We start from the raw sequence: 57671 nt of genomic DNA, 5'->3' as shown, positions 1-57671 counted from the left end.
GTTCGGATTTTTTATTTCGGATTATATATTAGAAGAAAGCTATGTTTAAAGCAATCAAATTTATAACCGACTTAGTTCGTCAGAATAACGACTAGCAGAGGCTTCTTTCAGACATTATTCTTCAATTGCATAACCCCAGTAATCAATTCATACTTTCAAACATTGATGAAGGAGACTATATCTTCGAAAAGATAAGAAAATTACAAAAAGAGAATACCGAACTAAAGAAAGAATTTGATCTCTTACGTAATGAAGTGACTGTCCTTGTAGAAAAATATAGCAACACACCAGATATCAATTATAAGGAGGATAAAGAAATAAAACCAATTTGAGAAAGGGGCATGAAAGTAAGAGTGTTCGGGTTGCAAACTGAAAACTCTTATTTCTGCGAAATACAAGCTGATAATGCCCCGAGATGAATAAGAAAGACAGCTGTAATGGCTGTCTTTTGCTTTATTAATTAACACATTCACAATCCTTTTTTATTTGAGAGTTACTTCTATTAATATCTGGATCATTCTCTAGAAATACAATAGTAATTGTATCACCTGTAATAAAATTATCATAGAACCATGATTCTCCTTTTGTTTTTGTGTCATGTTCCGATTCTCCATAATAGGTAATATTTTTCCACTTAAATTGATACTTGGATAAAACATCTCCTTTACCTCCGACACTCTTCCTTTCATATACAACAGCTTTTATACAGATTCCTTGTTTTTGCAATAAATGATTTATAGAACTTTCATATCCTGCTTTAATTATTAATGCCAAAACTAGTAAAGTGATAAATACATAACTAATAATCCTATATATAGGACGCTTTTCTTGTCTGTTCCGGCAACTTTTTTTCTTGTGCTTATCCATAAATCGGCAAATTGTAATAGTATAATCAAATATAGATGAAAAAACAGCTTACTCTCTTATATTTTAAGAGAAAATCCTATGACAATCGAGGAAATATTAGCTCTAACGGATAAGGCACAACGTATTGAATACCTCAAGAAAGGCAGACGAACCGAGATTCCTGATGTTGTGAGACTTTATAACGACTGGAACCCGAACAAACATGAGATTATTACGGATAATAAGAAATATCCGAAAATTCGAGTGGTTATCGAAAAAGGGAAAGAGGTCAAAAGCGATACCACAGGACAAATGACACGTACCGACGATAAGGTGGAATACAAAGATCCGAATCGTATTGCTTTACCACTCGAACAGGATATCGTTAATATTCAAACGGCTTTTACGGTAGGTACAGAACCATCCATCGACTGCGATACGGACGACGAAGGAGAGAAGTCTTTACTGTCTGCACTGAAACAGGTCATAAGAAAGAATAAACTCAAATACCAGAATAAAAAGATTGTGCGTTCCTGGCTATCAGAGTAAGAGGTTGCCGAATACTGGTACGCAGTCAAAGACGATGGTTTTTAGGCTATTTTAAAAAGGAAAATCGCTTCGATATTCGGTAAAGCAGTACCTTAATACCGTCTGAAATCGACTCTTTGGTCTCCATTCCGTGGTGACACACTATATCCTTTCTTTGATGATACCGTTGACATGGTTGCATTCTCCCGCGAATATAAAAAGACAAATCTGGACGCAACGGAAACAACCGTTTTCATGACATTGACAAACGACTCTATCCGTACATGTATCATTGGAGATAACAACCAAGACAAAGTTGTAAGTCATGGCTTCCCCAAACTTCCAGTTATATATACCTATCGAAAGAATGCTTATTGTGATGTCATAAGACCTATCCGTATCCGTATCGAAAAGCTTCTTTCTGCATTCGGTGACTGTATCGATTATCACTTCTTCCCGATCTTGAAGCTGTTCGGAGAGGTAACAGGCTTCTCCGGGACTACCCGCAACAGGGTTGTTAATCTTACTGGCGAGAAAGCCGATGCTGCTTATCTCACATGGCAGCAAGCAGCAGATCCTATCAAGTTAGAACTTGAAACATTGTTTAGTCGTGCTTACTCCATGACAAACACGCCTCAGATATCATTCGAGAACCTGAAAGGGACAGGTAATGCTCTATCGGGTAGTGCTTTTCGCTATGTCTTTATGGGTGCACACATGGCCGTTGAGAATCATGCCGAAGAAATAGGGCTATTTATGCAACGTCGGCTAAACTTCCTTATATCTGCTCTTGGTACTCAGAACTCTAGGCTTGCAGCTCCTGCACAGACTATCGATGTGGAAGTGAATATTGTTCCGTATATGATCGATAACATCGACGACAAGGTACAAACTGCTGTTACGGCTGTAGATGGTGGTATCTGGTCACGCAAGGAGGGTATTCTCTTTGCTGGCAATGCAGATCGTGTAGACGAAGAGCTCAAAGAGATTGAAGAAGATAAACAAAGGGCTGCCGAACGTGATAGTAAAGTTGGTATGACAATGGGAGGATTTTAAGATGAGAAATATCCGAGAAATAAGGACGCTTCCGATATCAGAGTTAACAGACGAAGAGATAGTAAAAGCAACTATGGATCGTCTGAAAACAAAGTCAATAATCATCGGCTATTTAGACGAAAATAGGTGGATATTCCTTTGGAGGTATAAGAACGGATTTTTCTCTTATATGAAAGGATTAAAAGAGCATTTAGAAAAATGGTTTGGTTGTAAAATGATAAAAATAGAAGAGGGAGAATTAAAAAAGCGGGATTCGAACCCGCTATTCTATAAAGAATGCTTACCAACTAAGCTTTTTCCACAACATTGCCAATTTGGGTTGATAATTTTTGATAAAAAATATGGTATAATATGATAATAAACTAGCAATGTACTGATATATAATTGTATTATAATCAATATTCATTGTCTTGGAATTTACCATTTTACCGCAATATTGCGTAACCCTATTGTAAGAAGAGCTAACGCAAAAATAATAAATATATCTATATGTCCTCTCTCTCTTTCCACGACAAACAGCACGTCTTACATCTACTTAACCAACAAGGACAGGTAAAGCGTATTTTCGATGATTTCACTCGTCGATCAGGCTTGATATTGACTAAATGGACGGAAAAGAACACGGATAATGTTTGGGTACGTAATACAACCTTAGAAAAGCAAATTGACAATCTGCTTACAGAACTACACGATAACCTGTTAATCAATATCGATAGTAACACTACCGAAGCATGGGAGGGATCTAATTTAAAGAATGATGATCTGCTAAAAGCCTATATTAAAGACCTTGCTTTGCCTGAGATTATCGGTAAGAGCCGGTACGAACAATTGGAGAAAGGAATGTTTGCCCGCAATATGGACGCTTTAAATGCTTTTTAGCAAAGAAAGATTGACGGCTTAACGTTATCTGATATCATATGGAAATCTGTTGAAGGAGTAAAAGAGAACCTCGAATATTATATTATCTTTCTTCGGGTATATCAACAGGGCGTCCGGCTGCTTCTATCTTTCAAGATATTCGCCAACTACTAAAAAATCCCGATAAACGGTTCAGGCGTGTAAGGAATGACGAAGGGAAGCTTATCTTATCGAAACCGATGAAAGACTATCACCCCGGGCAGGGACAATACAGAAGCAGTTACATGAATGCTTTACGTGTTGCTGTTACTCGGACAAACAATGCTTATCATGAAGCTGACTTTCATCGCTGGCAGAGTCAAGGCTTTGTGGTTGGGATAAGAGTTTTTCGTTCCAAATCTAATCATGGACCTTGTATTATATGCGACTCTATGGCGGGAGTCTATCCGAAAGGTTTTAAGTTTACATCTTGGCATCCTTTCTGTATTTGCCAATCTGTACCGGAAATGCTAGAAGGTGAAGAATACATTGACTATCTACTAACAGGAGTAGTTCCCGAAGACAAGATAATTAAAACTGTTCCTCAATCTGCTATCGACTTTGTAAATGAAAAAGAAGGTAATAAAAATAAGTGGTTTGTTAAGGAGAATAAGAAATATTTACTAATAGATTAGATTGACATTTCTTTTTCTAATGCTTTCATTATTATACATAATTTATTTCTTAATAACGCCTGGATACTAGTTCCCACAAATGTTAGTTGAAGCCTATCTTTTTCGTCTATGAGGTTACTATCTGTTATCTTAAATAAAACTTTATCAAAGGAATCTTTAATCTTTTCAAAATCTGGCTCATCGTTTAGATAATGTTCGATCTGATAAAATAAATGATATAGCTTTATCATCTTATCTGGATTATCCATACTTAACGTAAAAGAAGGAAGTTCTGTTGCATATTTCTCCATAGCGTTTTTTTTACTATTCAAAAACTCTATCCTCTGCTTTTTCAACTCAAGTTTAACCTGTTTTTTATTTGAAATTACAGTAGCACCAATTGTAACAAGTCCCCCAATTATAGCCCCACCGAGAGCAAACAACCCGCTAAGTACAGTCTGATCCATATAGTTTATCTTTTTAATCAAAGATATGAAAAACTCTTACACACTTATATTTTAAGAGAAAACTTCATTTTAAAATTAAGTGTATATGAAAAAGAAAATCTTTGACGCACTCCAAACCAAATTCCAGGGGGTGGATGCTCAGATACTCGATCGGATAGCCACTAAAAAGGCAGAAGGTCAAACGGACGAAAACCAAATACCTACCATTGTGGAGGGAGTTAGTTTTCAGGACGTGTTAACAAGTTACGGTGATTTCCGTGCAGGGGATGCTTCATTTAAAGCAGTGACAAACTACGAAAAAAAGCATAACCTGAAAGAAGGGAAAATCATCGAAACTCCGGAGCCTACTCCACAGCCAGAACCACCAAAGCCGGACGATACACCAGCGTGGGCAAAAGCTTTGATTGAGCAAAACAAAACTCTTACAGAGAAGATTGCTTTAATAGAGAACAAAAGCACATTGGAACAGCGGACAGCAGCGATTGGTGCAAAAGCGAAGGAGTATGGTATTCCCGAATCTCTTGTAAAAAGGATGAATGTTCCTGAAGACACGGACTTAGACGAATATTTCAAGGACGCAAAACAGGATCTATCTAACCTTGGGTTTAAAGATGCGAAAGCTCCTGAAAGCCCAGAAGTAGAGATCAAAAAAGAGGGTGAATCGATTGCAGCCGCAATCAATGCCCAAACCAAAGAAATTGTTGAACAATCTAAAAAGTAAATTATGCCAGCAGGATTTAAGTATAACTTATCCCCCGAGCCGTCTATCGAAGAACGGTATGACGTGAGTACCGGGATTCGTCGTCGAGGGCCATATAAGCTCGACACGACAAATTTGACTGTCGGAGACAATCTGCCTTCGTTCATTCCGATTGCTGCCAATCTGAAAAACAAGAAGTGCTATGTCGTTCGCAACGTGAAAGTGACAGAAGCTTACATTTCGGGTGCTACAAGCCTTAAGATAAAGAAAGGCTCTTACGCGTATGCAGGTATGCACATCGGTAACGGAACCAAAGGTGCTACAGTATCGGCAATCAATAAATCTAACGCAGGTTATGACTTGCTAACGATCACTGATTTTGGCGCTAATCTTGCGGTTGGCGATGTCCTTTTCGAAGCGACAGCTGTCGCTGGTACAACACCTAAGAATGTGGCTAACTCTGCGCTCTATGAGAGCCGTAAAGTCGAAGACGGTATTAACCTGATAGCCCTTTTGTCGGCAGCACGGGAAATTGAGCCGGATAAGCTTGTTGTTCCTTTCTCCGCAAAGGATAAAGAGAAGCTGGGTAATGATTTTCAATTTAACGAATAAGGAGGACAAGGAATATGATGTTAACTATTGAAACTCTATTTAATGACCCGAGCATCGTTTCGGCGATTATTAACCGCGTGCAACAAACACGCATGGATGTGATATACTGGCAACAGTATCTCGACTTCAAGAAAACGACTACCCGTGTCTTCAAAGACTATATCGGTACTGTCACCGGTGTAATGGCGGGTTCTATCAATTCACGCTTTGGCGAAAAGCCGGTTCGTGAACGTCGCAACATGGGATCTGGATATGGAGAGATTGCCTATTTAGGTGACCGTTACCAGATATCGATTGACCGTTTATCCGAATTGCAGGACTTGATCGATAAGTATAACGTGGCTAAGCCTGGGGATCAGAATGCAGCCTTGAAAGAAATTGTAGATTTCATCTATGATGATTTCCGCCAGATACTTCTGGCTGCTCACAAGCGTATGGACTTAGTTGTAGGCTCACTTATCATGACAGGTAAGGCTACCGTTAAGAACAAGGACGATCGTAAGGATACCGATGCGGCAGACTTATTGGATATTGATCTTCCGTTCAAGTTTATCACTCCTGAAGTAGCTGTTGCCGATAAGTTTATTTCTTATTTGCAAAATCAGCTCAATCAGCTGAAGGCGCAATATGGTGTATTCACGAAGATGATCATGACACGGGCTACGTTTGCCAAGAATATTGTCGGCAGTCCAGAAATAGGCGATAAATTCAAGATGATCTTAGGACAACGTGAAATGATGGCCAGTGCAAACCTTATCTCTTCCGATTTGGCTTCGCAAGTATTCACCGGTATTGGATTGCCTGCTATCGAGATCAAAGAGGATTATGTAGAAGACCAGCAGGGTATCAATCAGCAGGTATACGCTGACGACCGCATTACCTTGTTGAAGCAGGACAAAATCGGGCACATGCGCTACCATACACCCTATGAAGCTGTCGATCCGATACCGGGCCGCACGTACAGTCGATCGGAAGGTGAAATGTTAATCTCTCAGGGAAGAGACGACAAAGGTCGTTATCTTGAATATACAGCCGAATGGATTCCACAAATAGCGAATCCGCACCGGATGGTAAATATTGATTTGTCAGTAATGAATGGAATTGAGGAGGGCTAATTATGAAAGTAAAAGTAATAAGAATTTTTCGTGACATCTTCACCAAAGAATTATACTCAGTCGGTATGGTTCTCGAAATTAAAGATGAAGCACGTATTGAAGATTTAACCGCTCGCGGGTTGGTTGAAGTTCTCGAGGAGAAAGTAGATGATGATGATACTACCCAGATTAATGTCTTCGGAAAGGATGTCGAGAAGAAATCCGTTATCACAGCATTGAAAGCGATTGGTGAAAAAGTAGCATGGAACATAAAAGATGAAAATCTGATTGCCAATATAGCTGCTTTGGATGAAGAAAAGACAGTTGCTTTGAAAACCGCTTTAGGAATCTAGCAATGACGATCCAAGAGTATATAGAACAGAAATTTCAGACCTTCGGCATTGAGTTGTCGGGGGCTGATATTCTGGATATCTCTCTCGAAAGTGGCTTTGGCGTTGACGAGAATATCACTAAGGATAATCGCACACCTGTAATCATTGCTATTGTAAAGTTTATACCTGATTTGCTGTTATGTCCCACATCCTTTACGGAAAATAAATTATCCATGGACTGGGGCGATGTGGAAAAGAAAATTAAATCATGGTATTCTATGCGTTGTTCTGAATACGGATTAGACGATAAATTAGGCGATAAACCTAAAGTTATTTTTTGGTAATATGAAGCGACATTCACACATAGCGATTGTATCCGGTGAAAAGGATGTAAAGTTAGAGCACGGTAAGCGTGTTAGCGGAACTCCCTTTGAAATTCCGATCAAAGGTCAATACTACCCAAGTAACAGCGGAAATCAAGTGAAGATCAACAATCAGGGAAAAGAATTCCATGTAAAGGGAGAGTTCTCAACTACCCATAAAAAGATTGACGATGTAACGCGGATTCAAATAAATAGCATTGGTCTTGATGAGAAGATTGAAAAATGGGAGCAATTCCAAACTCACTCTGTAATCTATATCTGACATGGTACGAGGTAGCGAACTCACTCCACTTTGGAAGAAAAGCGATATCAAGAAGTTATTTGATAAACTGGCGCAAAGGGCCGAGTTTGTAATAATGAATTTATTGGAACGTACCGGTGAGGAGTTTGTGAAGATTGCACGGTTAGAAGGTAATTATATAGATCATACCGGGAATCTTCGTTCTTCGATCGGATATGTGATTGTAAAGGATGGTAGAATAGTCGGAAAAAACTTTCAATTATCAGAGAAAGAAGGAACGGACAAGCAAACAGGAAAGCGCCAAGGGGAACAGCTGGCGATGGATCTTATACGATCTTTTCCTAAAGGATATGTTCTTATCGGTGTCGCCGGAATGAAGTATGCTGTGTTTGTAGAAGTAATGGAGAATAAAGATGTTCTTTCTCGTGCAGCAGATAAAGCCGACGACTTTATCAAGAAACACAGTCGATTATTGTTTAACCGCTTAGCAGCTTAATTATGGCAGACGGATTTGATATTGTAGATATATCTTCGCAGCGGCAGAAAGTGCCAACACTGGCCTTGTGGGTTATGAAGGTAACTCCGTAACCGGAGAAAAGGATAATCACTTTGTGGTCGAAACAACTGGTGTCGAATCAAAGGAGTGTGTCAATAAAGCTCCTGTTGTGAATGTTAATATATTCATCCGAAAATATGACGATGGCCTTCCGAATCGTCCTCTTATAGAAACGTCAAAACGTGCCATCGAGAAAGCTATAAAAGAGAATATAATTGTACCGAAAGGTATGTACTGGAAATCAAAGATCGTATGGTCGGAACCTATGGGTGAATACAAAGCAGGCTTCGATTGTACAAATATTCGAATAGAAGTAATAACTCAATTAAATTAATAAAATTATGCCTGAATCAAGAAGTTTAGCAGTGGATATGAAATATGTTGGTGCCGGTACTCCCGGTGATGGAGTTCCTGCTGCAGCATATACCCAATATCCGACAATTCACGAGGGCTCTGTCGTATTCAATTTCGCAGACGGTTCTCAAGTACAATTCAAAGCAATGGGCCAAAGAGAACCATGGGCTTTGGTTAACCGGGTAACAGACATCTCAAGTGTAGAGTTTGCCATTCCTTCACCAACAGCTCAGGAGCAAAAGGATTTTATGGGAGGTACTGTTACAGGAGATAAATGGGAAGCTCCGATTGATGCTCCTAATATTACTAAGAGTATAAAGATGCAGACAGCGGATTATGAAGGTAAATATACCGAATATGTAATTCCGAAAGCATCTATTTTCGCTCGACTGTCTCAAGCTCCGGGAGAAGAAGCAACCGACCTGATGTTGGTACGTGCTACAATTATAGCACCTGTGACAGCCGCAGGAGTTCGTAAAACATCATTCACAAGAGAAGTGAAACCTGTAACACCTCCTGAAGGTTAATTGAAGAGCAAGAAATGAAATGATAAGTAAAGGGTGTCGTGTTTTACGATACCCTTTATATTTTAAAGTAAAAAAAATGAGTGTAAAACAAATGTTGTTTCGGGAGTCCGATGCAGCTGTCGATAAATCGATAAAGATTCCTTTTGAATTCAGGAATGTGCCGTCGGATAAAGTTGACAAAGTAGGTCAGCATATAGTTATTCGCCCCGCCAGCGTAAGTACATGGTTTCGTTTAAAGCCACTATTGGCAATGATAGAGGGTAAAGATCTTGAATTGGCAAAAGCAGCAAAGGGCAAGGATTTTAATACGGATATAGCCGAAGTGATGGAAAGGTACGATACACTCATTATGGAGATCGTATATCTGGGTATTCATAATAATGACGGAGACATGCCCGAATGGTTTAAGAAAGTACTCAAAGACAGTTGTACATGGGAAGATATCTACATCCTCTTTAATGCGATTATCTATCGTCTGGGGACATCGTCTTTTTTGAATACTATCACAGCCATGGAAGCTGTGAGCCCGCTAGACGAAAGGGAGATAATAGCCCTTCAAGAAAACAAGGAAACATGGCTCAAAGCAGCTTTGCCCTCTTAGTACTGGCCAATGAAGCTTTCGGATATACGCATCAACAAACATTAAATAGCAGTTACTGCATGATCATGTCCATGCTCAAAGAATATAACTTTTCGATGAATCAGCGTAATAAGACCATCAATGGAGAGGAAGAAATAAATGAGGGTGAAGAATGGACTACAGTAATTGACATTGATACAGGCCAGCCTAAACGAATAAAAAAAGTAAAGAGTATTTAGTTTTATATATTAAGTTGAATTTTGAAATGTAGGGTATTTTTCATAGTATTTTGTACTCAAGCGCCGTATCGTCTGTGAAGATAGTACGGCGCTTATATTTTTATACCTAACTGCGAAAGTTAAAAAAATAGATAGAAATTATAAGAAACTCGTAATAATACATATAGTTTCAAATCTATAAACATTCTTCTTTATCCATAAATTTGTAATGTAATAAGTTGTTGAAATCTAATATTTTTTGTAGTCAAAGAATAGGTTTAATAATGAATCGAGAAAGTGTGTTTTATGATAAACATATTGATATCTTGATAAGAACAAAAGCAATGCATGAAAACTAAAGAAAGTATTAACAAAAACGAAGAGGTTAATTAACGTTTGGAGACCGAGAAAACCTCTTCATTATTTATAATTTTAATAAAATTAATATGGTAAAATTAATTAAAAAAAATAATGTAAAGAAAGAAGTAGCATTATTAATTCCAGAAGAAAGGCAATTTATAAATCGTATTTATTGTAATATTAGCGATTACAGGCGTAAGGGTAAGACAGAAGACTGGATAGCCAAACGGATAAATGGCAAAGTTATACGCAATAGATTTATCACATGTTTAATGAACCATGGTGTAGCAACTTCCTTAGGATTCAAAATATGTACGATCGCAATTTATAAATATTTGCATGGTAGAAGTATAGCAATTATTAGGAAGAAAATGAATCTTCCTAATAATGCAAATATACGAGATAATATGTCTGTTACTGAATTATCAGCTATTGAATTTATAGAATCATTATCAATAGATTGTATCGAAAGGTTAAATGCTCGAGGGAGTAATGAATGTGAAAGCATCATTTGCAAATCAGCCAAACTTGTAGCTGAAACAATAATGAATAGTAGAAAAACAATAGGTTGATTTTGTTTTTTCAGACACATTGTTTCATTTTTTTGAACGTTTTAGTATGCCCCGCTAGTCTGAGAAGATATGCGGGGCTCTTTATGTTCTCTTATATTTTAAATATAAAGAAGATATGGGCATAATAAATAGAGAAGGAGCTTTGTATATGGCCACCGGTATTGATAACTCAGGGTCAAAACAAGGTGCAGCAGAGGCCGAAAAAATAATTGATGATATAGGCAAAAGGACAGAAGACGTTAGTGAAAAAATGCAACGTGCGGGCAAAATGATCGAAAATACTTTTGAAAATAGCACAGATTCATCCAAAACATTTATTGAAGAATTAAATAGAACAGGTAAATCTGTTCAGTCCATAATTGAAGAAATAGAGAAGTCAGGAAAGGCGACTTCTGGTATATTTCAATTTGACGCAAATTCTACAAGTTTAGAAGCAGTCAATCAACAATTAGAACTACAAAAGCAAATTGTTGCAGAGCTTGAAAAGCAATATGCAGCCGCAAAAGAGGTATTCGACACTGTAAATATATCAACGTCCGATTCCACTATTATTGCAGAAAGAAAAAAAGCCTCTAAACTTTTTCAAGAAATAAGAACTGCACTCGAAGGAGAAAAGCAAGGTCTAAAAGAGCTGGAACAGGAGTATTCAAATTTGGCTAAGGAAGAGGATAAAAGAGTAAAACAACAAGAGAAAGCGGCAACCAAGCAACTTACAACACTACAACAGATCAGGCAGCTATCAGAAGAGATGCGTACTTTAAGGGGGACAGATGGAATTGTTGAACCCGAAAACTTAGAACGATATGACGAATTGAAGAGAAAACTATCAGAACTTGGAACTTCATATCGTATAGTCCAGCAAGAACAAAAAGATCTCACCACGAAAGGTAATGCTCAATTAGAAGGATTAGTACAAGGCATCACAGGATTAGCAGGAGCCTTTTCAGCCGGACAAGGTGTTATCTCATTATTTGTAAAAGATAATCATAGATTGGCAGCCATACAAACTAAATTACAAGCTGCTATGTCGATTACTATCGGATTACAGCAAATAAGCAATACTCTTCATGTAACATCCTCATTTCGGGTAAATACGGTAACAAAGGCTACGCAATTATTATCATCTGCTAACACATGGCTTGCTTCCACATTCGGAATATCCAACGTTGCAGCTAAAGCCTTAATGGGAACATTGACATTGGGGTTATCAGTTGCTATTACAGGAGTAATATATTTAATAAATAAATACTCCTCTGATCAGGAAAAAGCAGCGACGACGACCAAAAAATTTAACAAATCTGTTGCTAATAGCGTAGCTTCTCAAAGAATAGAATATGAAAAACTAAGATTACAATGGATTGCTGCAAAAGACGACTTAAAACAAAAGGAAAAACTTGTTAGAGAAAACATAGATGCATATAATACTTTCGGTGTAAAAATAAATGATGTAAAAGATGCCGAGAGTCTATTCGTAAAAAATGCAGACTCTTTTAGGGATTCGATGATGCTTCGGGCTAAATCAGTAGCAGCCATGGAGCTAGCTACTGAAAAATATAAAGAATATTTAAAAGCTATGGCTGATGCTGAAAAAAGAGCAACCAACAGGTCGTTTGCTGAGGCTATTTCAGATGGAGCTGAATCATTATTTAATAGATTTGATGCTTTCGCACAAACCATTTTATCAGGTAAATATGTTGAAAATTTAGGCGAAGATTATTATGCAAAATTGGCGTCGAATAGAGATAAAGGCGAAGCGGAAAAACTGAATAAAGAATCGCAAGCTTGGTTTGAAAAAGCGTTTGGATATGATGAAGAGTCAAGAAAAAAACTGAAAGGATCTGGAGGAAAACTAACAGAAGAAATCATTGAAGGTTCAAAAAAATATTGGGAAGCAATCCGTGATTAACAACAAAGGTTAATGGATGAAGACTATAAGCCAAAAACGCCTGAGTTCTCAGCAGCAAAAGCAAAAAGAGATGCTGCAGCTAGAATGCTTCAACAATGGGATAAGACAAATTTCAAGAGCCAAGATTCGGCTTTAGCCTCATCCCGAGAAGCTTCCCTAAAGTTGCTTAATCTTCAAGCTGAACTAGACATCCAGTCCGTTAAGCAACAACTTGATTACGAACAAAAGCTTTTAGATATAGAGCAAGACAGCTTTGACAAGCGATATAGGCAAAATCAATTGAATATGGCTAAAGAGCTTGTTTCTATCGAAGAGTTTCGACAGAAAAAGGCAAAGGATCAGCAAGAGGCAGCAAAGGATATCTATGTAAAAAAGAATGGAAATGACAAGGGATTCAATTTTACTTCATATAGTGAAACAGATTTAGAGAAGTTACTCCCTTTAGGATTAAAACCATCAGATGTAGAAGCTCAAGCAAACAACTTATGGGATGTTATTTTTAAAGCCTGGCAAAAAGGAAACGAAGATTTAGCAAAAGAACAAAAGGTTTTTTCTGATGAAGAAAGCTTAACATTCGCTTCTCAATTAGATCAGCAAATATACTCTATACGTAAGCATTACAAAGAGCGTAGGAAAGAAGCAGAAAAGAATGCAGAATATATTAAGTTGATTAATGGGAATGAGGATAGGGAAATCACAGCTGCTCGTTTACAAGCATATCAGCGTCAGTTAGAATCAGATGCAAGCTATAATCAAAAAGTTATGGAGCTTGTTAATGATCGATACGCATTTGAATCAAATAGAAGAAAAGCTTCAATACAGCAACAGATATCAGATCAGGAAGAGCTTATTGAAACTATTGAAAAAAGATTAACTAATGATCCTAATAATGTAGATATTGCCAATGAACTAAGAGATGCTAAAATACAACTTGCTTTATTCAACAAAGAACTTGATCGTACAAAAACAGAGAAGTTTGCCGAGCTCGCAAACTCGGCTGCCGAAATTGCCTCATCTCTGCGGGATGCATTAGGCGATTTTGGTGTAAAACTATCTGATGACACTAATAAAGCACTTGATGGTTTTGAGTCGATATTGAAAGGAGCCGGAGATTTGGCCGAAGGAATCGCAACAAAAAATCCTGCAAAGATAATATCCGGGGCAATTGAGCAAACAAAAGGTTACTTTAATGCTATATCAGGTATTCTAGGAACAGCCGATTACTCAGCTTATGACAAACTTAAGTCGAAGTATGAGAATCTACTCAATATCTGGGATGAACTGATAGACAAGAAGAAGAAATACCTCTCGGAGTCGGTAGCCGACGAGGTTGTCCGTACCGAAAAAGAGGCATTAGACCTTATAAATAAACAAGCAGACGCCGTCAAAAAACTAGCTCAAGCCAGACTTGATGCGGGTAAAAGTGCGGGAAGTCATTCCCTCTGGTATCGGATGTGGAAGGGCTCGTACAAGTTTGATGGAAAGAACTGGCAAGATGTAGCCGGGAATATATCCAAAGAGCTGGGTGTTTCTTTTAAAGGTATGGGTGATATGCTTAATATGTCAGCCGACCAACTGCAATGGATTAAAGAAAATTACTCCGGGCTTTGGGCTGTCATGGATGGCGATTTCAGGGGCTATTTGGAACAACTGATCACATAAGGTGATCAGGCACAGGATATCATCAATCAGGCAAAAGAATCACTTACAGGTATTTCTTTCGATAATTTAAAAGATAGCTTTTTGAATACCTTGCTTGATATGAACAGCGATGCACAAGATTTTACGGATGATTTTGTATCCTACTTCCAAAAGGCTATCATGCAAAGAATGCTTGATAATCAATTTGCGAATAGACTTCAAAGCTTTTATGATTCGTTTGCAGAAGCGAATAAAGTTGGGGGTATAGATAGTGCAGAATATAAAAATCTTCAAAATGACTGGAATAATATTGTAAGTGATGCGCTCAAAGAAAGGGATAAACTAAAAGATATATTCGGCTGGTCGGGCAATCCTATATCTCAATCTTCATCCAAAGGCAGTTATGAAACAATAACACAGGATCAGGCAGGAGCTATTGATGGTAAGTTAACCGGCATTCATGAAGTAGATCTTTTAATAGAGCAAAATACTTTTCAGTTAGTCCTTCTATCCACTGAAAGCAACCAGCTGATTAGAGGCTATAAGGAAGATTTCATGGCTATACGGAATGTCTTGGTTGAATCGAGGTTTCTATGGGAAGAAATTCGAGACAGCAATAATGAGCTTTACGGTATAAGAGAAGATATTGCATATTTAAGAAAGAACGGAATAAAAATAAACTGATATTCTAAATTAAGAGGATATACGACATATCCTCTTAATTTATGTGTTTATAGTAAACTTAAAACAAATCTTCTATATCTTTTTTCTTCCCTTTTGCTTCAGCTTTAGCTTTTTTAGCAGCCTCTTTGTCATGCCATTTAGAACTAGGTGGAATTCCTGTATTTATTGTATACGAATATATATTGTATGATTCATCGATACTTTTAGTCAGTGCAGTAGTTCTTCCTGTTGTCGCAGAAATATCTACTTTCTCTACATATATTTCCACTTTATAATTATCATAATCGAAAGTCTGTATTATCTTTTTCCCAGTAGTAGATTCTATAAAATTTATATTATTCTCTGTTAACCAGTTTTGTATATTTAGGAAAGCATTATCATCATAGAATATAGCATGTAGATAAGATACTCCGGTTTCTCCGTATTGAATAATAATTTTATAATCTTCACTATGAGGTCTTATATCAGCTGTAGTTCCATTAATGGCGCTGAGAACGTTAGAAACATTGTTTAAACCGTTACTTTTATTCAGTACATACTGATTTTTTTCCTTATCATATTTGAACTTACTCTCTTTCAATTTATTTTCATCATAGCTTAACATTTTAGAATAAGGTAACTGAGCAAAAGTTAAAGAAGGAAGTAACAAAAAGAATAAAAGTAACTTTTTCATAATCTGTAGATTTTATTGTTGATAAATTTTCACAAATCTAAAAAATCATTTTTATTTCTCTTTTATTTCTTGAAGTATTTTTCAGATACCTCGATGAAATATATTTTATTAAAAATCATATCTCACAATACTCTATTAAACTTATTGACTAAGCTTTTATATCCGCTTTTATATTTTAGGAATAAAGGATTATTCCATGATATGCTACATGAGTTGTATCCATATCTGTTGGATCAGTAACTTTTATTGGGTTATTAGCAGCATAAACATACGGACTAATTGAATAATACTTTTCTGCATGTGGATCTACCGTTGTAAACCGTCCCACTGCACTTTCATAATACCTTGCCGAGTAGTCATACAGGTTCAATCCGTGCATCTGATCCAGTTCCTTGCCATTGTATTTGTACGGCTGCTGCTTCTGTTCATCTACAGCATTCTCTGCAAAAGCTGTTCCGAAGGGATAGTAATGGTTTCTTTGGGTTACTGTACCGCTTGCATTTACTACCACACGATTATTTCCCAAATGGTCTGTCATATAGTAATGATATACCCCTCCTTCTATATATCCTCCGTCAATCGCTGGCTATCTCTATAGCTAATAACAAACTTAACTAAAAAGGTGACAAAAGTAACAGGTTTTTGCATATATTTTCCTGTTACTTTTTGCTTCTCTTAAAGTTATAAATATAGATAAATAATCCTGCCAATGATAATATTGGCAGGATTGATTATCTTATCGCAGATTAAATCCGAACTTTATTAGCCTTAGAATTCTAAATCCGAAAGGACGAAAAACTACCAATCGATAGAAATTGTATAATCCCAATCTTCTTTATACTTCTTTTTAAACCAAGTCGGTATAGTTATATTTTTCGAGATTTTTCCTGATTCAATTCCATCATAACCTTCAAATAATAATATTGAGTCTTTCTTTATCTCAATACTTTGAAAATATTCCAGAACAGTTTCGTTCCTTAATCTTTCGATAAAACGATCTTTATTATTCTTATCTAAATGTACACATTGATAATAATCATATTCTGTAGGAAGCATCATTCCTAAAACGATATTATCTTCAAGATCTGGAGATTGGATATAACAATATATATCATCAGGCATAATCTTTAAAACATCAATAAAAAAAAAATCTTTATTATCCATTATTCTAAAATTGTATGATCATTTGTTTTTCTTTTTCCATTCTTATAATAATCTACATTCATATGCCTTTGAGAAGACGTACCATTTCCTCCAAATTTTTTATCAATAACATGAGTTTCTATTCGCAAATTAATCTTCTCTGCAGCTTTCCCTATTGTTATATTCACTTCTTGAGTAGGCTTTAATTTATTTAAATTAATAGTTCCTCCCTCAGATTTCAGCTCTTTTAAATTTTTAAGTATATTTTGAACATTCGGAGAGATTGTAGATTCTCCAGCTGTTGCACTCTTCGTGATAACATTACTAACAGTTGCTACTTTCGAAGTAGTATTGAATGCGGCACCAGCACCCATCAATATAGCTCCTGCACCAGCATTCTCTAAAGCTTGAGGTGTTGTCGAGGCTTTCCATTCATCGCTTAATTGTTGCGACAAAGGAGTGTTCTGCCAGTAATCAACTTGCTGGCCAATAGCTGAACTCCAAGTATTTCCAACATCGTTAAGATATTCTCCGGCACCATTTTCTGCTATAAACTGACAATCTACAGCAATTCCATTAGCAATATCTACAGGTACATTTAATACTACTGTTGTCATGTTATGTAAAGCAACACCAACATTTCTCAACGCACCACCTCCATACTCTTTTCGCTGAAATCTATTTAACGGAGGATCTCCAGGTGCAAGACCATCAGGATCAATAAACCTCAATGGATTATTATAACAATATGCATACGGACTCCACGAATAGAACTTCTCCGCCAACGGATCGACTGTTGTAAACCTTCCCTCTGCACTCTCATAATACCTTGCCGAGTAGTCATACAGGTTCAATCCATGCATCTGATCCAGTTCCTTGCCGTTGTATTTGTACGGCTGCGGCTTCTGTTCATCTACTGTATTTTCTGCAAAAGCTGTACCGAACGGATAGTAATGATTTCTTTGGGTTACCGTACCGCTTGCATTCACCACTACCCGATTATTACCTAGGTGGTCTGTCATATAGTAATGATAAACTCCTCCTTCTATATATCCTCCGTCAACGATTGGCTATCTCTATAGCCAAGAACAAACTTAACTAAAAAGGTGACAAAAGTAACAGCTTTTTGTATATATTTCTCTGTCACCTTTTTTCTACCCTTAAGTCATATATAGATAAATAATCCTGCCAATGATGACATTGGCAGGATTTAATTATAATGGATTAACAATGTAAGGGGCACTTCCATCCTTTGGTTTAGGTATATAGGAGAGAACACTCATTTCAATTGCCTTTCTTATTGATATATAATTTATAATAAGCACTCTCGACAAAAGGTCGTTGAACATATATTGTATCTCTGAGTTCATTCATTTCTGATAACATTTTTTCTCCCATCCAAGCATAAAATCCTATATTATTTTTAATCAAATATTTAAGCTTATTACCACTAGAATCCAATATTAAATCATCTACAGCAATGTCTGTAGAGTATATTCCTCCAATACTTATTCTCTTTTTCGAACCATCTTTATAGTTTACAGTTGCAGCTATACGAATATCTATCTTGTATTGACTTTTATATAATTTTACTTGCTTTAGTTCCTTGTTAATTTCTTTCAAGATGTTGCAATCTTCAATTTTGGCATCTAAAATACCATCTTTTTGGTTATCATCTATAAAAGAGGGTATCCTTAATTGTAAATCATCCCAATTGCGAGCTCTAGAGTTAACAAATATATAATTATAATATAATACATCAATAGAGTTTATACCACTGTCACATGTATCTGCAATATTTTCATATGACGCAATTTTTGATTGTTGCTTATTCGTATTGTTAGTGCAAGAGAATACTAACAGAATAAAAATTGTAATAAATATAGCTTTCATTTCTATAAAAATTTAGGAGATACTGAATAACGTCGCCCTTTCCTATTTTGTATTGTAGGAGTTCTACCATTGCTTGTCGGCGAAGAAACTCGAACTGAAAGGACAAAATGACTACTTCTATAGGAGCCGTAAGGAATTTCGCCATTCATTCCTGCAGTATGCATTTCTACACCTTGAATGACTCTTTTTTCTTCTTTATATTTACATGTAGGATCCGAGTATCGAATCAAATCTTTTGAGAAACCAATAGGATCTTTAACTGCCCTTGTCGCATGGTCTGTTTCATGTTCTAATGTTGTTGCTGGAAATATTGCATAATTATTCCCGGCCATCTTCAACTGTACCTTCATAAGTATCCCACGGGCGATTAAATAAATAATCCTGCCAATGTTATGGCAGTATTGGGTTGTATTACTTTATTAATCTTCGTATTGCAAAGCCGAAGAGACGGCAGTTGGGCTTATTGTCAAAAATGCTCACAGTAGTTCAACTCTTCAAATCCTAACTTTTCTTTCTCAGTAAACCATTCATAATAACCGCTATTTTTCTTAATTAAATATACTAGAGGAAAGTTGAAATTTTGTAAAACACCATTTATGTAGATATATTTGACATCGGAGTCTTGACATAAACATAATTCGCTTGTTGTACCATCTTTATGGTATAGAATACATAGAATCCGAGCATCTTTTGAGGCAATAAAGTTTCTAGGTTGTTGTTGTTGTATTTCTTTCTCAATGTCCATTAAAACATTACAATCTTCTATTACTTTACTTATAACACCTTCATAATCAAATGTCGAATTTTCTAGCGGCATACTTTTACTGTTTTTTATATCACTACATTTCATATTTAATGGAGAGATAAAAGAATAGTTATAGTAATAGACTTTGATTGAATCTAGGTTACCATTATTACATCTGGTTCCACTTGCTGTCTTCTTGTTACAACCTAACAAGAATAACATTGAGAATAACAATATGATTAAATATTTCATATTTATCTTCCCCCTCCCCTTAAAGTTCTTAGAATGCTTGGTACAATTGAGCGTTGTTTATTCATTATGTTACGTCTAACAGCTGGCATTAATAAGCCCGTACTAATTGGACTAGTCACAGTAATAAAAGAGCCCTTATCGTGGTCAGGTCTGACATAATTTAATGGAAATTCTCCATTATTGTACGCTGTATTCCTTTCAGAACCTCTAATAACACGTCTTTCTTCCTTAAAATCATATTGAGAGTCATTGACATATCTATATCCATTTGATTTATACCCAGCATCCTCCATAAAACCGTTCGGATCTTGTATTCTCCTAACATTATGGTCTGCTTCATGTTCTAAAATCGTTGCGGGGGACAATACATGTCCTTCATTTGTCTTTATTCCTAAATTAGGATTCCATTGAATATAAGGGGCACTACCATCCCTTGTATAGGTTATTCTCTCCATACTTTAAATTTATAGTAAGGTCTTTGGAGGTTGCTGCAAGCTGCATGAATTCACCTCCCCCATTACGAATATTATGGTCATATGCAATTAAAAAATTAGATATAAAATTATTTTTCGTTTTTGGAGCCTCTTTATGATTAGACCCATTAAAAACCCAATGTTGCTCATTTCCATCGTCATCCTTATAAAATATCCATATATCTTCAACATTAGGATCTATATACTTCAGAGGATTATTCTCTACATAAGCATAAGGCGATATATTATAATACTTCTCTGCCAACGGATTGACCGTTGTAAACCTACCTATTGCACTTTCATAATACCTAGCCGAGTAATCATACAGGTTCAATCCGTGCATCTGATCCAGTTCCTTGCCGCTGTATTTGTACGGCTGCTTCTTCTGTTCATCCGTAGTGTTTTCAGCAAAAGCTGTTCCGAACGGATAGTAATGGTTTCTTTGGGTTGCCGTACCGCTTGCATTTACTCCCACACGATTATTTCCCAAATGGTCTGTCATATAGTAATGATACACCCCTCTTTCTATATATCCTCCGTCAACCAATATGCTATCTCTATAGCTAATAACAAACTTAACTAAAAAGGTGACAAAAGTAACAGGTTTTTGTATATATTTCTCTGTCACCTTTTTATTTCCTTAAGATCATTATAGATAAATAATCCTGCCAATGATAATATTGACTGGATTCACTATTTTGAATGAATACAAATCCCTTCCGATTAATACTTCTTATTCAAATCTGAAGATTAATAAATAAGTTACCGAACTCCTCAAAGAGGACATCGAAACATTTATAAAATAGAATTTGGAATAAATACCTATCTTTGATGAAAACATTTTGTTTTTATTAAAGAGAAATAGATATGACACCAACTAAAGATATAGAAGATATTAAAGACCTAAAGAAAATGGTTGATATTTTTTATGGTAAGGTCAGAAGAGATAATTTAATTGGCCCTATCTTCAATGATAAAATACAAAACCATTGGCCGGAACATCTTGCTAAATTATACTCTTTCTGGCAAGGAATTCTGTTAGGCGAAAAGACATATAGCGGATTCCCATTCCCTCCACACGCACAATTGCCTATAAGCAAAGAACATTTTGACCGATGGCTAGACCTTTTCACAGAGACAGTGGACAGTCTTTTCGTTGGGCCAATTGCTAATGAGGCTAAAAACCGTGCATATAAGATAGCTGATATATTCCAGGATAAATTAGCGTATATACGTGACAAGGCAAATAAATAACATGCAAATATTGTATAAAAATTAATCTCTATATTTGTACTTTATAAATTAAATAGAAAATAATTATGATGAAACCACGTCTGGGTATGAGTGCCCGAACAGGTGATAAATGTCCTAAAAGTGGTGTATGGAGAGCTATGGGAATAGCAGAATCTGTTACAATGTCTATATCTCGAGGAAATAGAATGCCTATGCATGAGAACAGACATATAAACTGGAAACTAATTATAATGTTTTAAGTCATGCTTTTGGGGACATGGTGTTACTTTTCTGATAAATGTAATTTAATTTTTTAAATTTTACAGAAGAACATCTATTTATACAATCAGACTTAATATTCCCTACAATAAGTATTCTTCGTTATAGAGCATCATTAATCAGGGATTTTGGTTCGCCTGTCTTTCTTGAGAAATTCAATAAGTTGTGCCTTATCGGTTAGAGCTAAAGTTACCTCGATTGCCATAGGATTTTCTTTTAAAATATAAGAGAGGGAAAGGAAATCTTATTTATATTTGAGTAAAATAACTAATGAAAACACTATGGCTAAGTATCTATTCATTCTCTTTTTATTAATAGTCGGAGGAATGACCAATATTAACGGTCAAAAAATTGAAAGTTTGAAAAAAGCAGATTCTTCCAAAGAATTAAATGATAATACATCTATTATTTATGGTTTGTTTATCCAACGATTAGGTTTTACTAGTGGCGGATTTCCTCAAGATATTAGATTGCAAAATATTATAACGGACAAAATATATACCTTCAATGTGAAAGGGACAATGAAGTCTGGAAAGGAGAACCCTTTCTGCTATTATATAAAACCTGGAATGTATAAAGTATTCAGTTATTTTTGGACTAAAAGTAAATGGTATGGAGGAGAAATGCATGAAGAACGAATCTTCAAAAATATAGACACATCGACTAAAGGCTATGCAAAAGACCTTAAAAATGGAAGTATAGATCCGAATAAACTAGTCTCCTATTACTTAGAAATTAGACCAAATTCCGTTTACTATATCGGCACTTGGCATTTTAATACAGGTTTAGTTTCTTTTAGTGATGATAAAACTAATTTAGATGAACACTTAAAGAAAAAGTATAGTAAAATAGATTTCGACCAAGCTACGACTAAACTTCCGGAGTAATAAAACAAAAGGTAACCATAACGGTTGCCTTTCTTATTCGTCACAAGACACTAGCTGTTTGTATGTCGCAGAAATAAAAGCTTCCAGTTTGCATCCTGCCCCCCCCTTGCTTTCATGCTACTTTCCAAACTGACTTAAAGAAAGAAAAAGATTAACATCTTTTTATCTTCATTTCAACATCATGCTGTTGTTGCTATTAAATAAATATTAATCAATTTGATATAATATCTAAATGAAAGTTATTTTTACCTTTGTTCTATATACTTCATTATACAATTATCTTTTATATTCTTAATTTATCAAATATGGATTTCTCTATAATTGAAATAATAAAACTCATTGTATCCGCTACAACTTCTATTGTGATTGTGATAATAGGTTTGTCAATAAATAAAAGATTAAAGGTCTTTGAACACAAGCAATGGAAGAATCAAAAATTGATAGAAAAAAGACTCGAAATTTATTCAGAACTAGCACCTATGTACAATGATCTACTTTGTTACTATATATTTGTTGGTAATTGGAAAGAATTATCGCCTGATAATATTATTAAGCATAAAAGAATTATTGATAAAAAAATAAATTTAGCAACTCCACTACGGTTCCGCCTGTCTGTTTATTTAGGTAGCGGGCATCAGAGGCCTTTGCTGAATAAGCATTAAAGTCAGAAGGGGGTGTATTATCGAATTGAGTGATAAGATACACACCGTTCTTGCCTGTAGCCTGATATGTAATACCTGCAATTTGTAGCTCTTTTATCGAGTTATCGACACTTTTAGCCCAAGAGGCTGTTGCATTATCGCCGACTATATATTTAGCTTGATATTTGTTTAAAAGATGTTTCTCATACCCTTGTATACGTGATGATCGGAAACCACCTTCAAATTGTTCATGGATTAGTTTCACTTTTTGCCCTATTTCGAGATCCATCTCATTATCCTCGAAATGCTGTATCATGGTAGGACACTCGAAGACAGATTTATCCTTCAACATATCTTGCTGCCATTCTACAGCAGTATCATATAACTCCTGTTCTCCTGCCGGGATATATTGATCGGAAACAAGCTGAATATTGAAGCCGTAAAGGATATATGTATCTCCGTTTTGAGGTTTTAAGGTGTCGTTAGGTAAGGCTTTACCGTAATTCTCATTACGCGCTATTTCGAATATCTGAGAATCGGGATCTGTTTCCGGCTTGCCAAGCGGATTGAATTTCACTTCATAATCTGTTCCATTCAAATTTCCACTTTGAAAGGCAATGCGAAGCTCAACACCCGGCTGTCGGTACTCCTCCTTAAATTGCAGGCCTGTATCTTTGTATCTGTAAGCATTCCACTTGGTGACTACTCCGGTATCGGTATCCGTATCGGTATATTCCACTGTCGTAATAGAAGACATCGTTCCTATCCTTTTCGGGTAAACCCCATCAAAAATAACGACAGCCGATTTTATCTCTTCAGGAGATAAATTAGGGCGTATATCAATAAACTTGCCTTTAGAAGCAGGGATACGCAAACGCTTTTTATAGATAGCATCTACAGCCTCTCCCGGTGTTGTCTCCCTATAATTAGCCGGAATATTACGTGTAGAGCCAAATGCAAGAATGCGTGTATATTTTTCCGAATCTTCACCCTTCGAGCGTTCCATCTTTTCAACGGATACTTCGCTCTCAAAATCGATCTCCGAGCCGTATGAGAATTTTTTAACAAGATGGAATGTTGTTCCTGTCAGATACCATTCTCCGCCATATTCCTTGGCTATCTGTGTGGCTGCATCCCAGATTGAAACTTTATCGAATCGAATGTATTTTAAATCCGTGAATTCGATAGTACCCACATTGAATGAGTTAACACCGAAATAACGGTTTGCATTATCGGACAGCAGCTGAAAATGAGTAGCTGCGTTCGCCATCAAAGACCATTCCGTCTCTTCAAGGTTTTGATTCATGTAATAGAACGTATCGTCTTGTAACAACGTCGTCCAGTGGTCGAAACGAAGCGTATATTTGTAATTACATTTATTCACCTCATCGGGCATATAATCTTCCTTGATGATAAACTTTTCACCCTCCCAGATAATATAATCCGAACGCACAAACTTAAATAAACTATCCAATACAAAAGATAGCTCGATATAATGCTCGCTCATTAAAGCGTTTTTCTCGATGTCTGTATCAGTGAGTGCATATCGTGCTTTTACAACCTGGTTCTTATCACGAATTGGAATAATGAATTCCTCTACGGCTGTTTCTTCGTCAAATCCGATAATGATATCTTCATAGAAAATCGCTAAGGCCTCTATACCTTCATTGTTCAAATCATCGTGAATGTTCCACAATCCTTTAGGCTTGTTCAATAGCGTATTTTGCTTATTGGTCTTTAGATATATTCGCGATGATGCAGGCAAGGTATACGTAAGCTTATCGGCGGCACGTGTGGCAGATGTTGTAGGAATAATAGAAGTTGACTCAAGTCCACTCTCAATCTGTGGATATCCAAAATAGAATCCTGCATTTGATACACCCTGATATGTTATATCTCTGGTTGCGGATGTTGGTTGTTCAGATCCACAGACATACAATCGTAAATCATTTAAGCTGCTGCCTGTATTTCTTGTATCTATTCGGACATAATCACCGATTGCATGAATATTGCCCTCAGTATTATTTTTTTGAGTGAGCGATGAAGTCTCAAGATCTACCATCATCCAGCTATTGACAGTAAACATACTTCTAAACTGCAGGTAACGTCTATTGTACTTTTTTAGCAATATCGATGCAGTATAATTATTTCCTATATTCGGAATTAATCTGCGGGTATATACTCTATGTATTGCGGATGTAACACTTTCAGTAAATTTTATTAATGGATCCGAATTTACACTCCCTCCTTCTGCTGTCCATGTATTAGCAATCAGATTTGTACTTTCCTTCTCTACTAACAACTTCGCCACATCCCCATAATTACCATAATCAATACGTGGAATATTATTACCTACAAGCTCCATATTCTTATCCTTGTCGAATGAGGTTGCAGATGATGCACGAGAGAAGTTGAAGGGAACCAGATCGCCTGTTATATTATCCATGCCATATACAACACCCTCTTTTGCTGCGATAGGCAATAATATGACCTTTGCCCCTGTCTGAACATTATTAGGTAGATTTTGATACAAATCCAGCAATAATACCTCATCTATCGTAATACCGATTAGCGAAAGGTTATGTCTGTAGTTCTCTAATTTACTTATCATAGGGATATACGGTCTTTGGGGTTGGGTTCATTGAATTTTACTGCAAACTTTCCGATATAGTCAAAGAAACTCAGATCCTAATAGCTTAGTACATCAAGCTTATATATCTTTTTCAAAGAAGGGACTTTCATTGTTACCATACCGGAATCAAGCTCATTTACAAAAGCTTCATATTTTTGTAAATATTCGTCTCTATTTGATGCAACCATACAGAAATAAAGAATAACATCTCGATCGGACTTTCTTGGAGTAAGTCTGAATACCTGCTTCCCATGTTGACTACGCGCATTATTCGAAGCGTATTCTTTATTCGATGCCGGTAGTAGCAAAACATTATCACTGCCTTCTTCCAGGTATGCACCCCATATAGCAAAAGCATCTTTGTCGTTAATATATAATTAGCATATAATAGTATGGACAAACAGGATTATCAGATACAAGTAAGTCTTCCTGGAGGAGAAGATGTTATTGTAGTTGATAATGAGTTGCCTGAAATAGACATTTTGGGGGAACAATTTGAAAGGTTTGAATATATGGGGCTCAGTTATACTGGAACAGCTTCCTTTCTTTTGGGATATAGTGCTCAATTATATCTTGGATATATACCGAGTGATGGTGTATTTATAAATTTAACGGGAGGCTTTGTTTTTGGAATTGATTTCTCTCATGGTATCAGTGGAGTTGTTGGAAATTACGTTGGAGATGCAGTTCCAACAGCTGAAACTTTAAAAGGGCCAGCATGGGCACTAGATGGAGGTGCAGGCGGCTTAACTATAGGAACGAGTAAAGATGTAGTTCAATCAAATCCTGTTGAAATAGGTCAGACTGGTAGTTATAAATATGACGAAAAAGCAGGAACAAATTGGAATATGAGAAGTATAGGATATTCTGTTGGATCAAAAACTCTTTTTTCTGGGAGCGTAAAAAGAACATATAAAACATCTCCTTTGTATTTACATAAAACAAAATAAATAATGAAGATTAAAAAATATTGTTTTGTTGTTATAATATTTTTTTCATGTATAGCAGGTAGTAATAAGGAATATAGACAAGCATGTATTAACGAGGACTACACAGCACTTATTACAAAGATTCTTGGAACCATGATGTGTATACATTTGAAATAACAACAAAAGATAAGGGTACAATTCAAGTTATTGCAGAGTTCTATTCGAAGTCTTGGGCTTTTGCATCTCCTTATGACTCTATTATTAAATATAAAGGTGATAGTTATATAACTATTAAGAAAAAAACAGGGGTGTCAAGGCAATTTGAAACTAGATTTAAATAAACGGAGAGGAGTATATATAAGTTTCTTATATGTTAGATTATTATTATTTTTCGCCACTTTCGTCCCTTCGGATTTGTAATCCGAAGACTTATAATTAAGGATTTCCAATCCACTATAATTCAATCCTGCTAATATCATCATTGGCAGGATTATTTATCTATATATGACTTAAGGGTAGAAAAAAGGTGACAGAAAAATATATACAAAAAGCTGTTACTTTTGTCACCTTTTTCATTAAGTTTGTTCTTGGCTATAGAGATGCTTGGCCCGAGTGTAAAAGATCAGATCAAGTGATGTCTTCATCATATTGGTATATGATTGTTGGTATAAATTATGCCAAAGATATGTGTTATTTTAATGGGAAAATCCATGTCGGTTCGTAGTAGAATATATTCTATTGAACTGATTCATAGTTCATCTACTTTTTTCTGAAAATTCTTTAGAATCAAAAACTAAATTCATATTTACTTAAAACATTAAATACATATATGAAATTTATATCTTATTTATTTATGATGTGTTTATTTTTGTCTTGTAATATTAGTAGTAGAAAAGAATATACTATAGATGTTATAAATTCAAGTTATGAGGGACAAATAATAGATAAATATATTGATAACTGGAATCATGCGGCTAAGATGATCCAAGTCCATACAATTAATAATGATACTTTAAATATAACAGTAGATTTTTATCCTGATTCGTGGAATTTTGTAAGTGTGGGTGACTCTATTATAAAAAAATATGGTAAAGGGAGTATCGAAATTAAGAGGAAAGCAGGAGGACAAAGAGATTTTTTTTTATATATTCCAAATTAAGAAATATCTTTATTCTCATTTTCCCTCGTTCTTTCGAATTTGTAATCCGAATATGAATCGTGCAAGTATCTATAATCCATTTTAAACTATCCTGGATACTCCTAATAAAGACTCATATGATGCTTGTCCTGAAAAAATAGAGCAAGAGAAGAAAAAAAGAAGAAGATATAATTTCTATTTTTATGAAAAATATAACCAAGCTAAGAGAGAAATTTCTTATGTCAATGTGTATCTTAACAACGATGTATTGTCTGTTTTTTTATGAATTGATTGAATCTTCTTGTCTTTCTACCGTAATGTATACTTTAACTGGATTATGGATATTACTAATTGTTATTTCTGTTTTTGAATTAATTGGATTTCTAGTTTCTAAAAAGAGAACGGGGAAAAAGCTATATTATCAGTCTGATGGATTTGTGAGCTTTATATGCATATATTCTCAAATAATTGTAAGCTATTGTTTTTATATATACTTCTTTATATATTTTATATTTGATTTATACAAAGATGATATAATCTTCAATTATATATTACTTATAATATTGGGGGTGTTTATTGGATATAAGACAGCTTTTAAATCTATCATATACTTAGAGAAAAGAAAATAGATGTATTATTTTCGAACAGTTTTCTTCGTCCCTTCGGATTTGCAATCCGAAGTCTTATAATCAAGGATTTATAATACACTGCAAATCAAATCAGGCAGGTTGTTATTGATAGGATTGATTTCCTATAACTCATAAGATAAGTGAAAATTTTTCAAAAAATGTTCTCTTAATACATTCCATTGGATTGAAATCTGAGAATTATACAAAAAAATGTATCTTTGTTCATGTTTATAAATCTCTGAAAAAACAAATATGTTTATAATTTCTCTTTTAGATAAACTTGGACACTATGCGCTCCTCATGCAAAAGGTTTTCACCAGACCTCAGAAATGGAGTGTTTTTCTTCGTCAGTATCTAGCCGAAATAAGCAAATTAGGAGTAAACTCAATTTGGATTGTAATAATAATCTCCTTTTTCATCGGTGCTGTTATTGTGGTTCAGATAAAGTTGAATATTGATTCTCCGTTCATGCCACGTTATACGGTTGGTTATGTATCCAGAGAGATACTAATCTTGGAATTCTCATCGACGATTATGTGTCTTATCTTGGCAGGAAAGGTCGGATCTAATATAGCGTCCGAAATAGGTACGATGCAAGTTACAGAACAAATAGATGCATTGGAAATAATGGGTGTAAATTCTGCCAATTATATCATTTTGCCTAAAGTAATCGCTTTGATGACTTTCATCCCGGTACTTGTAGTTCTTAGTATGTTTTTTGGTGTAATAGGCGGATATGCAGTCTGTATAATAGGGCAAGTGATGCCTGCTGATACCTTTCAGTATGGACTTCAATTCTATTTCAAAGAATTTTATGTATGGTATGCTATTGTTAAAACTATAATATTCGCTTTCATTATGTCAACTGTGGCCTCTTATTATGGCTACTCAGCACGGGGCGGATCGTTGGATGTGGGCAAGGCTAGTACCGATTCGGTAGTTATGGGTAGTATTCTTATTCTTGTTTCAGACTTGCTGATCACACAATTGATGATGTCATGATAGAAGTAAAGAACTTATATAAATCATTTGATGAACGAGACGTTCTGAAGGATATAAATATTCTTTTCGAAGCAGGGAAAACCAATCTTATTATTGGACGAAGCGGTTCGGGAAAAACGGTTCTTCTTAAAAATCTCGTAGGTTTGATGCGCCCTTCAAGTGGGCAAATATTATACGACGGACGTGATCTTACAAAAATGAGCCTTGGAGAGATGAAAGATTTGCGCCAAGAGATGGGGATGATTTTTCAAGGATCGGCCTTATTTGACTCCATGACTGTTTTCGAAAATGTCAATTTCCCCTTAATGATGTTCTCCTCAATGACCAAAATAGAGCAGGAGAAACGGACTAAATTCTGTCTGGAAAGGGTAAATCTTGGAGATGCAGGTCACCTATATCCATCAGAGATTAGTGGAGGTATGATGAAGCGTTCAGCCATAGCTCGTGCCATAGCCCTCAATCCAAAATATTTGTTTTGCGACGAGCCAAACTCCGGACTTGACCCTCAAACATCTCTCGTTATAGATGATTTGATACATGATATCACAAAAGAGTATGATATTACGACCGTTATCAACACTCACGATATGAACTCGGTGATGGGCATTGGCGAACGAATCAATTTTATAAAGGAAGGCGAACTCGAGTGGCAAGGTTCGAGCAAAGACGTCATATCTTCTACAAATGAAGATTTTAATGATTTTGTTTTTGCCTCCGACTTATTTAAGAAAGTTAAAGCTGCCGAAAATGAAGGTATCAAGTTGACTTAATCCATTTTAATTAAATGAAAGTAATATCATATAATGTAAACGGCATACGTGCCGCTGTAAATAAAGGTCTTTACCAATGGCTTGAACAAGAGTCTCCTGATATTTTATGCTTGCAGGAAATAAAGGCTACGGAAGATCAGATCGATGTATTGACTATCCAATCATTGGGGTATAATTACTATTTTCATCCTGCCGAAAAAAAAGGATATAGCGGAGTTGGTATCTTGACCAAACGTATGCCTGATTTGGTGAAAATAGGAATGGGGATTCCTGACTATGATAGAGAAGGGCGTGTATTACGTGCCGACTATGGAGATGTCACTGTGATTTGTGTTTATATACCCTCCGGTACAATGGGGGATATTCGTCAGGATATAAAAATGAAATTTCTGGCCGATTTTACACATTTTATAAACGATTTACGTAAAGAAAGACCCGAACTCATTATCTGCGGAGATTACAATATCTGTCATAAACCTATCGATATTAATCACCCTGAACGACATACCAAAAGCTCGGGATTTTTACCTGAAGAGCGTCAGTGGTTTGATGAGTTTATAGATACAGGACTTATTGATACTTTTCGTGTGTATGATCAAAGTCCGGAGAAGTATAGCTGGTGGAGTTATAGGGCAGGAGCCAGAGGTAAAAATTTAGGGTGGCGTATAGACTATCATGTTATTACGGAAGAAGCTCGCCCACGACTTAATAATGCAGCAATTATGAGCGAAATAAACTTTTCTGACCATTGTCCTGTTGTAGTAGAAATGAGTTTCTAGGAATAAAAAACCTGCTCATTTGAAATATGGGAACTATTAGTTTGTTAAATAGTTTAATTTATTAGAAAAGAAACATTATAGATTTAATAAATAACTAATAGCCTGTTAAAAACGGGCTATTTTTGTGTTTTATTTACTATTTTTGCATTCGAAAGCCATGGTGGCTTGAACATATATCAGATCTTAGTGTTAAATGGATAGCTGTAACTAAGATTTTTATTTTAAACAACATATAATAATAATGGCAAATTTATTAAACATAAAGAACTTACATGCCAATGTTGAAGGCAAAGAAATATTAAGGGGATTAGATCTTGTTGTAAATGAGGGAGAAATTCATGCAATAATGGGGCCTAATGGTGCCGGAAAAAGTACCCTTGCTTCGGTTTTGGTAGGTAATCCCAATTTTGAGGTAACAGAAGGCGAAGTAACTTTCAGAGAACATGATCTTTTGGAAATGGATCCTGAAGATAGAGCTCGTGAAGGGTTGTTCCTCAGTTTTCAATACCCTGTAGAAATACCGGGAGTAAGTATGACAAACTTTATGCGCGCTTCTTTAAACGAAATTCGTAAGCATAAAGGTGAAGAGCCTATCTCAGCTTCAGACTTTTTGAAAATGATGCGTGAAAAGCGTCAATTAGTTGAACTAGACAAAGACCTTGCGGGACGTTCGGTGAACGAAGGTTTCTCGGGAGGAGAGAAAAAACGTAACGAGATTTTCCAAATGGCTATGTTAGAGCCGAAGTTGGCAATACTTGATGAGACAGATTCAGGGCTTGATATCGATGCCTTGCGTATTGTTGCAGCCGGTGTAAACAAGTTGAGGAGCAAGGATAATGCTACTGTAGTTATTACCCACTATCAACGTTTACTAGACTATATTAAGCCGGACTATGTTCACGTATTATACAAAGGACGTATAGTAAAAAGCGCAGGAGCCGAATTGGCTCTGGAATTGGAAGAAAGAGGATACGATTGGATTATTAAAGATTTTGAAGAATGATAGAAAATCAATATATAGACATATTTACCCAGTATAGAGATAAGATTGATGCAAAGTCTTTATCAGGGATGAATAGTCTTCGAGATAAAGCACTAAACATTTTTAAAGAACAGGGATTCCCCACCAAGAAACTGGAGGATTATCTCTATCTGGACGTTGCAGCGGAATTTTTACCTGACTTTGCTCTTAATATTAACAGGTTGCCATTCACAGGGAACCCATATGTTGCTTTTAGGTGTGAAATTCCTAATTTGACTACAAATCTTTACTTTGTTCTCAATGATATATTTCATGAAGAACATAAGCCAAAGGTAAATTATCCGAGCGGGGTATTTGTTGGTAGCTTCAAGCATTTTGCAGAAGAAAAGCCCGAGGTGTTTTCCAAATATTATGGGCAGATAGCAGATATGGATAAAAACGGAATTGTCGCATTCAATACAATGTTTGCTCAAGATGGTTTTGTTATTTATGTGCCTAAGGGTGTTGTTGTAGAAGAACCAATTCAGCTGATCAATATATTGAAGAGTGAATTTAATAGTCTTGTCAATCGCCGTATTCTGATTATAGCCGAGGATGATGCTCAGGTGAAATTACTTATTTGTGATCATACTGTAGATGAATCTCAGTTTTTAGCAACGCAGGTTACCGAAATCTTCGCCGGACGTAATGCTCTTGTCGATTATTACGACTTGGAAGAAAACTCAGATAAAGTTACCCGTTTGACAAATACGTTTGTTCATCAGCTCGAAGCATCAAATGTATTGATCAATAATATGACTTTCAATACGGGCATTAGCCGTAATAACTATAATGTAAAACTATCCGGACAGCATGCTGAAGCTTATGTATGTGGTATGGTTATAGCGGATAAGCATCAGTATGTAGACAATTTTGCTTTTCTCGATCATCTTGTACCACACTGTACGAGTACGCAGTTATTCAAATATGTGTTACAAGACGAAGCTACAGGTGCTTTTTGTGGACGTATACGAGTTGAAAAAGATGCACAGAAAACATTGGCATATCAGTCGAATAATAACTTATGTATTTCTCCAAATGCTCATATGTATTCCAAGCCACAATTGGAGATTTATGCCGATGATGTAAAATGTTCGCACGGATTAACTACAGGACAGTTAGATGAAGAGGCTCTGTTTTATCTTCGCTCACGTGGTCTCTCTAAGGAATCTGCTCGTTTGATGCTAATGCAAGCTTTTGCAGCGGGAGTATTAGAACATGTTCGTATCGACCGCCTAAAAGAAAGATTACTGGATTTGGTCGAAAAACGTTTCAAGGGAGAATCTGCTCGTTGCGGAAATTGTGCAGTATGTAAATGATAAATGAAACATAGTTTTCGGTTGCAGAATATCATTATGCTGCCAACTGCTGACTATTGACAGTGAAAAAATGAATATAGAAGAAATAAGATCAGATTTTCCTATTCTATCTACTACGGTTTATGGTAAACCTCTTATTTATCTGGATAATGGGGCTACTACCGAAAAACCAAAATGTGTGGTAGAGGAAATGATGAAAATATATTACACCACGAACGCTAATGTGCATCGTGGTGTACATTATTTAAGCCAGCAAGCTACAGATCTGGCTGAAGAATCGAGAGTGGTGGTGCAACAATTCATCAACGCTAAACATAGCCACGAGATCATTTTTACAAGAGGCACTACAGAGTCGATAAATCTTGTTGCTCATAGTTTTTGCCGCCAATTTTGCAATGAGGGTGACGAAATTATTATTTCGGCAATGGAACATCATGCTAATATTGTATCGTGGCAATTGCAAAAGCCAATACGAGGAATCAAGCTTAAAGTAATTCCTATCAACGATAAGGGGGAATTGATGTTGGACGAAATGGAGAAACTTATTTCGCCAAAAACACGTCTGATATCAGTTACACATGTCTCTAATGTATTGGGTACTGTAAATCCTGTTGATCAAATAACAGAAATTGCTCACAAACATAATATTCCTGTGCTTATAGATGCGGCTCAATCGGTTCAGCATATGACGCTGGATGTACAAAAGCTGGACTGTGATTTTCTTGTTTTCTCAGGACATAAGGTTTATGGCCCGAATGGAGTAGGTGTTTTGTATGGTAAAGAAAAATGGCTGAATCAGATGCCGCCTTATCAGGGTGGGGGTGAAATGATAAAAACGGTTTCCTTTAAAGAGAGTACATTCAACGAGTTACCATTCAAGTTTGAGGCCGGAACCCCTGATTATCCGGGAGTGATAGCGTTGGCCACAGCATTGAAATACATAAAAAATATTGGGCTTGACTCAATAAAAGCATACGAAGATGAGTTATTAAGATATTGTACTGATGAATTACTGAAAATAGAAGGTTTACGAATATATGGAACTTCGGATAAGAAAAGCAGCGTAATCTCGTTTTTGGTAGATAATATTCATCATTATGATATGGGAATGCTTTTAGATAAAATGGGAATAGCCGTTCGTACAGGTCATCACTGCGCTCAACCTCTTATGGATGAGTTGGGTGTGGATGGTACAGTGAGGGCATCATTGGCATTCTACAATACAAAAGAAGAGATTGATCAGTTGGTAATAGGAGTGAAAAAGGTTGCTTCGATGTTTCGCTAAACTGATAGTGAATCTCAAAAAAATATAATTGTAAAAGTTTATTTTTAAATTATAAAAGCTTTGTGTAAATTTGCAAACTAATTTTTGAGTAGAATGAAGATACGAATCCTGTGTACCTTATTATTAGCAATGCTGCTTGCATCATGCGGCGAATATAATAAAATATTGAAAAGCCGTGATGCCGAGTTAAAGTATGAATATGCTAAGAAATACTTCGATCAAAAGAAATATGGAAGAACAATCACCTTGTTAGATGAGATTTTATCTGCATATACAGGGTCTTCCAAAGAGCAGGAAATATTGTATCTGTTGGCTCAAGCCTATTTCTATGATAAAGATTATACAACAGCTACCCAGTACTATACGAGATATTATAATAAGTTTCCGAAGGGAGAATTTACCGAGTTGGCACGATTCAATTCTGCTTACGGATTGTATCTCGACTCTCCGGATGCGAGGTTAGACCAAACAAGCACCTTTAAAGGGATTCAGGAATTTCAGAACTTTTTGGAATATTTTCCTCAAAGCGAAAAGGCTCCCGAAGCTCAGGATTTGATGTTTAAACTTCAAGAGAAGTTAGCATACAAAGAATTTCTGGCCGCACGCTTATATTACAACTTGGGGCTTTATAATAGAGAGAACTATTACGAATCTTGCGTAGTAACTGCACGTGAGGCTCTAAAATCTTATCCTTTCTCTGAATTTACCGAGGAATTCCAGATTTTGATTGTTAGAGCTAGATTTGAACAAGCCGTTTATAGTGTTGAAGAAAAGAAGCCTGTACGTTACAGAGATTTGATGGACGAACACTTCAATTATAAGAATATGTTCCCTAACGGTAAGTATACTAAAGAAAGTGAACGTTACTATCGTGCAGCCTTAAAAGCATTAGGTCAGGAAGTAGATGATGCAACAAACGAAGCTGTTCAACAAGAGTTGAAGAAATAAATAATCGAAAAAAAACAATATAATTATATTTTAAAATCATTATGGATTATAGAAAAACAAATGCAGCAAGCAATACTATTACCAGAGATATGATGTCTTTGTCAGAAGACACCGGTAATGTATACGAAACTGTTAGAATTATCGCTAAGCGTTCTAACCAGATTTCTGTTGAAATGAAACAGGATTTGGATAAGAAACTACAGGAATTTGCTTCATATAACGATAATCTGGAAGAAGTTTTCGAAAATAGAGAACAAATAGAAATCTCTCGTTACTACGAAAAACTTCCTAAGCCAACGCTTATCGCTGCTCAAGAGTATACAGAAGGAAAACTTTATTACAGAAATCCTAGTAAGGATAAAGATAATTTCTAATATAGAATGATACAGCGTATACAGTCGATTTTTCTCCTTCTTACAACGATATTGATGGGGGCTACTTTTGTGATTCCATCGCTTGAAATAACGAGTGAAGGTCTTAAATTTTCAAGTATATTGTTTAATTCTTTGGGAATATTTGACAACTCAATATCTTATCATGCTTGGGGAGCGGCTATTTTTTGTGCTCTATCTGCGATCGTAGCTTTTCTAAATATATTTCTGTATAATAAAAGAAAGTTACAAATAAAATTGGGATTATTTACGGCTTTGTTGATAGCTATATATTATGTGACTGCCGCGTTTTATGTAAGTGCATTCTTAGATAAGATTACTCCAGGATATTCCTTAAATATTCAACTTGGAATTATTTTCCCTGTATTAGCTCTGATCTTTGATTTACTTGCTGTTTCACGTATAAAGAAAGACGAAAAGCTTGTAAAATCTTTAGACCGCATACGATAAGCTGCGACATTTATTTGAAGTAAGCATACATATTCGTTTTTTGATATCAATTACGGATATAAGTAATATAAGAGTTTTACATTTACACCCTTTTTCCTAAAGCCCCTTAAGCGGGGTATCTAAATAGGAAAAAGGGTGTAATGATATTATATAATGCAGTGGAATTCTTCAATCTTCAGTATTGCCTGTAATATCATAAATCTCTTTAATCTTATCAAGTTCGCCGTCCATATCGAAGAAAAGATCATGAAGTTGAGCATCCTTGATATCAAATACCCATCCCGCAACTTTAGGATATCCTTTTTCGTAATAAGATTTCTGTACTTCGCCCATTTTAATTATGTTACGGCATTGCTCATATGTGTTAAGTTCTACAAGGCGCCTATGCCTGGCTCCGATATCATCAATAGCAGCCAGTTCCTCTTTATGTAAATGGTAAACATCTCGTATACTTCGTAGCCAAGGGTTAAGTATCCCATAGTCTGACTTTTTCATCGCCGCTTCTATTCCTCCACATCCATAGTGACCACAAACAATAATAAATTTAACTTTTAGGTATTCAACTCCGTAGTTGATAACGGAAAGAGCACTTAGGTCAGTGGCTATAACCATGTTTGCAATATTACGATGGATAAAAACCTCTCCTGGCTTTAATCCCATAACCTGATTGGGATGTACTCTGCTATCCGAACATCCGATGTATAGAAAATCTGGATGTTGGTCTGCTGCTAATAACTTAAATAGTCCGGGGTTGTCTATCTTATTTTTCTCTATCCATTTATTATTAGCCTCAAATATTCGATTATATTTTTCTTGATCAGACATGTATTCGTTTTTAGTTTGTACCCAAAGATAATATTTATTATTTTTTATTCTTATTTTTGAGGTAGCTGACCTTGAGATTATTCAAAGATATTCGAAGAACTACAGAGCAGGGAATGTTTATAATACCCTTTAATTATACTTCGGTATGATTCGCATAGCCAAAGTCGATAGAGTTTAATCTATGTAAATCTCATAAATTCCGAAACTTTTAAATCTAAACATTGTTGCAGCGTTCAACAGTATAACTCATTTTTTATTCATGCCTATTATCTATCCGTTTATTAGGTAAATCCGTTATTCATCAATATTATTTTTCATTTGGATAAAAGCTACTATACGTTTGTGGTATAATAAATATAGATACTGACAAATTTAATCCTTAATAGGATAGGAGATTATAGTATAAAGAACTGATGATTAGAAACTAAAACAATGATATGCTTCGGTATATTTATAAGTCCCTATTTATTACTAATTTAAAATCTGAAGAATTATGTCAATAATCAAAGATGCAATCAAAAGTTTTGACTCCGCGGATGCAAAATTCGAAGAGCAAAAAGAAGCTGTAAAAGCCCTGGAACAGTTAGGAAGTGCGAAAGCCGATGTTTTTATTAGAGATATTGAGAAAAGCCTTCTTACTGCCGGTGAAGAAAAAAGTAACAAGACGGTTCCTATCACATATATGGTAGGTAGTAAAAAAGAAGTTCGTGCGTTTTCGTCGAGTGAAGCCGGAAATATAGGCAATGTAGTTACTTCCAGCCTCACCGCATTTCTGAGTGGTGATAAGCAGAATATAATCAATGGCATTGGTAATCTAGCCAGCAGTGCTCTTAATATTTTTTTAGGAGAGGGAGAAGCGTCGTCTGATACGATCGAAATGTATTATGTAGCTACTGATGGATTATCTCCGGTTAGAGTGGATATGAAGGCTTGGTACCAAAGCGTAACAGCTAAATCCATTACAACAAAAATGGAACGTGTAGTTGCCGTAGTAGCTACTAAATCGGTAATTGATGTTAATCGCATCGATCTAGGAACTTTCCTTTATCTGTACCAAGGACAATTTGATGCCAGTAAAATGACGATGAAAGAATTATCAGCGGCAATCGAAGCTGCCGCCGATGTTTACAATACGTTTGTAGAACGCTCTGTGAAAAAAGGAACTCTCAGCCAACAAAGGGCAAATACGCCTGAGGACGATAAGGAAGCTTATTTGCAAACATTAGGTAAACCAACCAAGGCTGGAGATATCCCAATCAAATTTGAGGATAATAGACCAACCAATTAACCTCAAAGAAGGAATAAATCAGCGAATCCTCTTTTATCTTTTTTATAGAAAGAAAAAGATAGAAGAGGATTTATAAAAATAATTCCATTATGGTTAAAATTTACAGTCTTTTTATTGCTTTATTGATGTCCATTGGATTGGCTCATGAAATACCAGTCTGTTATGATGATAGTATATATCCTGTAACATCTCTGAAAGCACAGAAGATAAATTCAATAGGCGAATTTAACGGATTAGTTATACTTGTCGAATTTTCTGATACTCATTTTACTATACCCGTACCTAAGGAGAGCTTTAGCTCTCTGTTAAATGCTGAAGGTTATAATTATCAGGGAGCTAAAGGGAGTGTAAGAGATTATTTTATAACAAATTCTGACAGCCTGTTTTTTCCCCATTTTAATGTTATAGGACCTATTCGGTTACCAAAACCGATGGCATATTATGGTCAAAACGGTGATAACCAAGAAGAAATTCATGCGGCAGAGATGGTAATTGAAGCTTGTTTACAAGCTTCAACCGAGATTGATTTTTCTAAATACGACAGTAATAATGATATGTTGGTAGATATGGTATATATATTTTTTGCTTCGTATTGTGAGAATGAAAATCCAAACAAGAGGGAATATATATGGGCACATGCCGGAAATATTATAGATTCATGTTTGACCATATCCAATAAGACTATAGGACGCTATGCATGTTCATCCGAGTACATCGGAAAGGATCATGATCCAGATCCTCTAATGGCCACTATTGGTACTTTTTGTCATGAATTTAGCCATGTACTTGGACTACCCGATTTTTATAACACATCGTCTGGTAGTGGTCTTACTTTAGGAAGTATGAGTATTATGGACAGAGGTAACTATCTCGATAAGGGGCGTTGTCCTGCGGGATATTCGGCTTTTGAAAAAGAATATGCTCAATGGATGAATATTCCTGTTCTTGAACCGATTGATACGATTGTTTCTATAAAGTTAAATCCGGTAAGCTCTTACTCGTCCGCAACACCCATATTATGTGCTTTTAAGATCGTAATACCTGATACGAAAGAATATTTTTATTTTGAGAATCGTCAGGCTGAAGGATGGGATCGATATTTACCTGGAACAGGACTATTGATTTATCATGTAGATATGTCCGATGAAGAAGCGTGGGATATGAATATGGTTAATACGAAGTCTTCCCATCCCTATTATCAACTGATACGTTCAGGCTTCTATTCTATGATAGATTACCGATATATTCCTTTTCCAGGACAAGATAATAAGACGATGTTTTTGCCTCCCCTTATATGGGATGGGAGAACCGCAGGTTTTGAATTACAAGATATTAAAGAAGAAGAAAACTGTATAGAGTTGAACCTTCTTTGGAAGAAGTAAGATATATAAGAATCAGAAAAGCCAAGTAATATTAAAGAATTATTAATCATTAAAAGTTAAGCTTATGTCAATTCGTCCATTAACTAAAACGACAGCTGATGCCTTATGTACAATAATTACAATAGGCTTCATTGAAGATCAAGCACAAATTAGAAATGTAGATGATGGTTTATGTACAGATTTCGAATACGAATTGAGCGGAAATCAACAGCAGCAACAGGAGGTTATGCGAGAACATGAAGAATTCCGTCACTTGATATTAAGAGATGCTGGAGTTAATGTAAAATTCATTCCAACGGTTCCGGCTCGTTATCAACCTTATATTTTAGCAAAACCACTTAATCAGGATCAAATACATGATACGACCATTATCAATGCATATGATCAAACAGAAGCATTTTGGGATGCAATGGAGGCAGATGCAAATATAACTAAACCTCGTGGTGCATACATCGGCGGATTTATACGTATGGGAGGCTTTAATATAATAGGACCTTCTAGGCTCTCAATTTATATGCCTTCATACAGAATGAATGTCACCGATGATGTTTATCAAGAATATGATGGAATCGCAGTAGAAGTTATGAATGCTTCGAACAGCGTTGCTAGAGCACAAAGAGCGCAGCCAGCTAATATTATTTATGTTCCGAGCGAACTAACACCTCGGGGAGGGATGCAGAGAGATCATCTTTTTGGTTGTGTTCATGGTATGATACAAGCAATGCTGTCATATCCAAATCTTGAACAAGAACAAGCTCATATCGAGTATTCTCTGGGCCCGGGAACAACAAAGGTGGCTTCATGTATACCATGTAGTATCTTTATGAGTGCAAATGGAATGCCGGCAACAGCTACTCATTTGGGACGAGGTGACTTTTGGAATTTTCCTCAGGACGTAGATCTGAATGATGATATGCGAGTAAGATGGCGTAGGAAAATTTCCACATACTTCTTTCGGGGATATAAAGCTCTTGGGGAAAGAATGAACTCTAATCCAAATTTGCAAATTTTCAGAAATGTTGAAGATCATGGGCTAGGTGGAGACCCTTTTAATGAGGAAACGCTATCTCAGCTTTATCTCGAAGCTTTGACTTTTCCTGATAAATTTACAACAAAAATCATTAATACATTACGATAATATTTTTATAATTAGAGTCTTAAGGGTGTAATTTGTTTGAGACTAATAATAATGTAATGTGAACATGTGGCATCGGTTGTAATAGAAGTAGCCCTCATGTCAAATTATTGACTCTTACTTCAAATACAACCGGTGTTTATCTATTTATCTATAGAATTATCACTGTACATTTCTTAACTTTCTTTTCTTATAGACTGTTTTTTGAGAAATTTATATTTCTTTATCTTTTTAATTAACAAATGACCAAAAAAAATTGTTCTAATACTTATATTTTGTTTCGATTCTATCCAGATTTGCGTAAGTACCCATCCATGCTAATACAGTCGAAAATGATTTTTCATCTGGGTTAGATGTGTAGAATATAGTAATCAGAGAGTGGTTCTATATAATGAAACAGTGTTCTAATTGGCTGATTATGGGATAATCATTTGTAAGGATCTTTTTTGAGATCCTTTTTAAATGGTCAATATCGCTCTATTTCTTAATATAACTAATACTGATTATGAGAAATATTGACAATGAAGTTTTATATATTATTCCTGCTTTGTTTGTACGTACTGGTAAAACTGTGAAGTATATACCTTTCGACCAGATTCTTTATCTGAAAGCCGAAGGCAGTTATACAACCGTTGTCTTTTGCAATCAAACTAAAGAACACTTATCTTCCCTAACATTAGGACAGATAGAACAAAAAATGAAATGTCCTTTTATTCCCAGGGTTCACCGTTCGTATATGGTTAATCTTAAGCAAGTAACAGGTTTGGTAGGCAATGCTATAAAGGTAGGTAAAGAAATAATTCCTATTGGCAGAAGTTACAGGCACGTTCTGGAGAGTTTTATCATTATATAGGCGCTTCATTAATTATAAGATAGAAAAAGAAGAGTACAAAGATATACAATGCCTCCATTGTCTTATTTTAATTCTCGATAATCATTATAATAGAGATATTGTTTTCAAAGAAGTTTAATATAAGGGGGTATTGAATCTGCAACAATTGATTGAAGGGTGTTTGTAAAAATAAAGATACCTGAATCTCCTTATGAGATACTCTTCAAATTCGGATTTAGCAACTCCCTTTCCGATTGGATAATCCGATAATACCGACTCAAGACATCTTAAGCAAGAAATACGGCTTCAACGACAAACTTATAAGAAAGGCTATTGTTGAAACAGAAATTGTAAAGCAGGAAAGGAGTATATTGATTTTGAGATTAGTATGATAAGATAAATAATCCTGCCAATGATGATATTGGTAGGATAGAATTTTATAGGGAATTGTAAATCCTTAATAATAAGTCTTCGGATTTAAAATCCGAAGAGACGATAAATTATTCTTTTGACATTTCTATCAAATAACAAGTTGACTTAGGAATAGTATCTGGAAATATTTTTTCTATATCATATTTACTATTTTCTAAATTTGATTCATATGATTTTAATAAGTAGTATAATGCTAAGCATTTAGTTTTATCATCTAATTTCTCAATCCAATTATAACCCTCAAAATGAGTCAAAATCCAGTAGACATCATAATACGCTTGTGAATAACGATTCTTATTTGCCATTTCTAAAGCAACAAATAGAATTTCATCCATGTTCCCATATATTCCATGATATTGCGTCAGCTTTAAATATGCATTTGTATCATTTAAATTTATAGCTTTATCTATCAAGTCAATATGATCTTTATCACTCATTTTCGGAAAATCAGAAGCTGATATTTTTTCCTTTTCATTACATGAAACTAATAAAAATGATAATGTTATAATAATAAAATACAATTTCATAAACTTTTATTTTGATTTTTCTTTCTTCTTCTATTTTTTCTTTTCTTCTTTTGTAAACTTTTCAGGATATGGTATTTTCGCTATTTCTTTTCCATTCTTATAAATGACAATACCTCCATCGTCATTCTCATTTAAAACTCCTGTTGTTTCTCCAGATTCCACTTCATATACATATTGTCCATCAAAGCCAACAACAATAACATTTGGATACTCTTTTAATATTTGTTTCGCTATGGGATTATTCGTACCCTTTCTTATATGGACATTTTCTCAGCTACCTGAAACAAAATCTCCTTCTGTTGCTGAATTGCATGTATATAAATATAAGGTCACTGGTTCTCTTTTTTCCATGCTGGGCTTTCTTTACTTAAAGCTTCATTAATACTTTTAGGATTTCCCAATCTTGTACCTTTATTATAAATCGAAGTCGGTGTTCCATGCCCAAACACATAAAATCTATTATCTCCTCTTTTATATTCAATATGCTTAGGAGGCATACTCTTTGCATTTTTCTCTGATGGAAGAAACCAAACAATAGGGTCTTCCAATTCCTTTCCTGTAGGATCCACATATTTTAAAGGGTTATTCGCCACATACGTATACGGACTAATATTATAATACTTTTCCGCCAATGGATCAACACTCGTAAACCTCCCCACTGCGCTTTCATAATACCTTGCCGAAAGTCGTATAGGTTCAATCCGTGCATCTGATCCAGTTCCTTGCCATTGTATTTGTACGGCTGTTTCTTCTGTTCATCTGTAGTGCTTTCAGCAAAAGCTGTACCGAACGGATAGCAATGGTTCCTTTGGGTTACCGTTCCACTGGCATTCACCACCACACGGTTGTAACCCAAATGGTCAGTCATATAGTAATGATAAACTCCTCCTTCTATATATCCTCCGTGAATCACTGGCTATCTCTATAGCCAAGAACAAACTTAACGAAAAAGTGACAAAAGTAACAGCTTTTTGTATATATTTCTCTGTCACTTTGTTTATTCCCTTAAGATCACTATAGATAAATAATCCTGCCAATAATAACATTAGCAGGATTAGTTTATTGTGGATTCCGAATCCTTAATTAATAAATTTTCGTATTGCAAATCCGAAGGGATGAGGGTTTACCATCTCATATTATGAACAGAGTCCGAAAATTCTTTTGTTATCAGATGATAGCCAAATCTTAAATTGTATTTCAATACATATAAAGAATCCTTATCTTTTGGCTTATAGATAGTATCTCCTTTCTGTAAAAAATCTATTAGTGCATAACTGGGAATTTCCCATCGCCCAAATACATCTTTAGGCATAGATGTAGCGGATGTACTGAATTTTTCACCATCTTTTAAAACAATATAAAGACTTGCTCTATAAACTAAAGTAGACATAAATGTAGTATCTACAACACCTTTAAAAGTGCTGTCTCTTGGTATATGTGGAAATTCTTCTATCAATCGTTTTATCTCCATTCTTTCTTTTTTATTAAAATCGATACAAGAAATCGATAAAATTATTATAAGTATATACAGATATTTCATTTCACTTTTACCCCTCCTGTGGTATTTGTTTTTCTTACTGATAATCCAATTCGTAAAAGACTTTTTGTAACACCTATTCCATCGATATTACTCAATGTACTTATACCATTCTCATCTCGTTGACTTATTCCCCATGCCCCCGATATATAAACCTGTCTTGCAGAAATAGAACCCGCTACCTCAACACCTTTTCCAAGTAATGTCTCAGAACGGAAATTAGATTTATCTCCTCTCCAGTAATAGTATGCCGTAACGGATAATCCAGCACCAGCACCGAAAGTCTCTGAACCTCCTCCTATCTTCGATGTTTGGTAGGCATATGTTTCCTCATAATTTGGTCCTGTTTGGAAAGTTACATACTGAATAATATCTCCTCCTACACTTGCACTTAAACTTCCATCCATGCTGAAACTCCATCCTATAGCATCAGCCCCACCTTGTGTATACGGAGACTGGCTTATTTGAGCATTTCTTGCAAAATCCCCATTCTGGAAATCTTCTGGTAAATAATAAACAGATGAGGGATTTTGATCAAACTGGAAAAAAGTATAATTGTCAATCCTTTGATTGTAGCTTGTTCCTATATTTTTATAAGTTATAGTTATATTTCCATTTTCGTCAGAATGTGTTTTTTTGACGGTTTTGTTATTCCCTTCTTGCCACATGACATTACCTTTGTCATCCTGATACCAATCCATCCCTGTCGGGTCAGTAAATCGCATCGAATTATTCGCACAATATGCGTACAGGCTCCAACTATAGTAATTCTCTGCATGTGGATCCACACTCGTAAATCTTCCCACAGCACTTTCATAATACCTTGCCGAATAATCATAAAGGTTCAAACCGTGCATTTGATCAAGTTCCTTGCCATTGTACTTATACGGCTGCTGCTTCTGTTCATCTACAGTATTTTCTGCAAAGGCTGTTCCGAACGGATAGTGATGTTTTTTGGGGATTACCGTTCCGCTTGCATTCACTACCACACGATTATTACCCAAATGATCTGTCAGATAATAATGATATACGTTTCCTTCTATATATCCACCATCAATCACTGGCTATCTCTATAGCCAAGAACAAACTTAACTAAAAAGGTGACAAAAGTAACAGCTTTTTGTATATATTTCTCTGTCACTTTTTCTTAAGATCATATATAGATAAATAATCCTGCCAATGATGACATTGGCAGGATTTAATTATAATGGATTATAAATCTTTACATTATTAATCTTCGGATTACAAATCCGAAGAGACGGCAGTTTCTGTGCTGCTTTTTCATTAACTGGGTCAAAACATACTCTTGTCTGGTCAATAGGTTCGGTTGTTATTTCAGTTACCTCTCTTTAAAGGAACTTTTTCTTTTTTACCAGGTTGGTTTAATAATGGGATAGATGGTAAATATGGATTGTATATGGTCAGCTCAAAATTATTGTCATTTAATAGTTTTATAGTGTATTCTCTTTGAGAAAGATAGCCCGATGAAAGGGCATCCATAGTATCCACATCATCACATTTCAGCATAACCTTATTTTTAGATAAAAATCTCCATTTTCCAATACAACTCTGATTACTAATTTGTAAATAGAATGTTGTATCAGCATTCAATTCTAACTTATAATCAAAATTGTAAGATAATTTATTTGTTTTATATTTATACTTGCCTACAAAATCTTTTTTATGAAATTTTGTTGATTGACACGACATAAAAGTTATTAGTATTGTAACTAAAATATATTTCAACTGCTTCATATCTATTTTTTATAATAAACCCCTGAATAATTTCTTAATGGAACTCCTATAATCATGTCTTTAAACCCTTGGATACCATGTATTCCGTGTGATTTAATAAAATCATATTTTGTAGAATTGATATTTAGTGGAGATATGCCTGTATTTGCTCTCCCGCCAGGAACATATAACGTTCCTCCATCTAGACCTTGAACCCATGAAGATGTAATATCATTTATATTGGATATTATTGATGTTGATGGAAGTTCAGATACAGAGCTCGGGTCATAATTATACTGAGATTTATAAGCTGTTATTTCATCAAAAACATCTGCAGCTAACGTTCCTCCTTGACTACTAAAAGCAATTTCCCCTCTTTCAAACTGACCTACATGTGTTACTTCATGTACAAAATTAGCTGTATTCCCATAATTAATTACTACTGCCCCCGAATTTGGATCATAAACGCCCCCTCCTAGATTACCATCTATACCTCCTAACTTATATAATTGACTGCTTTTTTCTGCAAGTCTCATAGTCCTAAGAGTACCTTGAAGACTAGCTATACAAGCATCATTAACGCCATCAACATTATTACTTATAAGTGTGCTTAATTGAGATAATATGGATTGTCTTTCATTATTCCATTGCTCTATATAGGTTGAATCTATAACCATCCCTGTCGGGTCAGTAAATCGCATCGGATTATTCGCACAATACGCATACGGCGATATCGAATAATACTTCTCCGCCAACAGATCTACCGTTGTAAACCTCCCCACCGCACTTTCATAATACCTTGCCGAGTAGTCATACAGGTTCAAGCTGTGCATCTGATCCAGCTCCTTGCCATTGTATTTGTACGGCTGTTTCTTCTGTTCATCTGTAGTGTTTTCAGCAAAAGCTGTACCGAACGGATAGCAATGGTCTCTTTGGGTTACCGCTCCACTGGCATTCACCACCACACGGTTGTTACTCAAATGGTCAGTCATATAGTAATGATACACCCCTCCGTCAATCACTGGCTATCTCTATAGCTAATAACAAACTTAATGAAAAAGTGACAACCAACGATCACAGGAGCGAAGCGTATGTAAAAGTAACAGCTTTTTGCATATATTTCTCTGTCACCTTTTTATTCCCTTAAGTCATATATAGATAACTAATCCAGCCAATATTATCATTGGCTGGATTAGTTTATATCAAATAAATATAGTGATTACTATTAATCTTCGAATTGCAAATCCGCAGGGACGGGAGAATTTGTATTTCAACTCTGTTATTTGATTATTCTTGTTTTTTTAAAATAAAAGCTTTTTTATTGCCATTCTTATATAACTTAATCTTTTTTTTATTAAGTATTTCTACAAAAAAGTAAGGGACAGGAAAATCATCTTCTGTAGAGAGGATTTTCATTTTATTACATTCTAATAATATTGTATTCTCGTTTATATATTTCCAGTTGCCATCATATTTTAATGGAGAAATCGTACCTGATTCTGAAATAGAAAAAGTATTATTAACACTTAAATTAAGTATTATTATTAATTTTTCATTAGTATCAGAAGAAATATTTTTATCATAGACATAAGTATTTGTCTCTATTAACGAATTATTTTTGATAGTTTTACATGAATAAAATAATAAAATGAATAAGAATATTAATATGTTTTTCATAATTTTCTCATTTATTCCATTTCATAAACGGAAGTTGATTTAACTTTACAAAATCATTAGGGTGTTCACCTACTACAATAGACTGAGTCTTATCGGATCCGATTGGAGATAACCCTAATCGAATTGTCCAATATTGAGATTCACCATCAAGATAATGCCCTAATGAAGCATTCATGTTCACTGGATATATATCATTCCCATTTACTTGTATACTTCTAACATAATTTGTATTAATATCTTCTATATTTTTATTTGATGTTATTTTTGCATAAACATGACTAACCCGATATGCTTCTATTTCTGAATTTACCCCAGTAAAAGGTACAGCACGTATTTTCCCATTACTATCTTGAACATACATAAATCCTAATGTACCATTTTCATATTGACCTCCATGAGTAATTTCATGATATAGATTGTCATCATCAAATCCTCCAAGATACTCTATTTTGAATGTATTTTTTTCTTTATCGTATGAAAATCCTCCAATTGACCCTAATTCTAATTGTGTAATTTCATACCTATTTTCACTGTTCCATATTTTTTCTAAATTGGATGATGTTAACTGCAAATATGAAATTGCTTGATCATATTGTCCATTAGTATTATTTCTCTGATATATTTCTAAAAGTGTATAAGTTCTAAAAGCTGCATTAAGCCATGCTCCAACACTTTCCTCGGAAACATACATTCCTGTTGGATCAGTATATTTCAACGGATTATTTTTTACATACGTATAGGGGCTAATCGAATAATACTTTTCGGCCAACGGATCGACACTTGTAAATCTTCCTATAGCACTTTCATAATACCTTGCCGAGTAGTCATACAGGTTCAATCCATGCATCTGATCCAGCTCCTTACCATTGTATTTGTACGGCTGCTGCTTCTGTTCATCTACAGTGTTTTCAGCAAAAGCTGTTCCGAACGGATAGTAATGGCTTCTTTGGGTTACCGTACCGCTTGCATTGACTACCACACGATTATTTCCCAAATGGTCTGTCATATAGTAATGATACACCCCTCCTTCTATATATCCTCCGTCAACCAGTATGCGCGTCTTTGATACAACCCCGGCCGAATTCCCCTCCGTCTCATAAATAATATTTCCTACATAATCGGTATTCTTATAATGTGTCAACCCATCGTTGGCAGGTGTAGTAGTTCCTATAGGCGTTTGATTTAATGTCGGATCATATCTCTGTTCGGTTCTCAACTTCACTCCTGAGGCTGAGTAGGTATAATAGTTCTTGGCCTTCGCTGTTGAACTGTTTATAACCATCTGAGAGGGTAAATTTAATGAATTATACTGAATTTCAGTTATCCCTTTATTCAAATCTTTGTTCATCGCACCATTCTTGTTGTAAGTGTATTCCACAATACCCGGAGCATTGGGCACATCCTTAAAGTCTGCCGACGGGGCATAAGCAAAGTTCTGTATGCCATCCAATACGTTAACCATCTGGTTGCCCGCATAAGTCAGTGTCATGTTATCAACCAGCCCATATGCACTAGCTGTTGTCTTTCCGTAGCGTTGCAAGGTTTTAATATTGCCATGCTTATCATAGCTATATGCTGTCTGATAAATAGGGGTCGCTCCTTTTTCTGTATCATGATTCTGTTTAACCCCATCCTTCAAGTAGGCAGTAGACAGCAACCTTGACAGGTCGTCATAAGCAAAAGTATAACCGCGAGTATTAGACTCATTGTTTTGTTTCCAACTCATCGCAGATATATTCCCATTGTATTGAGCTTTGCTGCCGCCGTATGACTCGTTGTAATACAATGTCTGGCTAAACAACGGGCTGGTGATCGATTTTGTCCACGAACGGATGTTGTAACCGTAAGTTGTTTTGGATGAAGCGAGACCGCCCTTTTGGTTGTATTTAAGCCTGCCCAACTCGTCATAGGTATTATCGGCTAGAGTGATCTGTGGCCTTGCCGTTGTACCGTCGGTCAATTGGTGGGTTGTGGTCAGCAATCTTCCGGCATGATCATAAGTATAAGTATAGAGCTCTGTTTGTTTTCCTCCTCCATTGGCATCCTTAGTATGTACATGCATTTTCTTCGTAGGCTGACCGGTAAAGTTATAGGCGATATATTCTTCGTCTACTCCACCCAAATGATTTGCCGATTTAGTTTGAATTAAACGACCACGGTTATCATAGTATAACATCGAGACAGTACCAACCTCCATACTTCCATCAGGCATGAGGCTTCTTGCCCGTGTTGCTGTCAGTTGTCCTTTGGGTGTATTTAATTGCAGACCATTGTTAATATACCTCTGCCCGTATCCGCTCTTTTCTGTATATTTGAGTAATTCCCTATAGTTGATTTGGGTATTGTTGGGAAATGCATCATATGCATCATAATAATTAATTATCATAGAGCCTGTGTAGACTACTTCAGGTAAAATATTCCATGTATATCCATAATATTTATTCGGATCTATTTTTTCTGTTACAACAATATCTTTACATTTAGTAATTAGACTTGCATGTGATGCAGGGGATGGATATATCCCCGATATAATCAACCGGCCGAAAGCATCGTATTTATTAAAAGTCCACTCGGGAGATGAGGTCTTTGCCCGCTGCTCACCGTCTTGCGTAAAGATCAGACGATCGGCCTTGTCGTAAACATAGTATATCGGCTCGCATCCGGGAAGACGTTTCAATATACATCGGTTACGACTGTCATATTTATAGATGTAAGCATATTGTTTCATTTCAGTACTGTTGTCCGAATAATCTTTTATCTTATCAAAGCCTTCGGGAGGAATGACATAACACAAGTTGCCAAAATCATCATAGACATACAGAGTATTCAGGTGCTGAATCGTTTTGTCAGCTAGTACATTAATCGATCTGGTTAATAAGATCTGGCCAAGTTTATCCTTAAATTCATAGACTTTATTGCCGTTCTCATCAGTCATGCGCGTGACATACAGCTGAGCCGGATCGTATACTCCACCTGAATAGGTAAGTTTGGTGGTCAGCTCTGATCCGATAATGGAATATTTACGACAAGACAGAGCTCCATTATCGTCCGCACCTGTTCCATTGGTAAGGTATTCAGTCTTTACGCCTTTCCCGTTTTTATGCCAGTCTGCTCCCGGAGCATATTGCTCAAGTACACGGCTCAGAGGAGAGGCTTCATAAACAGGGCGGCTGTAAGCTACCGAATCCGAGGCGGTGTTATAGGTGGTACTCCTGTAGGTAGCCATCGCACTTGTTTTATAGTTAGCCAATGGCATATAAGCACCGTTATTACCCGCAGCTACCGCCGGAAGCCACGAACGGTCTTCTCGTCCGAAAGGATCATATTCCTGATAAGTCACAAGATCGGCTGCCAAAGGAGTTATTGCCCGTAAAACGGTTTGTACAGGACGCCCCAATCCGTCAAAATATTGAATGGCTTCCATGTAACGGCTGCCGTCATCCGTGGTATAGGTCTTGGTCTGGATATAGTTTTGAGATGTACTCACCGAAGAAGCTTGACCCGCATAAGGATCACAGGTCGAAGGATTCACCCTCAAAGTAAGAGCTCCCGATGTGCTGGTAGCTTTGAAACTAAATCCGGGCAAAAGGCTGATTGTTTGGCAGGCTGTCTCTGTACCACCTGTCGTTTGCGGGGTCTTCAAGGTAATACTTACCTGACTCGTTATCTCCAGACTGATAAGAAGAAAGGATATGATGGTAAATAGTTGTTTCATGGTTGAGCTGCTTTTAGTTGTTCTTTTAATTCATCTATTTGCTTTTGCTGATTTTTATTTTACTTATTCTGTTCGATGACATATAAAGTCAGTTCCTCGATCTTTTGTAAAAGCTTTATCTGCATCTCGTTTACATTCAACCCATTTTCAACCATCTGTTTCTCGGATGGTATTTCAGGCAAATGTCTGTTCTCTTTTACAAATGATTCAATCTCCGATAAAGGCCTCAACGGATAATCAGGTGAAAAGACAAAGTCGGCGCCTGCATTGAGTCCTAATGAATGAAAACGAGCTATTTCACGCCCATCATTCACGGCTATGCCTACAGAGCCTCCTGTATCGGTGTATCCTCTGTAAAAATTAATACTGTTATTTAATATGTTGTAAAATCTATGTTCTATGGCAAATGATTTAGTATTGATAGGTTGAGTAACATAGGAACGTACCCCCAAGAATGTTCCATCTCCCGTCGTATTCCCTTCCTCTAATCGAGCAAAAACTGAGCGCAAAGTATTTGTTGAAGTGTTAGCGATATCAATTTTATCTTTTACAAGTAATTTCCCATTTATTGTTTGGTCTTGGGAAAAAGCATTTATAATTGACAGTGAAAAACACATAAGAGTTATAATCGTTTTCATAATGGTTCGTTTTATTTTTATTGGTTTTGATAATGGTAGTCATACTTTTGAATAGTTTGTTTATTAGCTGTACTTACGATATTGTCTTTATATATGTAAGTCTCCTTTAATCGTCCAAAGCTATCGTAATCATAATAAGCAGTAATACCCGATGGATCGGTAGAAGTTAACATACCTACTAGAGGTTTATAGGTATAAGTGGTAATTTGTATATCCTTCAAAGCACTCGTATTATTACGTAAAGCATTTATGGCTAACAAATCAGCATCAGATGGGATCGAAGCTGATGCAACACGGTCTATTAAGGTTTGCCCCAGAACTGCCACTATTTGGGTATATGTTACATTTTTTATCTCAGCAATAGGGTATTGACAATTGTAAGACCAGAGATAAACGACAGATATACCATCCAACCCTGTTATTTGTTGTATATTGCCTTTACTATTAAATAAATCATATACTAAGTCAACCCGACTATCTGTATTTATTTTAGTTGTTACAGATTTTGGTAAAAATAAGTTCTTTGTTTTTATCGGATCTTTTTGATAGTCTGTTATAATTTGCTGCATACTATTACCCGTCGTAATCGTTTTTTCAATAACTGGTGCCAAAATATTTGCTTTTACCATTTCTTTATAAATGATATCACTTTTATTACTAGGGTAAGAGTAATCTACATTTATAGTAGTTCCATTGCTATTTACTATTGTTTTTTTCTTGACATAATAACCATCTGTATCGTAATTATAGGATTCATTTATTTCTAATATACCAGAATTTTGTCTATACTCTTTAGTTTTCTGCGATGTCAAGTAAAACTGATAAAAATATTCTTTATTCAACTGTGAATAATAACCAAGCTTTGTATTTGCAAACGAAGATGGAGTATTTATATATACATTATAATTTGAAAAAATATTATTATCTAAGGGTCTATATTCATAAACTATATTTTTAACAAGCTTTTCGTCTTTTGAATAATATCTTTCTTCTTTAATCATGCCTCTTTCTCTAGAACGATCTTGGGCCTTTTTAGTTATTGATTTGTATAAATTGTCTATAATTGGGTCTTTAATTTTCCCGACCCATTCACCATTTATCATAATGTCACTAGAATATAATTTATCGTTATTATAATCATCGGGATTGGAGGTTTCTAAAATATTTCCATAAGAGGTAAATATCGTTTGTTTATATTGATCAGGCTCTATTGTATCATATTCATATCCTGTTTTGTAGGTTATATTTATTGAAGCATAAGCTCCACTTTGCATATCAGCAGGACCATAACATTCTATTTCAATTCTATAATCTGTGTTTGCATTTAGGTTTAACCGCCGATCTTGTGTAGTTGTACCAAAAAGAGGATCTCCTGTATAACCATTATTATATGTGCTACCATAAAAATAATAAGCCTGAATTAATTTATTTGTATTAGCCTCTGATATTTTAATAGAAGCTGTTCCATTTTGTCCATAATATTGTCCTTTCCCAAAGCCATTAATGATCCATGTTTGCGGTACATTCTTTGTATTTACATTCAGAGTAGCTTTTCTTATATCGTCTGATGGAGAAATCCCTTTATATACAGTTTCGTCATGCACTACATGATGTGTTCGCTTTAGATTATTATACTCTAATACTGATTTATAACGAATATGGTCCGTATCATAAGGCCGTTCATTAAACCCATAGCTAGAAGAACCAAATAGAGGTTTTTTTATGTCATCAAATGGAAAAGTGTATAATGGAACATACATTAATTCACCACTACTTATATATGTACCACTATCTTTAAGAGGAGATATTGTATAGATATAATCTTGGGTTTGTTTTAGCCCAAGATTATCATAGGATATGATTTGCTTTATCCTACTCCCTCCAACTTTTCGCGTTCCAAACCTTGAACGCATTGTAGGGATAGATACTGTTTGAGTAAAAAGGTCGAGTTCAAGTGCATATTGACACTCATGTTGTTCATATATAAATTGTTTATATCCACCTGTTGGAAAAGTTATTTTATTTAACAATGCGGCACTTTCCACATTCGTTCCCGGTCGTCGGTTCCCTTGTTGAAAGTCGTACAATTCTTGATCAAATATAGTATTTATAACTAAACTAGAATTTGTTCCAGAGCCACTCCAATACCCCCAATGATCATAATCTATTGCAAGGGGACTAACATAAGTGCCTTGCGGATTATAAGAGAAGTTATATTTTCCATTTATAGAATTGCGTATTTGTTCTAAAAATTGCCTTCTTCCAATCTGGACATAGTCTAAATTTGTTGATTCTATTTTTATTAACTTATTATTGTCTTTCAGATATAAACATACGGAATCTAGCTGAGCTCCAGTTTTTCTTCCAAAAACAAAATCTTTGAAGCTGTTTCGCTCATATATCGTATTTTTCTTATGTGAATGAAAAAATCTAACTATTTTATCATCTAATTCGACTGACTCTACTAATGCTATTTTATTTAAAGCCATGGTTTCAAATAGACTATTCCCGTATCCATATTTTGACTGTCTTAATAGATAACACATTTGCAATTCTTCATTATCATTCTGAGATGAAAAGTTATACAAATCCCAAGGTGTAACATGATAGGTCCTTTTACTATCGGGGGATATAGTCGTATCTACTAAGTTTTTATAATTAATCCTAAGGATACGACCATTCGGAGCAATGATCTTATATAAATAAAAAGCACTAATTGTATTATGCCTCTGTAAGTCATTTATGTTTTGATTTGATGGATTGGTTCCTCCACTCGGGAAAGTTAATCTTTCGTCCCATGTAAAGGCTGCATATTCTGTAGCACTATAACTACCTCCAAAACAGTAAACATATCCGTCATCTGTAGTTATCCTTATTTCTGACTTTCCATTGTAATCACTTTGAACATTTTCTACTAGAAAATAACTTGATATATCAATTTTAACCTTTCCTCCTGAGTATGCTATAGATTTTATTGATCCATCAAAATCAATAATGAACTTACCTGAATGATTCCCAAAGCTAAATCTATATATATCAGATGAAGCCTCTATATTATCAGTATCTTTTAATAAAGGGAAGTTGGCCCAATAATTGTGATTTATATTATTTGCAGGATTCTCAAACAAAGATTGAGATGTGGTATTTGTAGTGTATCCATTCGCTAATCGTAAAAACCCCCTAACTTTTAAATATTGAGCTCTATCAAACACAGTACCATCATAATCGTCAGGAATTCCTCTAACTTCCCTGTAAATCGTTCCTCCCATAATTAAAGACCAATGTAGTCCTACATTTCCTTCAGGTTCGCTAGGCTTAAATCCACTGGAATTGTAACTTAACGAAATGGGAAAGCTAAAGTCTTTATCTATAAATTTGTTTAATATAGGGATTTGTAAATCTAGTCTGCCTGAATTAAGAGAAACGGGAGTGTTATCATAGCGAATAATATCGGCTACCTGTGGTGATATAAATTGAGGAGCAATACTTGATATGTTTATGTTCTCAATTTCATTTTGACCATGTATTAGTAATGTCAAAAGAAACAGGATTTTTAGTACAATATATTTTTTCATTATATTTTATTTACTTTTTGATTATTATTTCATTTACAAACAAGTTGTTTGCTGTAATCCTCAACACATAGTTCTTCGGATACAGCGACGAACAATCTATCGTTTCATAGTATGTGCCTTTAGCTCTGTTCTTCGAGGTAATCTTCTTGACAGGCATCCCTTCTAATGAGTATAACTCAAATGAGACTTTTGCATCTTCCTTTAATTCATATTCTATGTTCAAGAATGATTCCACCGGGTTCGGATATAGTCTGCAAGTCATCATATCTTCCAATGTGACAGTTTTGACTTGTCCTTTATCTGTGTTCTGGTTGTTATCTTGGGGCTCCTTCCACAGTTCATCGAGCAATGCCTGATTCTCGGGGTCGGTATCCAGATATAAATGATCCTGAGGCGGAAAGAAGAATGCAGTCTTGAAGATTTCGGTACTGTCTTTCAGGTTAATGTTCCTTATTGTTTCGAAGACTGGATAGCGATACCCTTTGCTATACCAACGGCAGGTTTCTAGCTGCTTACCTGCATTGTCTGTTTCAGATGTAACAGAACTACCTTCCTGAGGCACATCAAAGATTGTTTGTAAGGTCTTTACCCTGAGTACCGGACTAAGCGTATCCCCCGAAGGAAGGATCATCTTACCGTAAGCATCGGCTGTCGTAGTCACTGTCCCTTGTGTCTGGATATCCACTGTAGAGGAATAAACTCCCTTTGATTTGTAAATCGAAGAAGAGCTTTGTCCGTAGTTTAACGGAAAATGCATCAAAAGCATGGAACTGGTATAGTTCAATACCACCGAAGGGTTCTCATGTCCTCTTTGCAAGAGAGAATCATTTGTTAAATGATAATAGTACATGGTGTTGTGTTCTGTACCTACGATCAGTTCATTATCTGATATATTCTTCTTTAAATAACGGGTATTACCCAGTATATATACACTGTCTCCTTCCAAGGGGGGAAGAGAATAGGTAAGAGTATATTCATCGTTGACAGATTTGAGCTTACTGAAATCCCAGAGCTTGTTTGTGCCGCTTTCTCCGGGGTTTACATACTCTACCTGCTGCTTGACCAGTATATCGCCAACGCGGTATTGATTATGGGTAGTGTTCAGCTGTGCAGACAAAGAAAAAGCACAGCCCAAAACACTTGCTAATATTAATGCAATTGCTTTCATGTTATATTAAATATTAAGCGTTATTTCCGGATTATAAAAAGATATCCCTTCTGTTGCTATTTCTAAATATTTAGCACAGTTGTTCTTATATATAAAGTAAATAATGGATGAAAGGTTAGTGTATCCCTTTTAGATTTATATAAGCGAATATCCAGTCTGAAAAAATGTAATTTGTCTTCATAAGTAATTATTTAAAAAGTTAATTAGCCCTTTTAATTACTTTGCTTTTCCCTTCTGAATACTTCTTGTTCAAATGTATTAAATTGTTTTAAAATATATCCCAAAAACATAAAGAATATTTAAGGCTTAATGAAAAATTAATAAAGTCATCAAATTCGATCAGATAGACATGTAGTTGTGCGATCGGTAAAAGAGGCTATCGAAACGTTGAAAGGGTATTTGGAATAAATTCTATCTTTGTATCATTATGAGAAAATCGGTTTTAGTACTACTTTCTTTTTCAAATACTTCTTCAGCAAAAGACTAAAGGGTAGGGTAGTGCGCGTTTCTGACGGCGACACGGTA

The 57671-nt window shown here is 35.5% G+C and carries 62 protein-coding genes and 2 pseudogenes; 37 read left to right on the top strand and 27 right to left on the bottom strand.

Going from position 1 to position 57671, the window contains the following annotated elements:
* Positions 1 to 456 precede the first annotated feature (456 nt).
* Positions 457 to 867 (bottom strand): hypothetical protein, encoded by a 411-nt coding sequence (locus E4T88_RS16175; RefSeq protein ID WP_135107263.1) that lies wholly within the window; start codon positions 865 to 867, stop codon positions 457 to 459.
* A 78-nt stretch (positions 868 to 945) separates the two neighbouring features.
* On the opposite strand from E4T88_RS16175, the pseudogene E4T88_RS16170 reads away from it, so the two are divergent.
* From E4T88_RS16170 to E4T88_RS16155, 4 genes and pseudogenes are all read left to right on the top strand, one after another.
* Positions 946 to 2430 (top strand): annotated as a pseudogene (locus E4T88_RS16170) (phage portal protein).
* Position 2431: 1 nt separating this feature from the next.
* Entirely contained in the window at positions 2432 to 2785 is a 354-nt protein-coding gene (locus E4T88_RS16165) for a hypothetical protein (RefSeq protein WP_135107262.1), read from the top strand.
* A gap of 134 nt (positions 2786 to 2919) precedes the next feature.
* Positions 2920 to 3309 carry a hypothetical protein gene (locus E4T88_RS16160; RefSeq protein WP_135107260.1) on the top strand — a complete coding sequence of 130 codons (390 nt, stop codon included), beginning with the start codon at positions 2920 to 2922 and terminating at the stop codon, positions 3307 to 3309.
* 218 nt (positions 3310 to 3527) lie between these two features.
* Positions 3528 to 3962, top strand: coding sequence for a hypothetical protein (locus tag E4T88_RS16155; RefSeq protein ID WP_135107258.1), 435 nt, complete (start codon positions 3528 to 3530; stop codon positions 3960 to 3962).
* Here E4T88_RS16155 and E4T88_RS16150 read toward each other — a convergent pair.
* Positions 3959 to 4408 (bottom strand): hypothetical protein, encoded by a 450-nt coding sequence (locus E4T88_RS16150; RefSeq protein ID WP_135107256.1) that lies wholly within the window; start codon positions 4406 to 4408, stop codon positions 3959 to 3961. The two genes, E4T88_RS16155 and E4T88_RS16150, sit on opposite strands and share 4 nt — an antisense overlap.
* 79 nt (positions 4409 to 4487) lie before the next feature.
* Here E4T88_RS16150 and E4T88_RS16145 point away from each other — a divergent pair, with 79 nt between their 5' ends.
* The 15 genes from E4T88_RS16145 (at position 4488) to E4T88_RS16075 (ending at position 15168) form a co-directional block, all read left to right on the top strand.
* Complete coding sequence (locus E4T88_RS16145) at positions 4488 to 5129, top strand: hypothetical protein (RefSeq protein ID WP_135107254.1); 642 nt, start codon at positions 4488 to 4490, stop codon at positions 5127 to 5129.
* A 3-nt stretch (positions 5130 to 5132) separates the two neighbouring features.
* Positions 5133 to 5720 carry a head fiber protein gene (locus E4T88_RS16140; RefSeq protein WP_135107252.1) on the top strand — a complete coding sequence of 196 codons (588 nt, stop codon included), beginning with the start codon at positions 5133 to 5135 and terminating at the stop codon, positions 5718 to 5720.
* A gap of 14 nt (positions 5721 to 5734) precedes the next feature.
* On the top strand, positions 5735 to 6835 hold the full coding sequence (locus tag E4T88_RS16135) for a hypothetical protein (RefSeq protein WP_135107250.1): 1101 nt from the start codon (positions 5735 to 5737) through the stop codon (positions 6833 to 6835).
* 65 nt (positions 6836 to 6900) lie between these two features.
* Positions 6901 to 7167: a hypothetical protein gene (locus E4T88_RS16130; protein ID WP_135107248.1), complete on the top strand. Its 267-nt coding sequence runs from the start codon at positions 6901 to 6903 to the stop codon at positions 7165 to 7167.
* Positions 7168 to 7169: 2 nt separating this feature from the next.
* Positions 7170 to 7490: a DUF6706 family protein gene (locus E4T88_RS16125; RefSeq protein WP_135107246.1), complete on the top strand. Its 321-nt coding sequence runs from the start codon at positions 7170 to 7172 to the stop codon at positions 7488 to 7490.
* A 1-nt stretch (position 7491) separates the two neighbouring features.
* The gene (locus E4T88_RS16120; protein ID WP_135107244.1) at positions 7492 to 7791 is read left to right on the top strand and encodes a hypothetical protein; all 300 of its coding nucleotides are present in this window, start codon (positions 7492 to 7494) and stop codon (positions 7789 to 7791) included.
* 1 nt (position 7792) lies between these two features.
* Complete coding sequence (locus tag E4T88_RS16115; RefSeq protein ID WP_135107242.1) at positions 7793 to 8266, top strand: hypothetical protein; 474 nt, start codon at positions 7793 to 7795, stop codon at positions 8264 to 8266.
* 67 nt (positions 8267 to 8333) lie between these two features.
* A complete protein-coding gene (locus E4T88_RS16110) occupies positions 8334 to 8660 on the top strand; it encodes a hypothetical protein (protein ID WP_167755473.1) in 327 nt (108 codons plus the stop codon).
* 7 nt (positions 8661 to 8667) lie between these two features.
* Entirely contained in the window at positions 8668 to 9207 is a 540-nt protein-coding gene (locus E4T88_RS16105) for a hypothetical protein (protein ID WP_135107238.1), read from the top strand.
* Between the two features lie 76 nt (positions 9208 to 9283).
* Positions 9284 to 9808: a hypothetical protein gene (locus E4T88_RS16100; protein WP_135107236.1), complete on the top strand. Its 525-nt coding sequence runs from the start codon at positions 9284 to 9286 to the stop codon at positions 9806 to 9808.
* Complete coding sequence (locus tag E4T88_RS16095; protein ID WP_135107234.1) at positions 9781 to 10026, top strand: hypothetical protein; 246 nt, start codon at positions 9781 to 9783, stop codon at positions 10024 to 10026. Before E4T88_RS16100 ends, E4T88_RS16095 begins: the two co-directional genes overlap by 28 nt.
* Before the next feature lie 425 nt (positions 10027 to 10451).
* Positions 10452 to 10937 carry a hypothetical protein gene (locus tag E4T88_RS16090; RefSeq protein ID WP_135107232.1) on the top strand — a complete coding sequence of 162 codons (486 nt, stop codon included), beginning with the start codon at positions 10452 to 10454 and terminating at the stop codon, positions 10935 to 10937.
* 115 nt (positions 10938 to 11052) lie between these two features.
* Positions 11053 to 12843, top strand: coding sequence for a GumC domain-containing protein (locus E4T88_RS16085; RefSeq protein ID WP_135107230.1), 1791 nt, complete (start codon positions 11053 to 11055; stop codon positions 12841 to 12843).
* Positions 12844 to 12855: 12 nt separating this feature from the next.
* Positions 12856 to 14505 carry a hypothetical protein gene (locus E4T88_RS16080; RefSeq protein WP_135107228.1) on the top strand — a complete coding sequence of 550 codons (1650 nt, stop codon included), beginning with the start codon at positions 12856 to 12858 and terminating at the stop codon, positions 14503 to 14505.
* A gap of 99 nt (positions 14506 to 14604) precedes the next feature.
* Positions 14605 to 15168 carry a hypothetical protein gene (locus tag E4T88_RS16075; RefSeq protein ID WP_135107226.1) on the top strand — a complete coding sequence of 188 codons (564 nt, stop codon included), beginning with the start codon at positions 14605 to 14607 and terminating at the stop codon, positions 15166 to 15168.
* A 58-nt stretch (positions 15169 to 15226) separates the two neighbouring features.
* On the opposite strand, the gene E4T88_RS16070 is transcribed toward E4T88_RS16075, so the two are convergent.
* From E4T88_RS16070 to E4T88_RS16030, 9 genes and pseudogenes are all read right to left on the bottom strand, one after another.
* On the bottom strand, positions 15227 to 15841 hold the full coding sequence (locus E4T88_RS16070) for a hypothetical protein (RefSeq protein ID WP_135107224.1): 615 nt from the start codon (positions 15839 to 15841) through the stop codon (positions 15227 to 15229).
* A gap of 175 nt (positions 15842 to 16016) precedes the next feature.
* On the bottom strand, positions 16017 to 16406 hold the full coding sequence (locus E4T88_RS16065) for an RHS repeat-associated core domain-containing protein (protein WP_497707121.1): 390 nt from the start codon (positions 16404 to 16406) through the stop codon (positions 16017 to 16019).
* A 233-nt stretch (positions 16407 to 16639) separates the two neighbouring features.
* Complete coding sequence (locus E4T88_RS16060; RefSeq protein WP_135107220.1) at positions 16640 to 17005, bottom strand: hypothetical protein; 366 nt, start codon at positions 17003 to 17005, stop codon at positions 16640 to 16642.
* 677 nt (positions 17006 to 17682) lie between these two features.
* Positions 17683 to 18051: pseudogene (locus E4T88_RS18380) on the bottom strand (RHS repeat domain-containing protein); the annotation flags it as partial.
* Positions 18052 to 18268: 217 nt separating this feature from the next.
* Positions 18269 to 18877 carry a hypothetical protein gene (locus E4T88_RS16050; RefSeq protein WP_135107218.1) on the bottom strand — a complete coding sequence of 203 codons (609 nt, stop codon included), beginning with the start codon at positions 18875 to 18877 and terminating at the stop codon, positions 18269 to 18271.
* Between the two features lie 2 nt (positions 18878 to 18879).
* Positions 18880 to 19209 (bottom strand): hypothetical protein, encoded by a 330-nt coding sequence (locus E4T88_RS16045; protein ID WP_135107216.1) that lies wholly within the window; start codon positions 19207 to 19209, stop codon positions 18880 to 18882.
* A gap of 134 nt (positions 19210 to 19343) precedes the next feature.
* Positions 19344 to 19694: a hypothetical protein gene (locus tag E4T88_RS16040; protein ID WP_135107214.1), complete on the bottom strand. Its 351-nt coding sequence runs from the start codon at positions 19692 to 19694 to the stop codon at positions 19344 to 19346.
* 182 nt (positions 19695 to 19876) lie between these two features.
* Entirely contained in the window at positions 19877 to 20329 is a 453-nt protein-coding gene (locus tag E4T88_RS16035; protein ID WP_135107212.1) for a hypothetical protein, read from the bottom strand.
* Entirely contained in the window at positions 20298 to 20975 is a 678-nt protein-coding gene (locus E4T88_RS16030; RefSeq protein WP_260393720.1) for an RHS repeat domain-containing protein, read from the bottom strand. The genes E4T88_RS16035 and E4T88_RS16030 overlap by 32 nt, the downstream gene beginning before the upstream one ends.
* 239 nt (positions 20976 to 21214) lie before the next feature.
* Between E4T88_RS16030 and E4T88_RS16025 the strand changes: the two genes are divergently transcribed.
* The 3 genes from E4T88_RS16025 to E4T88_RS16020 all read left to right on the top strand — a co-directional run bounded on the left by E4T88_RS16025 (position 21215) and on the right by E4T88_RS16020 (position 22746).
* Positions 21215 to 21601, top strand: coding sequence for a group III truncated hemoglobin (locus E4T88_RS16025; protein WP_135107210.1), 387 nt, complete (start codon positions 21215 to 21217; stop codon positions 21599 to 21601).
* A 65-nt stretch (positions 21602 to 21666) separates the two neighbouring features.
* Positions 21667 to 21840 carry a hypothetical protein gene (locus E4T88_RS18025; RefSeq protein ID WP_167755472.1) on the top strand — a complete coding sequence of 58 codons (174 nt, stop codon included), beginning with the start codon at positions 21667 to 21669 and terminating at the stop codon, positions 21838 to 21840.
* A 300-nt stretch (positions 21841 to 22140) separates the two neighbouring features.
* On the top strand, positions 22141 to 22746 hold the full coding sequence (locus E4T88_RS16020) for a hypothetical protein (RefSeq protein ID WP_135107208.1): 606 nt from the start codon (positions 22141 to 22143) through the stop codon (positions 22744 to 22746).
* A gap of 564 nt (positions 22747 to 23310) precedes the next feature.
* Here E4T88_RS16020 and E4T88_RS16015 read toward each other — a convergent pair.
* The gene (locus tag E4T88_RS16015) at positions 23311 to 25998 is read right to left on the bottom strand and encodes a phage head spike fiber domain-containing protein (protein WP_135107206.1); all 2688 of its coding nucleotides are present in this window, start codon (positions 25996 to 25998) and stop codon (positions 23311 to 23313) included.
* Between the two features lie 77 nt (positions 25999 to 26075).
* A complete protein-coding gene (locus E4T88_RS16010; protein ID WP_135107205.1) occupies positions 26076 to 26327 on the bottom strand; it encodes a hypothetical protein in 252 nt (83 codons plus the stop codon).
* A gap of 84 nt (positions 26328 to 26411) precedes the next feature.
* Between E4T88_RS16010 and E4T88_RS16005 the strand changes: the two genes are divergently transcribed.
* The 11 genes from E4T88_RS16005 to E4T88_RS15945 all read left to right on the top strand — a co-directional run bounded on the left by E4T88_RS16005 (position 26412) and on the right by E4T88_RS15945 (position 36681).
* Positions 26412 to 26969, top strand: coding sequence for a hypothetical protein (locus tag E4T88_RS16005; RefSeq protein WP_135107203.1), 558 nt, complete (start codon positions 26412 to 26414; stop codon positions 26967 to 26969).
* A gap of 808 nt (positions 26970 to 27777) precedes the next feature.
* Complete coding sequence (locus E4T88_RS15995; protein WP_135107199.1) at positions 27778 to 28107, top strand: hypothetical protein; 330 nt, start codon at positions 27778 to 27780, stop codon at positions 28105 to 28107.
* Positions 28108 to 28973: 866 nt separating this feature from the next.
* Positions 28974 to 29717: an MlaE family ABC transporter permease gene (locus tag E4T88_RS15985; protein WP_374043291.1), complete on the top strand. Its 744-nt coding sequence runs from the start codon at positions 28974 to 28976 to the stop codon at positions 29715 to 29717.
* Positions 29714 to 30487, top strand: coding sequence for an ABC transporter ATP-binding protein (locus E4T88_RS15980; RefSeq protein WP_135107193.1), 774 nt, complete (start codon positions 29714 to 29716; stop codon positions 30485 to 30487). Before E4T88_RS15985 ends, E4T88_RS15980 begins: the two co-directional genes overlap by 4 nt.
* Before the next feature lie 14 nt (positions 30488 to 30501).
* On the top strand, positions 30502 to 31266 hold the full coding sequence (locus E4T88_RS15975) for an exodeoxyribonuclease III (RefSeq protein ID WP_135107191.1): 765 nt from the start codon (positions 30502 to 30504) through the stop codon (positions 31264 to 31266).
* Positions 31267 to 31507: 241 nt separating this feature from the next.
* Entirely contained in the window at positions 31508 to 32269 is a 762-nt protein-coding gene (gene sufC, locus E4T88_RS15970; RefSeq protein ID WP_135107189.1) for a Fe-S cluster assembly ATPase SufC, read from the top strand.
* Positions 32266 to 33606, top strand: a complete 1341-nt coding sequence (gene sufD / locus E4T88_RS15965) for a Fe-S cluster assembly protein SufD (RefSeq protein ID WP_135107187.1) — start codon at positions 32266 to 32268, stop codon at positions 33604 to 33606. Before sufC ends, sufD begins: the two co-directional genes overlap by 4 nt.
* A 70-nt stretch (positions 33607 to 33676) precedes the next feature.
* Positions 33677 to 34891, top strand: coding sequence for an aminotransferase class V-fold PLP-dependent enzyme (locus tag E4T88_RS15960; protein ID WP_135107185.1), 1215 nt, complete (start codon positions 33677 to 33679; stop codon positions 34889 to 34891).
* Between the two features lie 93 nt (positions 34892 to 34984).
* Positions 34985 to 35839 carry an outer membrane protein assembly factor BamD gene (locus E4T88_RS15955; RefSeq protein ID WP_135107178.1) on the top strand — a complete coding sequence of 285 codons (855 nt, stop codon included), beginning with the start codon at positions 34985 to 34987 and terminating at the stop codon, positions 35837 to 35839.
* A 41-nt stretch (positions 35840 to 35880) separates the two neighbouring features.
* Positions 35881 to 36213 carry a DNA-directed RNA polymerase subunit omega gene (locus tag E4T88_RS15950; RefSeq protein WP_006844092.1) on the top strand — a complete coding sequence of 111 codons (333 nt, stop codon included), beginning with the start codon at positions 35881 to 35883 and terminating at the stop codon, positions 36211 to 36213.
* 6 nt (positions 36214 to 36219) lie between these two features.
* Positions 36220 to 36681 carry a DUF4293 domain-containing protein gene (locus E4T88_RS15945; RefSeq protein ID WP_135107176.1) on the top strand — a complete coding sequence of 154 codons (462 nt, stop codon included), beginning with the start codon at positions 36220 to 36222 and terminating at the stop codon, positions 36679 to 36681.
* Positions 36682 to 36849: 168 nt separating this feature from the next.
* Here the strand turns inward: E4T88_RS15945 and E4T88_RS15940 are convergent, their stop codons facing one another.
* Positions 36850 to 37506, bottom strand: a complete 657-nt coding sequence (locus E4T88_RS15940; protein ID WP_135107174.1) for a carbonic anhydrase — start codon at positions 37504 to 37506, stop codon at positions 36850 to 36852.
* A 493-nt stretch (positions 37507 to 37999) separates the two neighbouring features.
* On the opposite strand from E4T88_RS15940, the gene E4T88_RS15935 reads away from it, so the two are divergent.
* From E4T88_RS15935 to E4T88_RS15920, 4 genes are all read left to right on the top strand, one after another.
* Entirely contained in the window at positions 38000 to 38794 is a 795-nt protein-coding gene (locus E4T88_RS15935) for a hypothetical protein (protein WP_135107171.1), read from the top strand.
* Between the two features lie 89 nt (positions 38795 to 38883).
* Entirely contained in the window at positions 38884 to 40176 is a 1293-nt protein-coding gene (locus tag E4T88_RS15930) for a M6 family metalloprotease domain-containing protein (protein WP_135107169.1), read from the top strand.
* 64 nt (positions 40177 to 40240) lie between these two features.
* Complete coding sequence (locus E4T88_RS15925; protein ID WP_135107167.1) at positions 40241 to 41314, top strand: hypothetical protein; 1074 nt, start codon at positions 40241 to 40243, stop codon at positions 41312 to 41314.
* A gap of 502 nt (positions 41315 to 41816) precedes the next feature.
* Entirely contained in the window at positions 41817 to 42164 is a 348-nt protein-coding gene (locus E4T88_RS15920) for a LytR/AlgR family response regulator transcription factor (protein ID WP_135107165.1), read from the top strand.
* Positions 42165 to 42643: 479 nt separating this feature from the next.
* Here E4T88_RS15920 and E4T88_RS15910 read toward each other — a convergent pair whose 3' ends face one another.
* From E4T88_RS15910 to E4T88_RS15860, 13 genes are all read right to left on the bottom strand, one after another.
* Complete coding sequence (locus E4T88_RS15910; RefSeq protein ID WP_135107163.1) at positions 42644 to 43102, bottom strand: hypothetical protein; 459 nt, start codon at positions 43100 to 43102, stop codon at positions 42644 to 42646.
* A 30-nt stretch (positions 43103 to 43132) separates the two neighbouring features.
* On the bottom strand, positions 43133 to 43264 hold the full coding sequence (locus tag E4T88_RS18310; RefSeq protein WP_260393719.1) for a hypothetical protein: 132 nt from the start codon (positions 43262 to 43264) through the stop codon (positions 43133 to 43135).
* 167 nt (positions 43265 to 43431) lie between these two features.
* The gene (locus E4T88_RS18115) at positions 43432 to 43794 is read right to left on the bottom strand and encodes an RHS repeat domain-containing protein (protein WP_260393722.1); all 363 of its coding nucleotides are present in this window, start codon (positions 43792 to 43794) and stop codon (positions 43432 to 43434) included.
* Positions 43677 to 44015, bottom strand: coding sequence for a hypothetical protein (locus tag E4T88_RS15905; RefSeq protein WP_260393718.1), 339 nt, complete (start codon positions 44013 to 44015; stop codon positions 43677 to 43679). Before E4T88_RS15905 ends, E4T88_RS18115 begins: the two co-directional genes overlap by 118 nt.
* 210 nt (positions 44016 to 44225) lie before the next feature.
* Positions 44226 to 44573: a hypothetical protein gene (locus tag E4T88_RS15900; protein ID WP_135107161.1), complete on the bottom strand. Its 348-nt coding sequence runs from the start codon at positions 44571 to 44573 to the stop codon at positions 44226 to 44228.
* Positions 44574 to 44638: 65 nt separating this feature from the next.
* Positions 44639 to 45700, bottom strand: coding sequence for an RHS repeat-associated core domain-containing protein (locus tag E4T88_RS18770; RefSeq protein WP_374043290.1), 1062 nt, complete (start codon positions 45698 to 45700; stop codon positions 44639 to 44641).
* A 274-nt stretch (positions 45701 to 45974) separates the two neighbouring features.
* Positions 45975 to 46394, bottom strand: a complete 420-nt coding sequence (locus E4T88_RS15890; protein ID WP_135107159.1) for a hypothetical protein — start codon at positions 46392 to 46394, stop codon at positions 45975 to 45977.
* 2 nt (positions 46395 to 46396) lie between these two features.
* Complete coding sequence (locus E4T88_RS15885) at positions 46397 to 47365, bottom strand: RHS repeat domain-containing protein (RefSeq protein WP_135107158.1); 969 nt, start codon at positions 47363 to 47365, stop codon at positions 46397 to 46399.
* 295 nt (positions 47366 to 47660) lie between these two features.
* On the bottom strand, positions 47661 to 48050 hold the full coding sequence (locus tag E4T88_RS15880) for a hypothetical protein (protein WP_135107156.1): 390 nt from the start codon (positions 48048 to 48050) through the stop codon (positions 47661 to 47663).
* A 7-nt stretch (positions 48051 to 48057) separates the two neighbouring features.
* A complete protein-coding gene (locus tag E4T88_RS15875) occupies positions 48058 to 51765 on the bottom strand; it encodes a DUF6443 domain-containing protein (protein WP_135107154.1) in 3708 nt (1235 codons plus the stop codon).
* Between the two features lie 59 nt (positions 51766 to 51824).
* Positions 51825 to 52403: a hypothetical protein gene (locus tag E4T88_RS15870; RefSeq protein WP_228093977.1), complete on the bottom strand. Its 579-nt coding sequence runs from the start codon at positions 52401 to 52403 to the stop codon at positions 51825 to 51827.
* Between the two features lie 17 nt (positions 52404 to 52420).
* The gene (locus E4T88_RS15865; RefSeq protein ID WP_135107152.1) at positions 52421 to 55978 is read right to left on the bottom strand and encodes a hypothetical protein; all 3558 of its coding nucleotides are present in this window, start codon (positions 55976 to 55978) and stop codon (positions 52421 to 52423) included.
* 10 nt (positions 55979 to 55988) lie between these two features.
* Complete coding sequence (locus E4T88_RS15860) at positions 55989 to 57146, bottom strand: T9SS type A sorting domain-containing protein (protein ID WP_135107150.1); 1158 nt, start codon at positions 57144 to 57146, stop codon at positions 55989 to 55991.
* Positions 57147 to 57671 lie beyond the last annotated feature (525 nt).

Source organism: Dysgonomonas mossii, from assembly GCF_004569505.1.
Taxonomy (GTDB): Bacteria; Bacteroidota; Bacteroidia; order Bacteroidales; family Dysgonomonadaceae; genus Dysgonomonas.
This window is presented reverse-complemented; position numbering and strand designations above follow the sequence as displayed.

Bases quoted from the DNA above. Each gene is read 5' to 3' on its own strand.
- E4T88_RS16175 (WP_135107263.1), bottom strand. From the start codon at position 867: ATGGATAAGCACAAGAAAAAAAGTTGCCGGAACAGACAAGAAAAGCGT.
- E4T88_RS16165 (WP_135107262.1), top strand. From the start codon at position 2,432: ATGAGAAATATCCGAGAAATAAGGACGCTTCCGATATCAGAGTTAACA.
- E4T88_RS16160 (WP_135107260.1), top strand. From the start codon at position 2,920: ATGTCCTCTCTCTCTTTCCACGACAAACAGCACGTCTTACATCTACTT.
- E4T88_RS16155 (WP_135107258.1), top strand. From the start codon at position 3,528: ATGAAAGACTATCACCCCGGGCAGGGACAATACAGAAGCAGTTACATG.
- E4T88_RS16150 (WP_135107256.1), bottom strand. From the start codon at position 4,408: ATGGATCAGACTGTACTTAGCGGGTTGTTTGCTCTCGGTGGGGCTATA.
- E4T88_RS16140 (WP_135107252.1), top strand. From the start codon at position 5,133: ATGCCAGCAGGATTTAAGTATAACTTATCCCCCGAGCCGTCTATCGAA.
- E4T88_RS16135 (WP_135107250.1), top strand. From the start codon at position 5,735: ATGATGTTAACTATTGAAACTCTATTTAATGACCCGAGCATCGTTTCG.
- E4T88_RS16130 (WP_135107248.1), top strand. From the start codon at position 6,901: ATGGTTCTCGAAATTAAAGATGAAGCACGTATTGAAGATTTAACCGCT.
- E4T88_RS16125 (WP_135107246.1), top strand. From the start codon at position 7,170: ATGACGATCCAAGAGTATATAGAACAGAAATTTCAGACCTTCGGCATT.
- E4T88_RS16120 (WP_135107244.1), top strand. From the start codon at position 7,492: ATGAAGCGACATTCACACATAGCGATTGTATCCGGTGAAAAGGATGTA.
- E4T88_RS16115 (WP_135107242.1), top strand. From the start codon at position 7,793: ATGGTACGAGGTAGCGAACTCACTCCACTTTGGAAGAAAAGCGATATC.
- E4T88_RS16105 (WP_135107238.1), top strand. From the start codon at position 8,668: ATGCCTGAATCAAGAAGTTTAGCAGTGGATATGAAATATGTTGGTGCC.
- E4T88_RS16100 (WP_135107236.1), top strand. From the start codon at position 9,284: ATGAGTGTAAAACAAATGTTGTTTCGGGAGTCCGATGCAGCTGTCGAT.
- E4T88_RS16095 (WP_135107234.1), top strand. From the start codon at position 9,781: ATGGCTCAAAGCAGCTTTGCCCTCTTAGTACTGGCCAATGAAGCTTTC.
- E4T88_RS16090 (WP_135107232.1), top strand. From the start codon at position 10,452: ATGGTAAAATTAATTAAAAAAAATAATGTAAAGAAAGAAGTAGCATTA.
- E4T88_RS16085 (WP_135107230.1), top strand. From the start codon at position 11,053: ATGGGCATAATAAATAGAGAAGGAGCTTTGTATATGGCCACCGGTATT.
- E4T88_RS16080 (WP_135107228.1), top strand. From the start codon at position 12,856: ATGGATGAAGACTATAAGCCAAAAACGCCTGAGTTCTCAGCAGCAAAA.
- E4T88_RS16075 (WP_135107226.1), top strand. From the start codon at position 14,605: ATGAACAGCGATGCACAAGATTTTACGGATGATTTTGTATCCTACTTC.
- E4T88_RS16070 (WP_135107224.1), bottom strand. From the start codon at position 15,841: ATGAAAAAGTTACTTTTATTCTTTTTGTTACTTCCTTCTTTAACTTTT.
- E4T88_RS16060 (WP_135107220.1), bottom strand. From the start codon at position 17,005: ATGGATAATAAAGATTTTTTTTTTATTGATGTTTTAAAGATTATGCCT.
- E4T88_RS16050 (WP_135107218.1), bottom strand. From the start codon at position 18,877: ATGAAAGCTATATTTATTACAATTTTTATTCTGTTAGTATTCTCTTGC.
- E4T88_RS16045 (WP_135107216.1), bottom strand. From the start codon at position 19,209: ATGGCCGGGAATAATTATGCAATATTTCCAGCAACAACATTAGAACAT.
- E4T88_RS16040 (WP_135107214.1), bottom strand. From the start codon at position 19,694: ATGCCGCTAGAAAATTCGACATTTGATTATGAAGGTGTTATAAGTAAA.
- E4T88_RS16035 (WP_135107212.1), bottom strand. From the start codon at position 20,329: ATGGAGAGAATAACCTATACAAGGGATGGTAGTGCCCCTTATATTCAA.
- E4T88_RS16025 (WP_135107210.1), top strand. From the start codon at position 21,215: ATGACACCAACTAAAGATATAGAAGATATTAAAGACCTAAAGAAAATG.
- E4T88_RS18025 (WP_167755472.1), top strand. From the start codon at position 21,667: ATGATGAAACCACGTCTGGGTATGAGTGCCCGAACAGGTGATAAATGT.
- E4T88_RS16020 (WP_135107208.1), top strand. From the start codon at position 22,141: ATGGCTAAGTATCTATTCATTCTCTTTTTATTAATAGTCGGAGGAATG.
- E4T88_RS16015 (WP_135107206.1), bottom strand. From the start codon at position 25,998: ATGATAAGTAAATTAGAGAACTACAGACATAACCTTTCGCTAATCGGT.
- E4T88_RS16005 (WP_135107203.1), top strand. From the start codon at position 26,412: ATGGACAAACAGGATTATCAGATACAAGTAAGTCTTCCTGGAGGAGAA.
- E4T88_RS15995 (WP_135107199.1), top strand. From the start codon at position 27,778: ATGAAATTTATATCTTATTTATTTATGATGTGTTTATTTTTGTCTTGT.
- E4T88_RS15980 (WP_135107193.1), top strand. From the start codon at position 29,714: ATGATAGAAGTAAAGAACTTATATAAATCATTTGATGAACGAGACGTT.
- E4T88_RS15975 (WP_135107191.1), top strand. From the start codon at position 30,502: ATGAAAGTAATATCATATAATGTAAACGGCATACGTGCCGCTGTAAAT.
- sufC (WP_135107189.1), top strand. From the start codon at position 31,508: ATGGCAAATTTATTAAACATAAAGAACTTACATGCCAATGTTGAAGGC.
- sufD (WP_135107187.1), top strand. From the start codon at position 32,266: ATGATAGAAAATCAATATATAGACATATTTACCCAGTATAGAGATAAG.
- E4T88_RS15960 (WP_135107185.1), top strand. From the start codon at position 33,677: ATGAATATAGAAGAAATAAGATCAGATTTTCCTATTCTATCTACTACG.
- E4T88_RS15955 (WP_135107178.1), top strand. From the start codon at position 34,985: ATGAAGATACGAATCCTGTGTACCTTATTATTAGCAATGCTGCTTGCA.
- E4T88_RS15950 (WP_006844092.1), top strand. From the start codon at position 35,881: ATGGATTATAGAAAAACAAATGCAGCAAGCAATACTATTACCAGAGAT.
- E4T88_RS15945 (WP_135107176.1), top strand. From the start codon at position 36,220: ATGATACAGCGTATACAGTCGATTTTTCTCCTTCTTACAACGATATTG.
- E4T88_RS15940 (WP_135107174.1), bottom strand. From the start codon at position 37,506: ATGTCTGATCAAGAAAAATATAATCGAATATTTGAGGCTAATAATAAA.
- E4T88_RS15935 (WP_135107171.1), top strand. From the start codon at position 38,000: ATGTCAATAATCAAAGATGCAATCAAAAGTTTTGACTCCGCGGATGCA.
- E4T88_RS15930 (WP_135107169.1), top strand. From the start codon at position 38,884: ATGGTTAAAATTTACAGTCTTTTTATTGCTTTATTGATGTCCATTGGA.
- E4T88_RS15925 (WP_135107167.1), top strand. From the start codon at position 40,241: ATGTCAATTCGTCCATTAACTAAAACGACAGCTGATGCCTTATGTACA.
- E4T88_RS15920 (WP_135107165.1), top strand. From the start codon at position 41,817: ATGAGAAATATTGACAATGAAGTTTTATATATTATTCCTGCTTTGTTT.
- E4T88_RS15910 (WP_135107163.1), bottom strand. From the start codon at position 43,102: ATGAAATTGTATTTTATTATTATAACATTATCATTTTTATTAGTTTCA.
- E4T88_RS15900 (WP_135107161.1), bottom strand. From the start codon at position 44,573: ATGGAGATAAAACGATTGATAGAAGAATTTCCACATATACCAAGAGAC.
- E4T88_RS15890 (WP_135107159.1), bottom strand. From the start codon at position 46,394: ATGAAGCAGTTGAAATATATTTTAGTTACAATACTAATAACTTTTATG.
- E4T88_RS15885 (WP_135107158.1), bottom strand. From the start codon at position 47,365: ATGACTGACCATTTGAGTAACAACCGTGTGGTGGTGAATGCCAGTGGA.
- E4T88_RS15880 (WP_135107156.1), bottom strand. From the start codon at position 48,050: ATGAAAAACATATTAATATTCTTATTCATTTTATTATTTTATTCATGT.
- E4T88_RS15875 (WP_135107154.1), bottom strand. From the start codon at position 51,765: ATGAAACAACTATTTACCATCATATCCTTTCTTCTTATCAGTCTGGAG.
- E4T88_RS15870 (WP_228093977.1), bottom strand. From the start codon at position 52,403: ATGAAAACGATTATAACTCTTATGTGTTTTTCACTGTCAATTATAAAT.
- E4T88_RS15865 (WP_135107152.1), bottom strand. From the start codon at position 55,978: ATGAAAAAATATATTGTACTAAAAATCCTGTTTCTTTTGACATTACTA.
- E4T88_RS15860 (WP_135107150.1), bottom strand. From the start codon at position 57,146: ATGAAAGCAATTGCATTAATATTAGCAAGTGTTTTGGGCTGTGCTTTT.